Annotated in this window: 31 protein-coding genes (1 of these 31 running past the window's edge); 16 read left to right on the top strand and 15 right to left on the bottom strand. The window is 53.9% G+C overall.

Annotated elements, in window-relative coordinates; translation table 11 throughout:
* Positions 1 to 262 (top strand): transposase (locus GA0061070_RS08445; RefSeq protein ID WP_244153040.1); only part of this gene is annotated, 262 nt, incomplete at its 5' end.
* A 125-nt stretch (positions 263 to 387) separates the two neighbouring features.
* On the opposite strand, the gene nudE is transcribed toward GA0061070_RS08445, so the two are convergent.
* A complete protein-coding gene (gene nudE, locus GA0061070_RS08440) occupies positions 388 to 948 on the bottom strand; it encodes an ADP compounds hydrolase NudE (RefSeq protein ID WP_090135251.1) in 561 nt (186 codons plus the stop codon).
* A gap of 316 nt (positions 949 to 1,264) precedes the next feature.
* Between nudE and GA0061070_RS08435 the strand changes: the two genes are divergently transcribed.
* The 5 genes from GA0061070_RS08435 (at position 1,265) to pckA (ending at position 7,407) form a co-directional block, all read left to right on the top strand.
* Positions 1,265 to 3,397: an intracellular growth attenuator family protein gene (locus tag GA0061070_RS08435; protein WP_090135249.1), complete on the top strand. Its 2,133-nt coding sequence runs from the start codon at positions 1,265 to 1,267 to the stop codon at positions 3,395 to 3,397.
* Positions 3,398 to 3,460: 63 nt separating this feature from the next.
* Positions 3,461 to 4,138 (top strand): GMP/IMP nucleotidase, encoded by a 678-nt coding sequence (gene yrfG, locus GA0061070_RS08430; RefSeq protein WP_090135247.1) that lies wholly within the window; start codon positions 3,461 to 3,463, stop codon positions 4,136 to 4,138.
* Positions 4,138 to 4,539 (top strand): ribosome-associated heat shock protein Hsp15, encoded by a 402-nt coding sequence (gene hslR, locus GA0061070_RS08425; RefSeq protein WP_090135245.1) that lies wholly within the window; start codon positions 4,138 to 4,140, stop codon positions 4,537 to 4,539. The genes yrfG and hslR overlap by 1 nt, the downstream gene beginning before the upstream one ends.
* Positions 4,540 to 4,563: 24 nt before the next feature.
* Complete coding sequence (gene hslO, locus GA0061070_RS08420; protein ID WP_090135243.1) at positions 4,564 to 5,442, top strand: Hsp33 family molecular chaperone HslO; 879 nt, start codon at positions 4,564 to 4,566, stop codon at positions 5,440 to 5,442.
* Positions 5,443 to 5,787: 345 nt separating this feature from the next.
* Positions 5,788 to 7,407 carry a phosphoenolpyruvate carboxykinase (ATP) gene (gene pckA / locus GA0061070_RS08415; RefSeq protein WP_090135241.1) on the top strand — a complete coding sequence of 540 codons (1,620 nt, stop codon included), beginning with the start codon at positions 5,788 to 5,790 and terminating at the stop codon, positions 7,405 to 7,407.
* A 50-nt stretch (positions 7,408 to 7,457) separates the two neighbouring features.
* Here the strand turns inward: pckA and envZ are convergent, their stop codons facing one another.
* Both envZ and ompR read right to left on the bottom strand, forming a co-directional pair.
* On the bottom strand, positions 7,458 to 8,810 hold the full coding sequence (envZ, locus tag GA0061070_RS08410) for a two-component system sensor histidine kinase EnvZ (protein ID WP_090135239.1): 1,353 nt from the start codon (positions 8,808 to 8,810) through the stop codon (positions 7,458 to 7,460).
* A complete protein-coding gene (ompR, locus tag GA0061070_RS08405) occupies positions 8,807 to 9,526 on the bottom strand; it encodes an osmolarity response regulator transcription factor OmpR (RefSeq protein WP_001157751.1) in 720 nt (239 codons plus the stop codon). The genes envZ and ompR overlap by 4 nt, the downstream gene beginning before the upstream one ends.
* A 227-nt stretch (positions 9,527 to 9,753) precedes the next feature.
* Here ompR and greB point away from each other — a divergent pair, with 227 nt between their 5' ends.
* The 5 genes from greB to feoC all read left to right on the top strand — a co-directional run bounded on the left by greB (position 9,754) and on the right by feoC (position 16,024).
* Positions 9,754 to 10,227, top strand: coding sequence for a transcription elongation factor GreB (greB, locus tag GA0061070_RS08400; protein ID WP_035888949.1), 474 nt, complete (start codon positions 9,754 to 9,756; stop codon positions 10,225 to 10,227).
* 99 nt (positions 10,228 to 10,326) lie between these two features.
* The gene (locus tag GA0061070_RS08395; RefSeq protein ID WP_090135257.1) at positions 10,327 to 12,663 is read left to right on the top strand and encodes a Tex family protein; all 2,337 of its coding nucleotides are present in this window, start codon (positions 10,327 to 10,329) and stop codon (positions 12,661 to 12,663) included.
* A gap of 531 nt (positions 12,664 to 13,194) precedes the next feature.
* Positions 13,195 to 13,422 carry a ferrous iron transporter A gene (gene feoA, locus GA0061070_RS08390; protein WP_090135237.1) on the top strand — a complete coding sequence of 76 codons (228 nt, stop codon included), beginning with the start codon at positions 13,195 to 13,197 and terminating at the stop codon, positions 13,420 to 13,422.
* Between the two features lie 32 nt (positions 13,423 to 13,454).
* Positions 13,455 to 15,773: a Fe(2+) transporter permease subunit FeoB gene (gene feoB / locus GA0061070_RS08385; protein WP_090135235.1), complete on the top strand. Its 2,319-nt coding sequence runs from the start codon at positions 13,455 to 13,457 to the stop codon at positions 15,771 to 15,773.
* 11 nt (positions 15,774 to 15,784) lie between these two features.
* The gene (gene feoC, locus GA0061070_RS08380; RefSeq protein ID WP_090135233.1) at positions 15,785 to 16,024 is read left to right on the top strand and encodes a [Fe-S]-dependent transcriptional repressor FeoC; all 240 of its coding nucleotides are present in this window, start codon (positions 15,785 to 15,787) and stop codon (positions 16,022 to 16,024) included.
* 33 nt (positions 16,025 to 16,057) lie between these two features.
* Here the strand turns inward: feoC and bioH are convergent, their stop codons facing one another.
* Positions 16,058 to 16,828, bottom strand: a complete 771-nt coding sequence (gene bioH, locus GA0061070_RS08375) for a pimeloyl-ACP methyl ester esterase BioH (protein WP_090135231.1) — start codon at positions 16,826 to 16,828, stop codon at positions 16,058 to 16,060.
* Between the two features lie 38 nt (positions 16,829 to 16,866).
* On the opposite strand from bioH, the gene gntX reads away from it, so the two are divergent.
* The 3 genes from gntX to gntT all read left to right on the top strand — a co-directional run bounded on the left by gntX (position 16,867) and on the right by gntT (position 19,938).
* Positions 16,867 to 17,541, top strand: coding sequence for a DNA utilization protein GntX (gene gntX / locus GA0061070_RS08370; protein WP_090135229.1), 675 nt, complete (start codon positions 16,867 to 16,869; stop codon positions 17,539 to 17,541).
* 58 nt (positions 17,542 to 17,599) lie between these two features.
* Entirely contained in the window at positions 17,600 to 18,175 is a 576-nt protein-coding gene (gene nfuA / locus GA0061070_RS08365) for a Fe-S biogenesis protein NfuA (protein ID WP_090135227.1), read from the top strand.
* Positions 18,176 to 18,621: 446 nt separating this feature from the next.
* Positions 18,622 to 19,938, top strand: a complete 1,317-nt coding sequence (gntT, locus tag GA0061070_RS08360) for a gluconate transporter (RefSeq protein WP_090135225.1) — start codon at positions 18,622 to 18,624, stop codon at positions 19,936 to 19,938.
* 145 nt (positions 19,939 to 20,083) lie between these two features.
* Here gntT and malQ read toward each other — a convergent pair whose 3' ends face one another.
* Both malQ and malP read right to left on the bottom strand, forming a co-directional pair.
* Positions 20,084 to 22,171 carry a 4-alpha-glucanotransferase gene (gene malQ, locus GA0061070_RS08355; protein ID WP_090135223.1) on the bottom strand — a complete coding sequence of 696 codons (2,088 nt, stop codon included), beginning with the start codon at positions 22,169 to 22,171 and terminating at the stop codon, positions 20,084 to 20,086.
* Between the two features lie 9 nt (positions 22,172 to 22,180).
* A complete protein-coding gene (gene malP, locus GA0061070_RS08350) occupies positions 22,181 to 24,574 on the bottom strand; it encodes a maltodextrin phosphorylase (protein WP_090135220.1) in 2,394 nt (797 codons plus the stop codon).
* A gap of 580 nt (positions 24,575 to 25,154) precedes the next feature.
* Between malP and malT the strand changes: the two genes are divergently transcribed.
* On the top strand, positions 25,155 to 27,860 hold the full coding sequence (malT, locus tag GA0061070_RS08345) for an HTH-type transcriptional regulator MalT (protein WP_090135218.1): 2,706 nt from the start codon (positions 25,155 to 25,157) through the stop codon (positions 27,858 to 27,860).
* Here malT and GA0061070_RS08340 read toward each other — a convergent pair whose 3' ends face one another.
* The 3 genes from GA0061070_RS08340 to glpE are packed head-to-tail and all read right to left on the bottom strand — an operon-like array spanning position 27,861 to position 29,854.
* The gene (locus GA0061070_RS08340; protein WP_090135216.1) at positions 27,861 to 28,619 is read right to left on the bottom strand and encodes a DeoR/GlpR family transcriptional regulator; all 759 of its coding nucleotides are present in this window, start codon (positions 28,617 to 28,619) and stop codon (positions 27,861 to 27,863) included.
* 17 nt (positions 28,620 to 28,636) lie between these two features.
* A complete protein-coding gene (gene glpG, locus GA0061070_RS08335; RefSeq protein WP_090135215.1) occupies positions 28,637 to 29,467 on the bottom strand; it encodes a rhomboid family intramembrane serine protease GlpG in 831 nt (276 codons plus the stop codon).
* Positions 29,468 to 29,524: 57 nt separating this feature from the next.
* Complete coding sequence (glpE, locus tag GA0061070_RS08330) at positions 29,525 to 29,854, bottom strand: thiosulfate sulfurtransferase GlpE (RefSeq protein ID WP_090135213.1); 330 nt, start codon at positions 29,852 to 29,854, stop codon at positions 29,525 to 29,527.
* 189 nt (positions 29,855 to 30,043) lie between these two features.
* Between glpE and glpD the strand changes: the two genes are divergently transcribed.
* A complete protein-coding gene (gene glpD / locus GA0061070_RS08325) occupies positions 30,044 to 31,549 on the top strand; it encodes a glycerol-3-phosphate dehydrogenase (protein WP_090135211.1) in 1,506 nt (501 codons plus the stop codon).
* A 160-nt stretch (positions 31,550 to 31,709) separates the two neighbouring features.
* Here glpD and glgP read toward each other — a convergent pair whose 3' ends face one another.
* The 6 genes from glgP to asd form a co-directional block, all read right to left on the bottom strand.
* Complete coding sequence (gene glgP, locus GA0061070_RS08320) at positions 31,710 to 34,157, bottom strand: glycogen phosphorylase (protein ID WP_090135210.1); 2,448 nt, start codon at positions 34,155 to 34,157, stop codon at positions 31,710 to 31,712.
* A gap of 19 nt (positions 34,158 to 34,176) precedes the next feature.
* On the bottom strand, positions 34,177 to 35,610 hold the full coding sequence (glgA, locus tag GA0061070_RS08315; RefSeq protein ID WP_090135208.1) for a glycogen synthase GlgA: 1,434 nt from the start codon (positions 35,608 to 35,610) through the stop codon (positions 34,177 to 34,179).
* A gap of 92 nt (positions 35,611 to 35,702) precedes the next feature.
* Positions 35,703 to 36,986: a glucose-1-phosphate adenylyltransferase gene (gene glgC, locus GA0061070_RS08310; RefSeq protein WP_090135206.1), complete on the bottom strand. Its 1,284-nt coding sequence runs from the start codon at positions 36,984 to 36,986 to the stop codon at positions 35,703 to 35,705.
* Positions 36,987 to 37,000: 14 nt separating this feature from the next.
* On the bottom strand, positions 37,001 to 38,977 hold the full coding sequence (gene glgX, locus GA0061070_RS08305; RefSeq protein ID WP_090135204.1) for a glycogen debranching protein GlgX: 1,977 nt from the start codon (positions 38,975 to 38,977) through the stop codon (positions 37,001 to 37,003).
* Positions 38,974 to 41,160, bottom strand: coding sequence for a 1,4-alpha-glucan branching enzyme (glgB, locus tag GA0061070_RS08300; protein WP_090135203.1), 2,187 nt, complete (start codon positions 41,158 to 41,160; stop codon positions 38,974 to 38,976). The genes glgX and glgB overlap by 4 nt, the downstream gene beginning before the upstream one ends.
* 256 nt (positions 41,161 to 41,416) lie before the next feature.
* Positions 41,417 to 42,039: the 3' portion of an aspartate-semialdehyde dehydrogenase gene (gene asd / locus GA0061070_RS08295; RefSeq protein ID WP_090135202.1), read on the bottom strand. 484 nt of this gene lie beyond the right edge of the window; 623 of the gene's 1,107 nt are visible here — the last part of the coding sequence; the start codon falls outside the window, past its right edge — the gene reads right to left on this strand; the stop codon is at positions 41,417 to 41,419.

Raw genomic sequence — 42,039 nt, 5'->3', positions numbered from 1 at the left:
GAAATGGGGCAAAAAGGTGTATGCGCGGCGTAAGGAGACAGTGGAGCGGAGCTTCGCGGATGCGAAACAACATCACGGGCACCGGTATGCGCGGTTCCGTGGTCTGATGAAGGTACAGATGCAGTGCCTGCTTGCGGCGACGGCGCAGAATATGAAGAAGATGGCGCTGCTGGCGCTTTTTTATCTGTTTTTTATGGTGCAGGAAGGTCTGTCAGGGGGATGCCTTCGCCCTGTGAAGCCAGAGAAAGTGATGACAGGTTAAAGCGGGAAAATATCGCGATCGCGACCTGCGGTCGCTACAAAAGAAGAACCCCATGCAAAAACATGGGGTTCGTCAGCAGTCTGAAAGGGCGCAGCAGCGCCCTTTTTATTTATGATGTTGTGCCGTCAGAGCCGGCCCTGCCCTTTTAGCCATTCACGCACTAAAAACAGCGCACTGACATTACGGGCTTCATTGAAATCCGGATCTTCCAGCAAATCCATTAAGTGCTTCAGCGGCCAGCGCACCTGCGGTAGCGGCTCCGGTTCATCGCCCGGCAGCGACTCAGGATAAAGGCTTTCCGCCACAATAATGTTCATCTTGCTGGAGAAATAGGAGGGAGCCATACTGAGTTTTTTCAGGAAAGTAAGCTCTTTTGCGCCAAACCCTACTTCTTCTTTTAACTCACGGTTAGCCGCTTCGTATATACTCTCACCGGGATCGATAAGCCCTTTAGAAAAGCCCAACTCGTAAGATTCAGTTCCAACGGCGTATTCGCGGATCAGAATCAGGTGCTCGTCCACAATTGGCACAATCATTACTGCCTCGTGCATAGAAGGACGCATGCGCTCGTAAACACGACGTACACCGTTGCTGAACTCCAGATCCACACTTTCAACGTTAAAAAGACGGGAAGAGGCGACCGTTTCTACGTTAAGAATGGTGGGCTTTTGCAATGATTTGCTCATTATTATCGGTCTTTGCAGAGAAACTTACGTTATTGTGCGACACTACGCACGGTTTCGGCAATGTCATTCGCCTCTAATTTACATTCTTGTAACCTCCCTGATGGTAATTCCCAATTTACCCCAAAAGTCAATAGCTTGATATAAAACTCGGAATTTGCTGATATTACCGTATAGGTGATTTTGCTACTCTTCCTCGCGATGGTATGCGCTTAAAAATTCTCAAGTAATTACTTGCTTACAGCGGCTGGCCACATTAAATGTTTACAGGAAAGGTGCAACTGACTACACCTGTTAGAAAAAGTAAGATGGGGAAAGCATGAGCACCATTTTGATTTTTTTCGCTGCTATGCTGGCCTGCGCATTCCTCGCTGGATGGATTTTCAGGTTCAGGTCTCAACGCCGGTACAGGCTGCCTCATTTACAGGCATTTACCGGTGCGACAACCCGTAAACTCTTGCCAGAGGAGCGTGATGCTGTTGAGCGCTATCTGGAAACGCTTTCCCGTATACAAAACATCCCAGGCCCAACGGGCGCTACGGCTGCGCCGGTCTCCATCAAACTCAATGCGCAGAGCAATACCGTTCTGTTTGTTGCGCACTCGATCACGCGTTATGGCATCACCACCGATGCTCCCAACAAATGGCGCTACTATCTCGATTCTGTCGAAGTGCATCTGCCGCCCTCATGGGAGCAATACATTACCGATGAGAACAATGTTGAGCTGATCCGCACCGATTCCATGCCGCTGATCATTTCATTAAACGGCCATACGCTTAGCGAATATATGCAGGAAGAGCGCAACGGCGAGCTGGAGCACGTATCTTCCACACGTTCTGCTATTCGCGGCGAAGAGACAGAACAGATAGAGCTGCTTAATATTCGCCGTGAAACACCGGAAGAGTACGCGCTAAGCCGCCCGGACGGTATGCGTGAAGCGTTGCTAATCTGCGCCTCTTTTTTACTCTTTTTCTTCTGCCTCGTGGCGCCGGAGGTTTTCGTTCTGTGGCTGGCGGGCGGTGCCGTGATGCTGTTCGTTGCGGGAATGTGGGGGCTGTATGCGCCGCCGGCAAAAAACACTTTACGCGAAATTCATTGTCTGCGCGGTACACCAAAGCGCTGGGGGCTATTCGGCGAAAACAATCAGGAGCAGATGAATAACATCTCTCTGGGGATTATCGATCTGATTTACCCCCGCCACTGGCAGCCCTTTATCACCCGCGATCTTGGTCAGCAAACGGATATTGATATTTATCTGGATCGCCACGTCGTTCGCCAGGGACGCTTTTTGTCCCTGCATGATGAAGTGAAAAATTTCCCATTACAGCACTGGGTGCGTAGCGCAGTGATCGCCACTGGCTCACTGGTGGTGGTGGCGATGCTGCTAATTTGGGTGCCGCTGGACATGCCGATCAAATTTACCGTTTCGTGGATTAAAGGCGCACAAACTATCGAAGCCAGTAGCGTTAATCAGCTTGAATCCGTTGGGTTGCGCATCGGTGATACACTGCGGATCAGCGGTACCGGAATGTGCAACATCCACACGCAAAACTGGTCATCGCGACAGATATCGCCATTTACGCCGTTCGACTGTTCGCAGATTATCTGGAATAACGCGGCCCCTCTGCCATTGCCGGAATCGGATACCGTGACCAAAGCCACTGCGCTTGCGCAAGCGGTGAGCCGTCAGCTACACCCTACAGCCGATGATGATTCACGCGTTAGCCCGGTACTACGCTCAGCCATTCAGAAGTCTGGCATGGTACTGCTGGATGACTTTGCGGATATCATACTGAAAACAAACGATTTATGTTCTACAGATGATGATTGTCTGAGGTTAAAAAATGCACTGGTAAACCTCGGGAACAGCAAAGACTGGGAAACGCTGACCAAACGCGCCAGCGATGGCAAGCTGACCGGGGTTAACGTATTGCTGCGCCCGGTAAGCGCCGAATCGCTGGATAATCTGGTGACCACTTCAACCGCGCCCTTTATCCTGCGCGAGACAATCCGTGCCGCACAGGCATTGAACAGCCCTGCGCCGGGCGGGTTCCTGATTATTAGTGAAGAGGGTAACGAGCTGGTGGATCAGCCGTGGCCGCCAATCGCGCTGTATGACTACCCGGCGCAGGAGCAGTGGACCGAGTTTCAACGGCTGGCGCAAATGTTGATGCAGACGCCGTTCCATGCAGAAGGGATCATCACCAACATCTATACCGATGCCAACGGTACCCGGCACATTAGCCTGCACCGCATGCCTGATGCCACAGGATTATGGCGTTACGCTGGTACAACACTGCTGCTGTTTGCCATGGTCATTTGTTGCCTCTGCAACAGCGTGCTGTCTCTGCGTCGCTACCAGCGTAACCGTACACGCCTCGAAGAGATTGCGCAGTATTACGAAAGCTGCCTGAATCCGCGTCTGCTTCCTACGCAGGACAGCCTTACCTGATCACCATCCGCAACGTGAGCTATGTTAATCTGTCGCGCACGCTTTCCCCTGGCTGGAGTTTTAATGCACCTTGATATTTCATGGCAGGATGTTGATACCGTTCTGCTGGATATGGACGGCACTTTGCTGGATCTGGCGTTTGATAACTTTTTCTGGCAAAAATTGGTGCCAGAAACCTTCGCCGCCCAACAGGGACTAACGCCAGAGGAAGCGCAGAGCGTTCTTCACAAGGAGTATCACGCAGTGCAGCATACGCTAAACTGGTACTGTCTGGATTACTGGAGCGAACGTCTCGGGCTGGATATTTGCGCAATGACGACACAGCAAGGGCCACGTGCAGTGCTGCGCGAAGATACGGTGCCTTTTCTGGATGCACTGAAAAAAAGCGGTAAGCGCCGTATTCTGCTGACCAACGCGCATCCACACAATCTTGCCGTCAAGCTTGAGCACACGGGTCTGGCTTCGCACCTTGATTTACTACTTTCCACCCATACATTTGGTTATCCGAAAGAGGATCAGCGCTTGTGGCAGGCTGTAGCGAAAGAGACGGGGCTATGTGCCGAACGGACGTTGTTTATCGATGACAGCGAACCGATTCTCGATGCGGCAGCAACCTTTGGCATTCGTTACTGTGTTGGCGTGACGAATCCGGATTCCGGGCTGGCAGATAAACGCTATCTGCGTCACCCCGGAACCAATGACTACCGTAACCTGATCCCCTCACTTCTCAAGGAGATGTGATGAAACAGCAGCCCGCACAAGAAGTCCGTCTGGATAAGTGGCTCTGGGTGGCGCGTTTTTATAAAACTCGCGCCCTCGCCCGCGAGATGATTGAAGGCGGCAAAGTGCATTATAACGGTCAGCGCAGCAAGCCGGGTAAAATCGTCGAGTTGAATGCCACGCTCACGCTGCGCCAGGGAAATGATGAACGTACTGTTGTCGTCAAAGGCGTGACGGATCAGCGCCGTCCGGCAACCGAAGCCGTTGAACTGTATGAGGAAACGGCTGAAAGTATTGAGAAACGTGAAAAAATGGCGCTGGCGCGTAAGATGAACGCGCTTACAATGCCGCACCCCGATCGCCGACCGGACAAAAAAGAGCGCCGCGATCTGCTGAAATTTAAATCTGGTGGCAGCGAGTAACGCACACCTGCAAGAGAGATAATCATGGCCAATCAAGACCAATTACACCGCTATCTGTTTGAAAATTATGCCGTGCGCGGCGAACTGGTGACTGTTTCCAACACCTGGAAGCAGGTGCTGGAAAACCATAACTATCCGCTGCCGGTAAAAACGCTGCTCGGTGAACTGTTGGTTGCGACCAGCCTGCTGACTGCCACCCTGAAATTTGCCGGTGATATTACTGTGCAGTTGCAGGGTGACGGCCCGATGAGTCTTGCGGTGATCAACGGCAACAACCGCCAGCAAATGCGCGGTGTTGCCCGAGTGCAAGGTGATGTCCCGGCGAACGCCGATCTAAAAACGCTGGTGGGTAACGGCTATCTGGTGATCACCATTACGCCGGAAGAGGGAGAGCGTTATCAGGGCGTGGTTGGCCTCGAAGGCGATACGCTGGCGGCGTGCCTGGAAGATTACTTTATGCGTTCAGAACAGTTGCCTACCCGCCTGTTCATCCGCACGGGTGAAGTGGATGGCCAGCCAGCGGCTGGCGGTATGCTACTGCAGGTGCTGCCCGCGCAGGAAACCCAGGCCAATGATTTTGAACACCTGGCGGTCCTGACCGAAACGGTAAAAGCGGAAGAGCTGCTCTCTCTGGCGGCAGAGGATGTATTGTGGCGTCTGTACCATGAAGAAGAAGTCACACTGTACGATCCGCAGGACGTTGAATTTAAATGCACCTGTTCGCGCGAGCGCTGCGCTGCGGCGCTGAAAACGCTGCCGGATGAAGAAGTGGACAGCATTATCGCCGAAGAAGGTGAAATCGATATGCACTGCGATTACTGCGGCAATCACTATCTGTTTAACGCGATGGATATTGCAGAGATCCGCAATAACGCCTCTCCGGCCGACCCGCAGGTTCATTAATTCCCCCTTCCCTCATGCCGCTCATGCCGCCTTCAGGCGGCATGTTTTGCATTACACGTCACGTTTCCGCTAAAATCCCCAATGTAATTCTTACGTAACTTTCTTTCATGAAAGCGATTACAGTCACAAAGTGACGGTTAAAAATGTCGGCGTATAGCCTTTTGGGAACATTTTCCCGATTATTGTCACTGTTTTTCCACAACAGATCTCGCTAAGTGACGAAAATGACAGCGTTTTGCGGAAGTAAGCTTTATCGGGATGCGGAAATCTATGAACATCGTCCGGGTAAGCGGCGATAAACAACCCTACAATTTCAGGCAGTACAATTGGCTAAGGAGTAGTGACATGCGCGTTAAGAGCTTAACCCCGCAAGATCTCAAGGCTTATGGTATCAACGATGTCCAGGATGTCGTCTACAACCCCGATTACGATACGCTGTATCAGGAAGAGCTCCGTCCAGACCTGGAAGGATATGAGCGTGGTGTGTTGACGAATTCTGGTGCTGTCGCCGTCGACACTGGTATTTTTACCGGCCGTTCGCCAAAAGATAAATACATTGTCCGAGATGACACCACCCGCGACACCGTGTGGTGGGCCGATAAAGGCAAAGGCAAGAATGACAACAAACCGCTCTCGCCGGAGGTCTGGAAGCATTTAAAAGGCCTTGTGACAGAGCAACTCTCCGGCAAACGTCTGTTTATTGTCGATGCGTTTTGCGGTGCCAACCCGGACAGCCGTCTTTCAGTCAGGTTTATCACCGAAGTCGCCTGGCAGGCGCACTTCGTCAAAAACATGTTTATTCGCCCGACGGATGGGGAGCTGGCAGGCTTCAAACCCGACTTTATCGTGATGAACGGGGCGAAATGCACCAATCCACAGTGGCAGGAACAGGGACTTAATTCGGAGAATTTCGTTGCCTTCAACCTGACCGAACGCATTCAGTTGATCGGCGGAACCTGGTACGGCGGCGAAATGAAGAAAGGGATGTTCTCGATCATGAACTACCTGCTGCCGTTAAAGGGGATCGCCTCGATGCACTGTTCTGCTAATGTCGGCGAGAAAGGCGACGTTGCCGTCTTTTTCGGTCTTTCCGGCACCGGCAAAACGACGTTGTCCACCGATCCAAAACGCCGCCTGATCGGCGATGACGAGCACGGCTGGGATGACGACGGCGTCTTCAACTTTGAAGGTGGCTGTTACGCCAAAACCATCAGACTTTCGGAAGAGGCTGAACCGGATATCTTCCACGCCATCCGCCGCGATGCGCTGCTGGAAAACGTCAGCGTCCGCAGCGACGGCAGCATCGATTTTGATGACGCGTCGAAAACGGAAAATACCCGCGTGTCGTATCCGATTTACCATATTCACAACATCGTCAAACCCGTGTCGAAAGCTGGTCATGCCACGCGAGTGATCTTCCTGACCGCCGACGCATTCGGTGTATTGCCGCCTGTTTCCCGCCTGACGGCCAGCCAGACGCAGTACCATTTCCTCTCTGGCTTTACCGCTAAACTGGCCGGAACAGAGCGCGGTGTAAACGAGCCGACACCAACCTTCTCCGCCTGCTTCGGCGCAGCATTCCTGTCGCTGCACCCGACACAATATGCCGAAGTGCTGGTGAAACGGATGCAGGCTGCCGGTGCGCAGGCGTATCTGGTGAACACGGGCTGGAACGGAACCGGCAAACGCATCTCCATCAAAGATACGCGGGCGATTATCGACGCGATTCTGGATGGTTCACTGGACGATGCGGAAACCTTCACGCTGCCTATGTTTAACCTTGCCGTGCCAACTTCATTACATGGCGTTGATTCGCGCATTCTCGATCCGCGCAATACGTACGCATCACCGGAACAGTGGCAGGAGAAAGCAACGCAGCTGGCGAAGTTGTTTATTGAGAACTTTGATAAATATACCGATACCGCAGCGGGAGCCGCGCTGGTCAGCGCCGGACCGAAACTGTAATTCGGCTACGCAAGAGAAACAAAACCCGCCATTATTTCTGGCGGGTTTTTTTATGCTTCTTTGGTGGGTCCACTCAGGCGGACAACCGGAATCGGCAGCCAGGCGCGAATCGACAATCCGCCACGCTCGCTGGTGCCTAACTCCAGCAAACCGTTATGGTTATCGATGATTCGCTGCACAATAGCCAGCCCTAAACCGGTACCGCTGGTACTACGCGCGCTGTCACCGCGAACAAACGGCTGGAACAGATGTTCACGTTGCTCAGGTTTAATCCCCGGCCCGTCATCCTCAACCTGGAACCATGCGCGATTCAGTTCAGTACCGCTGCTGACCTTGATCCAACCGTTACCGTAGCGCGCCGCATTCACCACCATATTGGCGACTGCGCGCTTAATGGAGAGCGGATGCATGCGTACCAGGATCTCACTGTCGTTCAGGCCGGTTTCGATCTCACGTTCGTAACCGCTTTCGGCGGCGATGACCTCGCCCAGTACGGCATTCAGATCTGCCACTTCCATCGGCATCTCCTGGCCGGTACGCAGGTAATCGATAAACTGCTCGATAATCGCGTTACACTCTTCAATATCTTTATTAATTGATTCAGCTAGATAACCATCTTCTTCCGCCATCATCTCCGTCGCCAGACGGATACGCGTCAGCGGCGTGCGTAAATCGTGGCTCACCCCGGCCATCAGCAGGGTGCGATCATCCGCCAATTGTTTTACCCCGGCGGCCATCTGATTGAAAGCGCGGGTGACGGAACGAACTTCTGACGCGCCGTACTCACGCAGCGGCGGCGGAATATGCCCCCGCCCAACCTTAAGCGCCGCATGTTCAAGGTCAACGAGCGGTCGGTTCTGAATACGAATAAAGAGCCAGGCACCGCCTATCGCCAGTAACATAATCGCCAGCGTATAGCGGAACAGCGGCGAAAAATCGCCCTGGTGGATTTCCGTCAGCGGCACGCGCACCCAGATATTGGGCGACAGCCATGTTTTCAGCCACACCACCGGAGAGCTTTTGTTCACTTCAACGCGCACTTCGGTCGGGCCGCCGAGCTGTTGTGCCATCTGCTGACTCAAGAATTCATAATGCTGCGCCCAGCGCAGGCCCGCGTCTTCCGCCGCTTCATTGGAATAGAGAGAAATGCCCAGTTCGCGGTAAATTTCACGACGAAACGCGGGTGGCACCACCAGTTGCGTCCCATCCTCCAGTTGCAGTTTGTCGGTCATCAGCATACGAACTTCGTAGGCGAGCACCTTATTAAACTGCTGGAGACTAGGCAAAATGGCGAAATTCAGCACCACAAGGTATGTCGTCACCAGGCTGACGAACAGCAAGGTGACGATAAGCAACAGCGTTCGGGCAAATGAACTTCTCGGCGAGAAGCGCACGCGCATCATGCTTTAGAACCGTCCGGCACAAATACGTAGCCCAGGCCCCAAACGGTCTGGATATAGCGCGGATGCGCCGGATCCTCTTCCACCATGCGGCGCAGGCGGGAGATCTGCACGTCGATAGAACGTTCCATCGCTGAATACTCACGGCCGCGCGCCAGATTCATCAGCTTATCGCGGGAGAGCGGCTCGCGCGGGTGGCTAACCAGTGCTTTCAGCACGGCAAACTCACCGCTGGTTAACGGCATCGGCTCATCTTCACGGAACATCTCGCGCGTGCCGAGGTTCAGTTTGAACTTACCAAACGCAATGACCGCTTCTTCCTGCGACGGTGCGCCCGGCAGCTCATTCGCCTGACGACGCAATACCGCGCGAATACGCGCCAGCAATTCACGTGGGTTAAACGGTTTCGGAATATAGTCGTCGGCGCCGATTTCCAGGCCAACAATACGGTCCACTTCTTCCCCTTTTGCCGTTACCATAATGATCGGCATCGGGTTGCTCTGGCTACGCAGGCGGCGGCAGATGGAGAGACCATCTTCGCCTGGCAGCATCAGATCCAGCACCATCAGGTGGAAAGATTCGCGGGTTAACAACCGATCCATTTGTTCGGCGTTAGCCACGCTACGAACCTGGAAGCCCTGCTCGGTAAGGTAACGCTCAAGTAATGCGCGCAAACGCATGTCGTCATCCACTACCAGAATCTTATAATTCTCTTGCATTGTTTATACTCCCAAAGGTTCCGAAAATTCTGTTTCCGTATTCTAAAAAAGTGCGCGTTAACGGCCAGAGAAATCTGGTATAAATTCTAGTCGAAATTGTTACAAAGCATATTTAACAGCAAGTTATATGCATTCACCATCACATAAAACATGATTAATCTGCACTTTACGCAATACCGTTTGTAAAGTCTGTACATCAAAGCGTGTCACAAAGAGAAGGCTGAAGTATGAAAACGCCCCTGATCACCCGCGAAGGTTATGACAAACTGAAGCAGGAACTCGATTTTCTCTGGCGTCAGGAGCGCCCGGAAGTCACGAAAAAAGTGACCTGGGCGGCAAGCCTGGGCGATCGCAGCGAAAACGCTGACTATCAGTACAACAAAAAACGCCTGCGCGAAATAGATCGCCGGGTACGTTATCTGACAAAGTGTCTGGAAAACCTAAAAATCGTTGATTATTCGCCGCAACAGGAAGGCAAAGTCTTCTTTGGCGCATGGGTGGAGATCGAAAACGATGACGGTGATACTCTGCGCTTTCGCATTGTTGGCTACGATGAGATCTTTGGTCGAAAGGATTACATCTCTATCGATTCGCCGATGGCCCGCGCCCTGCTGAAAAAAGAAGCAGGCGATGTGGCGGTCGTACAAACGCCGGGCGGCGAAGCCACCTGGTACGTTAATGAAATCGAATATGTGAAATAACCGCCACAGAACAATCCAGGAACTAACCCAGTGGCTGGTATTTTGCAGTGCCAGTCCGTATAACTATCCGCTGATTTTGTTCAGAAGATGATAAAAGAAATGATGAATGATTCGCTCTGCCGCATTATTGCGGGTGAACTTCAGGCACGAACCGAACAGGTGGAATCCGCCGTTCGCCTGCTTGATGAAGGGAATACCGTGCCGTTTATCGCACGCTACCGTAAAGAGGTCACCGGCGGTCTGGATGACACGCAATTGCGTCAGCTCGAAACCCGCCTTGGTTACCTGCGCGAGCTGGAAGAGCGCCGCCAGGCGATCCTGAAATCGATTGGTGAGCAGGGCAAACTCAGCGATGAACTGGCGAAAGCCATCAACGGTACGCTAAGCAAAACCGAACTTGAAGATCTCTATCTTCCTTACAAACCGAAGCGTCGCACGCGTGGGCAAATCGCGATTGAAGCCGGCCTCGAACCGCTGGCAGACCAACTGTGGAATGATCCGTCGCAGGATCCGGAAACGCTGGCTGCCACGTTTGTGAATGCGGATAAAGGTGTTGCCGACAGTAAAGCGGCGCTTGATGGCGCGCGTTATATCCTGATGGAACGCTTCGCTGAAGATGCGGCTCTGCTGGCGAAAGTCCGTGACTACCTGTGGAAAAATGCCCATCTCGTGGCGACAGTTGTCAGCGGCAAAGAGGAAGAAGGCGCGAAATTCCGCGACTATTTCGATCATCACGAACCGGTTTCTACCGTTCCTTCGCACCGCGCGCTAGCCATGTTCCGTGGGCGTAATGAGGGCGTGCTGCAACTGGCGCTAAATGCCGATCCACAGTTTGACGAGCCGCCGAAAGAAAGCTACTGCGAGCAGATTATTATCGACCATCTCGGCCTGCGCCTGAATAACGCCCCGGCAGATAGCTGGCGCCGCAGCGTCGTAAGCTGGACGTGGCGCATTAAAGTCCTGATGCACCTTGAAACTGAATTAATGGGCACTGTGCGCGAACGCGCGGAAGATGAAGCTATTAACGTCTTCGCCCGCAATCTGCATGATTTGCTGATGGCCGCACCGGCCGGGCTGCGCGCGACGATGGGGCTCGATCCGGGCCTGCGAACCGGCGTAAAAGTGGCGGTGGTCGATGCCACCGGCAAACTGGTCGCAACCGACACTATTTACCCGCACACCGGGCAGGCAGCGAAAGCGGCGGTTGCCGTAGCGGCGCTGTGCGAGAAACACAACGTCGAACTGGTGGCGATCGGTAACGGTACTGCATCGCGCGAGACCGAACGTTTCTACCTTGACGTGCAGAAACAGTTCCCGAAAGTGACCGCGCAGAAAGTGATTGTCAGCGAAGCGGGCGCGTCAGTCTACTCCGCCTCCGAGCTGGCGGCGCTGGAGTTCCCGGATCTCGACGTTTCTTTGCGCGGCGCGGTTTCTATCGCCCGCCGTTTACAGGATCCACTGGCTGAGTTGGTGAAAATCGACCCGAAATCAATCGGCGTTGGTCAGTATCAACATGACGTCAGCCAGACACAGTTGGCACGTAAACTGGATGCGGTTGTTGAAGACTGCGTAAACGCCGTCGGCGTTGATCTGAATACCGCCTCGGTGCCGCTGCTAACGCGCGTGGCCGGTTTAACCCGCATGATGGCGCAAAATATCGTCTCATGGCGCGATGAAAACGGTCAGTTCCAGAATCGTCAGCAACTGCTAAAAGTGAGTCGCCTTGGGCCGAAAGCCTTTGAACAGTGCGCAGGCTTCCTGCGTATTAACCACGGCGACAACCCGTTGGATGCTTCCACCGTTCACCCGGAAACCTATCCGGTGGTCGAGCGAATTCTGGCGGCAACCGCACAATCCCTGCGAGATCTGATGGGCAACAGCACCGAGTTACGTAAGCTGAAACCATCCGAGTTTACCGACGAGCAGTTTGGCGTGCCGACCGTCACCGACATCATCAAAGAGCTTGAAAAACCTGGCCGCGACCCGCGTCCGGAGTTCAAAACTGCGACCTTCGCCGAAGGTATCGAAACCATGAACGATCTATTGCCGGGCATGGTACTGGAAGGCGCAGTGACCAATGTCACCAACTTTGGCGCATTCGTTGATATCGGTGTGCATCAGGACGGGCTGGTACATATCTCCTCGCTGGCAGATAAGTTCGTTGAAGATCCGCATACGGTGGTGAAAGCAGGCGATATTGTGAAGGTGAAGGTGCTGGAAGTCGATCTGCCGCGTAAACGTATCGCATTGACCATGCGTCTGGACGAACAACCGGGCGACAGCAACAGCCGTCGCGGCAGTGGCAATGGCGGTAGTCGCGATGCCGGTAACCGGGACAGCGCACGTCCGAAATCACCACGGGATCGCAGCCCGCAACCAGGCGGCAACAGTGCAATGATGGATGCGCTGGCGGCGGCGATGGGTAAAAAACGCTAATCCTCTCCCCTCTCTTGCGGGAGAGGGGTTATTTTTTGTGCAACACCGTCGAAAAAGCGCAATTTTCTTAGCGACGCACCTCACAGATATTCATTAACTTATTATTTTTATTGCTGATTGATATTCAAAATTACTCATCAAATTACTGCTATTGCGTTTATACCCGTCATACTTCAAGTTGTATGTGCGTTGGCTTTCCTGCAACTCGAATTATTTAGGGTATATATCAGCGAACTTGCGGCCCGATTTACATTTCAAACATTAAGCCACTGACATTAATAACAATTATTTATTTCTGGTAGATATCTTACTGCACTGCGTAAAATTCAGAACCCAACTTATTTTTGAGCTACGTCAAAACAAAATCGAATTTTTATTTCCTCTCCCGTTCTTACGCATTTTTATTATTGATGATAAAAACTATTCTCATTATCATTGTTCTCGTTGATTATTCTTTACTCTTCACTGGCTCATGGTGCGTCGTGGCGACATACGGCAAACATCAGCTCGCAGCAAAATAAGTAGGCACTTATGCATTTCTCTCCTGACAGCGTGTGGAAAATTACCGGCTTCTCGCAACAGATAAGCCCGGCCTGGCGGCAAAAACTCCTGTCATTAGGTATGTTGCCCGGCTCATCTTTTCATGTGGTACGGGTGGCGCCATTAGGCGATCCTGTTCATATCGAAACCCGTCGCGTTAATTTAGTGTTACGGAAAAAAGATCTCGCTTTTCTCGAACTGGAAGCCATCTCCCGTTAACCGGTCAGCTATGACATAGAGTGCTAAGTAAAATGAAAAAATTGACCATTGGTTTAATTGGTAATCCTAATTCAGGTAAGACTACATTATTCAATCAGTTAACGGGCGCGCGCCAGCGGGTTGGAAACTGGTCTGGCGTGACGGTAGAGCGCAAAGAGGGCTTTTTCACCACAACCGATCACCAGGTTACGCTAGTTGACCTACCCGGCACCTATTCGCTGACCACCATTTCGGCGCAAACATCGTTGGATGAACAGATCGCCTGTCACTATATTTTGAGCGGCGATGCCGATCTGCTGATCAATGTGGTGGATGCCTCGAATCTTGAACGCAATCTTTATCTGACACTGCAACTGCTGGAACTGGGCGTACCGTGCATCATCGCCCTTAACATGCTGGATATCGCTGAAAAGCAAAAAGTGCGCATCGATATTGATGCTCTTTCAGCCCGTCTTGGCTGCCCGGTGATCCCGCTGGTATCAACACGTGGTCGTGGTATTGAGGCACTGAAGCTGGCAGTGGATCGTCATCGCGCAAATGACAATATTGAACTGGTGCATTACGCCCAACCGCTCTCCCATGAAGCCGACGCGCTGGCCGCGCTGATACCGGATGAACTTCCGCAACAGCAGCGCCGCTGGATGGGCCTGCAAATACTTGAGGGCGATATCTACAGCCGCGCCAACTCAGGCATCAACAACCAGCAATTCGACGCCGCACTCTCCCGTCTGAAAACCGAGATGGACGATCCAGCGCTACATATTGCCGATGCGCGTTACCAGTCGATTGCCGCCATCTGCGATACCGTCAGCAACACGTTAACGGCCGAGCCGAGCAAGTTTACCGCAGCCGTTGACCGTATTGTGATCAACCGCTTTTTGGGTCTGCCGATCTTTCTGTTCGTCATGTATCTGATGTTCCTGTTCGCCATCAACATTGGCGGCGCGTTCCAGCCGATCTTCGACGCCGGTTCGGTCGCAATTTTTATCCATGGCATTCAGTGGCTGGGCGCCACGCTGCACTTTCCGGAATGGCTGACGGTCTTTCTCGCGCAGGGGCTTGGCGGCGGGGTGAATACCGTACTGCCACTGGTGCCGCAGCTTGGCATGATGTACCTGTTTATGTCATTCCTCGAAGATTCCGGCTATATGGCGCGCGCAGCCTTTGTGATGGACCGGCTGATGCAATCGCTGGGGCTACCGGGAAAATCCTTCGTACCGCTGATTGTTGGTTTCGGCTGCAACGTACCGTCAGTGATGGGTGCCCGTACGCTGGATGCCCCGCGTGAACGGTTAATTACTATCATGATGGCGCCGTTTATGTCCTGTGGCGCACGCCTGGCCATTTTCGCCGTCTTCTCGGCGGCATTTTTCGGCCAGCATGGCGCGATCATCGTTTTCTCACTCTACGTGCTGGGGATTGTGATGGCGATCCTCACCGGGTTGATGTTGAAATTTACCCTGCTGCGCGGTGAAGCATCGCCATTCGTGATGGAGCTTCCGGTCTATCACGTACCGCATCTGAAAAGCCTGCTGCTGCAAACCTGGCAGCGCCTGAAAGGCTTTGTGCTCCGCGCGGGTAAGGTCATCATCATCGTCAGCATTTTCCTCAGCGCGATGAACAGTTTCTCGCTGGATGGCCGTACGGTACATAAAATCGATGAATCTGCGCTGGCGTCGATCAGCCGTGTATTTACGCCGCTGCTTGAGCCCATTGGCGTGCATGGCGATCACTGGCAGGCAACAGTCGGCCTGGTCACTGGTGCGATGGCGAAAGAAGTCGTGGTAGGTACACTAAATACGCTCTATACCGCCGAAAATATTGAGCAAGCTGGCTTTAATCCGGCGGAATTCAACCTGAGCAGCGAGCTGATTGCCGCGCTGGAAGACACCGTGAAGAGCGTGCGCGATACCTTCAGCTTGAGCGTGCTGGCTAACCCAATCGAAGCCAGTAAAGGCGACGGTGAAATGGCGACGGGTACGATGGGCGTAATGAGCCAGAAGTTCGGTAGCCCGGCCGCCGCCTACAGCTACCTGATTTTCGTTCTGCTCTACGTGCCATGCATTACCGCGATGGGCGCAATCGCCCGCGAGGCGAGCCGTGGCTGGATGGGTTTCTCGGTGCTGTGGGGGCTGAATATTGCCTACTCACTGGCAACGTTGTTCTATCAAAGCGCCACCTTTAACCAGCATCCACTCTACAGCCTGACCTGCATTTTGGCGGTTCTCCTGTTTAACGTGGTGGTGATTAACGCGCTGCGCCGTGCCAGAAGCCGGGTGGATATCAGTACGCTGGCTACACGTAAAACTGTCGCCAGTTGCTGTGACAGCCCGACAGGCGACTGCCATTAAGGAGTGAAGCCATGGCATCATTACTTGAGATTCGCGATCTGCTGGCGCTTCGGGGAAGAATGGATGCGCAGCAGTTGAGCAGCACGCTGCGCACGCCCAGAGCGATGATTGATGCCATGCTGGGTCGCATGGAAGCGATGGGTAAAGTGATGCGTGTTCAGGAAGAGACTACCGGTTGTTTGACCGGTAGCTGTAAGCAGTGTCCGGAAGGGAAAAGCGCCTGCCTGCAGGAGTGGTGGACGCTGTGCTGAAGGCCCAATAGGCAATACGCTAGCAGGCGGTTTTCACAACTTTGCCTTTAACGCCAGCAGGGCTTCGCAGAACTCGGTCGGATGTGAGATAAAAGGCGCATGCGCCGCTTTCGCAAAGACAATCGATTCGCTTGCAGGCCACATCGCATCCAGTACCGGCACGATTTTGCGCGGTACCAGCCCGTCGAGCCGCCCGTAGAGACGTAAAAACGGCAGCCTCATCGATGATAATGCGGCACGTAAATCCACTGTTTTCAGGATCTCCAGCCCGCCATTCAGCACCTCAACAGAGGGCATTTCCAGCGACAGCACTGCGTTTTTTAACTGGCGAGCATCCTGCCTTGCTGTTTCCGTTCCCAACGTTTGCAGCGCGAGAAAACGCTCGACGGTACGCTGAAAATCCTCGCTCAACTGATGCTGAAAACCGGCCAGTACTTCGGGTTTAATGCCGGCCCATTCGCCTTGCGCGCCGAAGCACGGCGAGGAAGCAACCGTCACCAGCGCGCTTACGCGTTCCGGTGCCTGCAACGCCACGCGGCTGGCTACCAGCCCACCCAGGCTCCAGCCCAGCCAAATCGCTCGTTCCGGCGCTTGTGCCAGAACAATGTCAACCATCTGCCCAAGCGATAACGAGCTAAATCCCGTACTTCTGCCGTAGCCCGGTAAATCGACCAGATGCAGCGTAAAATGCGCACTCAGTTCCGGAGTTATGCAATCCCATACCTGGGCATTCAGTCCCCAGCCGTGCAGCAGCACAAGATGACAATCGCCCTCACCTTTGGTTTGCCACCAGATGTCTTTCATCCGCTATCGTTCCCTTTCTTCACACAAGGAGGTGGAACATGCTAACAGTGCAGGGCTTATGCTGGCTATGCCGAATGCCGTTAATGCTCAGTCATTGGGGAATCTGTTCGGGCTGCACCCGCGCGATGCAAATGCAGGAAAAAGTTTGCCCTTTGTGCGGTTTACCTGCTGGCCATGAAAATGTGCCCTGCGGCCGTTGTCTGCAAAAACCGCAGCCCTGGCAGCGGCTCATCGCGGTGGGGGACTACGCGCCACCGCTGAGTACGCTGGTACAGCAGTTTAAATTTCATCCACGCCCGGAGCTTGCCAGTGCACTGGCGCGGCTATTGCTTCTCAGGGTGATACAGAGCGGTAAATACCCGCAGCCAGACCTGCTCCTTAGCGTTCCGTTACATGCCCGACGCCAGTGGCGACGCGGGTTTAATCAAAGCGATTTGCTGTGCCGACCACTGGCGCGCTGGCTACCGTGCAGCTATTCACACACGGCGCTTAAACGTCTGCGAGCAACGCCGGTGCAGCATCATTTAAGCGCCAGGCTGCGCAGGAAGAACCTGAAAAATGCCTTTCGCCTTGAATTGCCAATAGCCGGGCTCCATATCGTTCTGGTGGATGATGTCGTCACGACCGGCAGCACTGTTGCGGAGATCTCCCGGCTGCTTTTGCGCAGCGGCGCAGCGACTGTTCAGGTCTGGTGCCTGTGTCGAACCTTGTAGACCCTCGATGATGGGCGTATTATAACCAAGTAAAATAGTCAACTATTAGGCCATTGCTATGATCCGTATTTCCGACGCTGCCCAGGCGCACTTTTCCAAACTGCTGGCAAATCAGGAAGAAGGGACACAAATTCGCGTATTTGTGATTAACCCAGGCACGCCAAACGCCGAATGCGGCGTGTCTTATTGCCCGCCAGATGCAGTTGAAGCGACCGATACCGCGCTGAAATTTGAACAACTGATTGCCTATGTCGATGAACTGAGCGCACCGTATCTGGAAGATGCGGAAATTGATTTTGTGACCGATCAATTAGGTTCCCAGCTCACGCTGAAGGCGCCAAACGCTAAAATGCGTAAAGTTTCCGACGACGCGCCGCTGATGGAGCGCGTTGAGTACCTGCTGCAATCGCAAATCAACCCACAACTGGCTGGCCACGGTGGCCGCGTCTCGCTGATGGAGATCACCGACGAAGGCTACGCCATTCTGCAATTTGGTGGCGGTTGTAACGGTTGCTCTATGGTAGACGTAACGCTGAAGGAGGGGATCGAGAAGCAACTGCTGACCGAGTTCCCTGAACTGAAAGGTGTGCGCGATCTCACCGAACACCAGCGCGGCGAGCACTCTTACTACTAAGCCTGCTCCACAGAGCATTGCCCGGTAACGCGAAAGTGTGCCGGGCCTGCCTGTTCTCAGGTATGACTTACCGGCTCGTTAACCCCCACGCAATGGTTATTTTCATCATATCTCACCTGCACCCGTTCCGTTTCTACCTGTGATCTCAGGCTGTTACCCGTATCTTTGTGCGCGTGTCCTGCCCTTCAAAGCAAACTAGTTTCCCGGTGTTAATATGACGCATGTCTCAGATCTCACATTTAGATCGGCGGGGTGATTCTCTTTTCATGGATGTTACCCGTATCATTCCAGACAGCACCAACAAGATAAAAACATCCGACTACAATTTTTAGCAATGGATGTCCAGCCGTAATGGTGCCGCAGTTCGCTCTTCCCGGTTCGGGAGCTTTTAGCGGCTGCCAAGAAACACTGACGTTACCCATAACAAATTAAAGGCCAGGTAAATCATGCCATTAGTCATTGTCGCTATCGGTGTTGTCCTCTTACTCCTGTTAATGATCCGTTTCAAACTCAACGGATTTATCGCTCTGATTCTGGTGGCGCTAGCCGTCGGGATGATGCAGGGCATGCCACTGGATGCCGTTATCAAATCGATTAAAGCGGGCGTGGGCGGTACGTTGGGCAGCCTTGCGCTGATCATGGGCTTCGGCGCCATGCTCGGCAAACTGCTGGCAGACTGCGGCGGCGCACAGCGCATCGCCACGACGCTCATCGAAAAGTTCGGTCGTAAACATATTCAATGGGCCGTTGTGCTGACCGGTTTTACCGTTGGTTTCGCCCTATTCTATGAAGTCGGTTTTGTGCTGTTGCTGCCGCTGGTATTCACTATCGCCGCCTCTGCACGCATTCCGCTGCTGTATGTTGGCGTACCGATGGCAGCAGCACTCTCTGTGACGCACGGCTTCCTGCCGCCGCATCCAGGCCCGACAGCTATCGCAACAATCTTCCACGCGGACATGGGTAAAACCCTGCTGTACGGCACGCTGCTCGGTATCCCGACTGTGATCCTCGCAGGCCCGGTCTATGCACGTTTCCTGAAAAGCATTGATAAGCCGATTCCGGAAGGTCTGTACAACTCCAAAACCTTTACCGAAGAAGAAATGCCAGGTTTCGGCGTCAGCGTCTGGACTTCCCTGGTACCGGTGATTTTGATGGCGCTGCGCGCAGTAGCGGAAATGCTGCTGCCGAAAGGCCATGCGATTCTGCCTTATGCTGAGTTCTTCGGCGACCCGGTGATGGCAACCATGATCGCGGTACTGATTGCGGTCTTCACTTTCGGTCTGAACCGCGGCCGTTCTATGGATGACATCAATGACACGCTGACCTCATCCATCAAAATCATCGCCATGATGTTGTTGATCATCGGCGGCGGCGGCGCATTCAAACAGGTGCTGGTTGATAGCGGCGTGGATAAATACATCGCTTCCATGATGCATGCCACGAGCCTCTCTCCGCTGTTTATGGCCTGGTTGATTGCTGCGATACTGCGTATTGCGCTGGGTTCCGCAACCGTTGCGGCTATTACCGCAGGTGGTATTGCCGCGCCGCTGATTGCCACCACTGGTGTTAGTCCGGAACTGATGGTGATTGCCGTTGGCTCCGGTAGCGTAATTTTCTCTCACGTTAACGATCCGGGCTTTTGGCTGTTCAAAGAGTACTTTAACCTGACCATCGGTGAGACCATGCGTTCATGGTCGGCGCTGGAAACCATTATTTCAGTGTGCGGCCTGGTAGGTTGTCTGCTGCTGGGAATGGTGGTCTGATTTTCAATTGCCCGGTGGCGCTAACGTTTACCGGGCCTGCATAACCTGTAAGCCGAATAAAGCAAAGTAGACGAAGCAGGACAAAAAGCCCGGATATGAACTGCCCAACTTTTCGGTAGGAGTCCAATATATCCGGGCTTTTTTACTAACGTTTTCCTGCAACTTTGCGCCGTCGGTCGAGATCTTTGATCAGCTTGTTAACCTTCTCATCGCTAAACATCGCTTCCAGCGACACAGACAGCTTACGTCGCCAGTTTTTGTACTGATAACTGGTGCCCGGAATGTTCACCGGCCCCGGCATATCCAGCCAGTCTTCCGGCTGTAAACCCAGTAATGCACTGTTGCTATCGGCAATATAGCGTTGCATACCGCGATTCAGGATCTCCGTCATCGGCATGCGCGACGCGTTATGCCCGGCGCGCTTCGGCAGGCAACCATGCTGATGCAGCGCATCCAGCAGCCCCTGCTTCGCCCGTTCACGATCCTGATACAAACTGCGCAGTACCTTTTCATCGGGGTATAACCCCAGCGTTTTGCCGAGGGTTAAATCGCCGCTCTCCCAGTAACCACGCAGGGTCGGGAGATCGTGCGTCGTCGCTACCGCCATCGACTGCTGCGGCCAGACCTGTGGTGCGCGGAAGTTTTTCTGATGATCGTTTTCGAAGTAGAGCACTTTGTAAGAGTAAACGCCGCTACTGCGCAGCTTGCCGATAATCTCTACCGGCACGGTTCCCAGATCCTCGCCAATTACCATGCACTGATGCCGCTGACTTTCCAGCGCCAGAATAGCCAGCAGATCATCCACCGGATACTGCACATAAGCACCGTGGTCCGCCGTTTCGCCATACGGGATCCACCACAGACGCAGCATCGACATAACATGGTCGATACGTAACGCACCGCAACTAGCCATATTGGCACGCAGCAGATCGATAAATGGTGCATAGGCACGCGCCCGCATCACGTGCGGATCCATCGGCGGCAGACCCCAGTTTTGCCCGAGTGGCCCCAGAATATCCGGCGGCGCGCCGACAGAAGCTTTCAGACAGTACAGATCGCGATCGCGCCAGGTTTCTGCGCCACCTTCCGCCACGCCAACCGCCAGGTCGCGGTAGAGACCGATGGGCATCGCATTGTGCTGGCAGGTTTCCCAGCACTCAGCAAACTGGGTATACGCCAGCCACTGCAACCAGAGATAAAAATCGACCTCGTCAGCATGCGCCTTGCAGAAGGCTTCTACCTGTGGGCTGAAGGTGGATTGATACCCTTCCGGCCATACCGGCCAGCCCCAGCGTAGCGCATCCTCTTTCACCTGATTAGCATGCAGCGCGTCAAACGCTGCCTGCCAGTACAGGCTTTCACCCTGCTGTTCAACAAAGCGACGGAAAGCGGCTTGCTGCGGGTCATCGTCCGCACGCTGGCGGAAATGTCGCCATGCAAGACTCAGCGCCGCCAGTTTCAGTGCCGTCACCGACGCGTAATCCACCCACTCCGCATCGCGCGCGGCACGCAAGGTATGTTGAGTGGTGGGAAGCTGCCACCAAGCCTGCGCCTCTTCGCTGTCGTGAAAATCCGCCACTGCGTTAACATCGATGTAGATGATATTCAGCCAGCGCCGCGATGAAGGACTATAGGGACTGGCGCTCTCCGGATTCGCCGGGTAAAGCGCGTGGATCGGGTTGAGACCAATAAATGCCCCGCCGCGCTGCGCCACATCACCGAGCATCTTTTTCAGGTCGCCGAAATCCCCTATACCCCAGTTATCATTTGAACGCAGGGTATAGAGCTGAACACAGGCGCCCCACAATTTTTTCCCTTCCAGCAGAGCCTGTGGTTCATAGCAGCGGACAGGTGCGATGATCAACCGGCACTGCCAGCGCTGCTTCTGCTGTTCCAGCGTCAGCGTGTGATAACCGAGCGCCAGACCACCCGGTAACGGCAGATTTTCTCCGCCGTTTACCTGTCCCCGATACTGCTTGCCGGCTTCCGTGACCAGTTGCCACTGGAAACTCCCCTTGCCAGCTACCGGAAAAATTTTCTTTTTTCCGTGAATAAACACCTGCACGGCAGGAACCGGCGGTACGCTGAGCGCCGTTGCGTTTGCGACGTGCATTGCCGCCAGCAAACGCTGCCTGGTGTGCGCCGTAATGGACTGCGGTTTACCGTGCGCATTGATGTAGTTTGGACTGATCCCCGCCGCCAGTGCGGCCTGTTCCAGACGTTTACTATCCATCTCGCTTCCTTAGCGTTTTGCCTGCCAGATGCGGGTTTGATAATCGCGGATTGAGCGGTCAGAGCTAAACATACCGCAGCGCGCCGTGTTCAGGATCGCCGCACGGGTCCAGGCGTCCTGGTCGCGGTAAAGTACATCCACCTGCTTTTGAGCCTCCACATAGGCCGCAAAATCCGCCAGCACCAAATAGGGATCGCCCCCCTGTTTGCCTAAGCTGTGCAGCATCTGGTCAAAAGCATGTTTATCCCCGTCGCTGTACTTCCCGCTTTCAAGCTCCTTCAGCACCGCATCCAGCAGTTTGTCTTTTTTACGCCATTTCAGCGGATCGTAGCCCTTGGCTTTCAGCGCTTTCACCTGCTCCACCGTGTGGCCGAAGATAAAGATATTCTGTTCGCCGACCTGTTCGGCAATTTCAACGTTCGCGCCGTCCAGCGTACCGACCGTCAGCGCGCCATTCAGCGCCAGCTTCATGTTGCCAGTACCAGAAGCCTCTTTACCCGCCGTGGAAATCTGTTCAGACACATCCGCCGCCGGGATCAGCTTCTCCGCTGCCGAGACACAGTAATCCGGCAGGAACACCACTTTCAGCTTATCGCCGATCTTCGTATCGTTGTTTATCACTTCCGCCACTTTATTGATGGCAAAGATAATGTTTTTCGCCAGGTAGTAGCCCGGTGCAGCTTTGGCGCCAAACAGGAAGACACGCGGCACGCGGTCGGCTTTCGGATTTTCACGAATTTCTTTATACAGAGCGAGAATGTGTAACAGCCCCAAGTGCTGGCGTTTGTATTCATGCAGACGTTTGATCTGAATATCGAACAGCGCCTGTGGGTTGATCTCAATACCGGTACGGGCTTTGACAAACGCAGCCAGGCGTACTTTATTCTGGTGTTTAATCTCGCGATACTGCTTGCGGAATGCCGCATCGTCGGCGTATTCCTCCAGATTGATCAACTGATCAAGATCGTTGGCCCACTCTTTTTTCAGCGTCATATCAAGCAGCGCAGCCAGTAATGGGTTGCACTGTTTGATCCAGCGACGTGGCGTGATGCCATTAGTGACATTATGGAATTTACCCGGCCAGAGCTGGTGATATTCGGGGAATAGATCCTTGACCACCAGATCCGAATGCAGCGCCGCCACGCCGTTAACCGCAAACCCGCCCACCACGCAAAGGTTCGCCATACGTACCTGTTTGTGATGCACTACCGCCAGTTTTGCCCATACCGCGTTGTCGCCCGGCCAGGTTTTCTCAACCAACAGCTTAAATTTGTCGTTGATCTGTTTGATGATTTGCATGTGCCGCGGCAGTAGCGCTTTGACTAATGTTTCGTCCCAGCACTCCAGCGCTTCCGGCATCAGCGTATGGTTGGTATAGGCAAACGTCCGGCTGGTAATCGTCCAGGCATCGTCCCAGCTTAGCTGGTGTTCATCGAGCAGCACGCGCAGCAGTTCCGGAATGGCGATAGTCGGGTGCGTGTCGTTAAGCTGGATCACTTCGAAATCCGGCAACTGCGCCAGTTTGCGGCCTGCCAGATGGTGGCGACGCAGAATATCGGCGATCGAACAGGCGCACTGGAAGTATTGCTGCATCAGACGCAGCTTTTTCCCGGCCTGGTGGTTGTCGTTCGGGTAGAGCACTTTCGTCAGCTTTTCCGCATCGATCCCGGTTTGCTCGGCGCGCAGGAAATCACCGTCGTTGAATTTGGTCAGATTAAAGGGATGAGCATGTGCCGCCTGCCATAAACGCAGCGGCTGCGTCACGCCGTTACGGTAGCCAATGACGGGTAAATCCCAGGCTTCGCCAATCAACGTAAAAGCGGGCTGCCACTGTCCGGATTTGCTCACCTTGCCACCAATCCCCACCTGTACATCTAACTGCTCGTTATGGCGGAACCACGGGTAGCTGCGGCGATGCCAGTCGTCCGGGGCTTCATGCTGTTGTCCATCAACAAAAGACTGGCGGAACAGGCCGTACTGATAATTCAGGCCGTAGCCGGTCGCCGACTGGCCAACCGTCGCCATCGAGTCAAGGAAACAGGCGGCCAGACGCCCCAAACCACCGTTACCCAGCGCCGGATCGATCTCCTCTTCCAGCAGATCGGTCAGGTTGATGTTATGTTCCTGCAATACTGCATCAACATCCTGATGCCAGCCCAGGTTCAACAGGTTATTGCCCGTCAGGCGGCCAATCAGGAATTCCATCGAGATATAGTTAACGTGGCGCTGCCCTTTCGCCACTTTCGGCGCGGGCTGTGCCGCCAGCAGTTCTGCCAGCGCGCCGCTCACCGCTTGCCACCACTGTCGGGTTGTCATGTCACCGGCAACCTGAATCCCTAAACGCTGCTGCTGGCGGGTAAGGGCCGCTGCAAATTCCGCTTTATTAAACGTTGGCTTTGACATAAAGAATCCGGGTCCTGTAATGAAGTAAATCGACGTTTGCGTTAGTGTGCCTGGCTCGGTTTATGACTTCCTCATCCTGCCAGGGATTAGCCGGGGAGGAGCAGCGGGGATGAGCAAAAAGTGTGATCGCCGCCACCTAAAGGTAGCGTTTTTTTTGCGTGTTATTCAATCGAATTGACGGGAAATTGCTCAATAAAAATGAAATGACGTTCCAGATGAAATTAGTTTTCGTTAGGTATTAACCGAAGAAAAAATAATATTCACTGCAGCATCACTAATGAATTTTTGCTATTTGTGCGTTTTGTCTGACACGTCAGTTAATAATACGAAGAAACCCTTATTACATGTAATTATTAAGCTTTCTGCTATACGTAGCGCGCCAGCCGTGCCCCGGCTATTTTTTATCTTTTATGTCATTAGCTATCCATGAAATAAATAGAAATGTGACATAGTGCAAATTCACAATCGTCAGATCCGGACATAACTTGCAATATTTCTTCATCTGACCGACCTTATTAGCATTAATTACGAAGCGCAAAAAAAATCACACCTTCCGTTTTCGCACAGTGAAGTGATAACTATGTTGATTCCGTCAAAATTAAGTCGCCCGGTTCGTCTCGACCACACCGTGGTTCGGGAACGCCTGTTGGCTAAACTTTCCGGCGCAAACAATTATCGCCTTGCGCTGGTGACCAGCCCTGCGGGTTACGGAAAAACCACGCTCATTTCGCAATGGGCAGCCGGAAAAAATGATGTTGGCTGGTTCTCTCTGGATGAAGGGGATAATCAGCAGGAACGTTTTGCCAGCTACTTTATCGCTGCGGTTCAGCAGGCGACGGGCGGGCATTGCGTCAGTAGCGAGGCGATGGCGCAAAAACGCCAGTACGCCAGCCTGCCGTCACTCTTTTCCCAGTTGTTCGTTGAATTGATAGAGTGGCAGCGCCCACTGTTTCTGGTCATCGACGATTATCATCTGATCACCAACCCGGTGATCCATGATGCAATGCGCTTCTTTTTACGCCATCAGCCGGAAAACCTGACGCTGATTGTGCTGTCGCGTAATTTGCCACAGCTAGGCATAGCCAACCTGCGCGTACGTGAACAACTGCTGGAAGTCAGCAGCCAGCAACTCGCCTTTACCCATCAGGAAGCAAAACAGTTTTTTGACTGTCGCCTGACGTCGCCAATTGAAGCAGTAGAAAGCAGCCGCCTGTGCGACGACGTTGCCGGCTGGGCGACAGCGTTGCAGCTTATCGCCCTCTCGGCGCGGCAAAACCACAGCGCACCGCACCAATCCGCACGCCGCCTCTCCGGCATTAATGCCAGCCATCTTTCCGATTATCTGGTGGATGAAGTGCTGGATAATGTTGATATCGACACACGTAAGTTCCTGCTGAAAAGCGCTTTGCTGCGCTCGATGAACGACGCGCTGATCGTCCGCGTGACCGGGGAAGAGAACGGGCAAATGCGGCTCGAAGAGATTGAGCGTCAGGGGCTGTTTTTACAACGTATGGACGATTCCGGCGAATGGTTCAGTTACCACCCGCTGTTCGGTAATTTCCTGCGCCAGCGTTGTCAGTGGGAACTGGCGACCGAGTTGCCAGATATTCACCGTGCAGCGGCGGAAAGCTGGATGGCGCAAGGCTTCCCCAGTGAAGCCATTCACCACGCGCTGGCGGCCGGAGACGGCATTATGCTGCGCGATATTCTGCTGCATCACGCCTGGGGATTGTTTAATCACAGCGAGCTGAGCGTGCTGGAAGAGTCGCTAAAAGCGCTGCCGTGGGAAAGCCTGCTGGAAAATCCGCGTCTGATACTGTTGCAGGCCTGGCTGATGCAAAGCCAGCACCGCTACAGCGAAGTGAACACACTGCTGGCGCGTGCCGAGCAGGAAATGACCACACAAATGGACGCCTCGTTACACGGTGATTTCAACGCCCTGCGCGCCCAGGTGGCAATTAACGATGGCAATCCGGTGGAAGCAGAGCGGCTGGCGATGGTGGCGCTCGACGAATTGCCACTGGCTAACTATTACAGCCGTATCGTCGCGACATCCGTACACGGTGAAGTGCTGCACTGCAAAGGCGAGCTGACCAGTTCGCTATCAGTGATGCAGCAAACCGAACAGATGGCGCGTCGCCACGATGTCTGGCACTACGCGCTGTGGAGCCTGCTCCAACAAAGCGAAATTCTGTTCGCCCAAGGGTTCCTGCAAGCGGCCTGGGAAACACAGGAAAAAGCTTTTACGCTGATCCACGAACAGCATCTTGAGCAACTGCCGATGCATGAATTTTTGCTGCGCATTCGCGCTCAGTTACTGTGGGCGTGGGCGAGGCTTGATGAGTCAGAAACTGCGGCGCGGCAGGGAATGGAAGTGCTCTCCGCCATGCAGCCGCAGCAGCAATTGCAATGTCTGGCGCTGCTGGTGCAAAACTCGCTGGCGCGCGGCGATCTGGATAATGCCCGCAGCCATTTGAACCGCCTGGAGAATCTGCTCGGCAACGGTCAATACCACAGCGATTGGGTGTCGAATGCCGATAAAGTACGGGTGATCTACTGGCAGATGACCGGCGACAAAAAGGCCGCTGCGCAGTGGCTACGCCAGACGCCAAAACCAGAGTTTGCCAATAACCATTTTTTGCAGAGCCAGTGGCGCAACATCGCCCGCGCGCAGATCCTGCTCGGCGAGTTTGAGCCCGCAGAGATGGTACTGGAAGAGTTAAATGAAAACGCGCGCAGCCTGCGTTTGATGAGTGACATCAACCGCAATTTGTTGCTGCTTAACCAGCTTTACTGGCAGGCTGGGCGCAAAAATGACGCGCAGCGCGTGCTGCTGGAAGCGCTGCAACTGGCTAACCGCACCGGATTTATCAGTCATTTTGTAATTGAAGGCGAAGCGATGGCGCAGCAGTTGCGCCAGTTGATTCAGTTGAATACGCTGCCGGAGCTCGAACAGCATCGCGCTCAGCGTATTTTGCGCGATATCAACCAGCATCACCGGCATAAATTTGCTCATTTCGATGAGAATTTCGTCGAACGCCTACTGACCCACCCGGATGTACCGGAGCTTATCCGCACCAGCCCGCTGACCCAGCGCGAGTGGCAGGTGCTGGGTCTGATCTACTCTGGCTACAGCAATGAACAGATTGCGGGTGAGCTGGACGTCGCGGCGACAACCATTAAAACTCACATCCGTAATCTTTATCAGAAGCTAGGCGTCGCCCATCGTCAGGATGCCGTGCAACATGCACAGAAACTGCTGAAAATGATGGGCTACGGCGTGTAGCTAGCACAGCTCCAGCTGCACGTTGTTGTGGCTGATTACCTGTAATACCCCGTCTGGCGGCATGGCATCGGTGTACACCGCATCCACAAGGCCAATGCTGCCCATATTCACCATCGCGTTACGGCCAAATTTCGAGTGATCCACCACCAGCATGACGTGGCGCGAGTTTTCAATGATCGCGCGCTTGGTGCGCACTTCGTGGTAGTCGAACTCCAGAAGTGATCCATCCGCATCAATTCCGCTAATGCCGAGGATGCCGAAATCGAGGCGGAACTGAGAGATAAAATCGAGGGTCGCCTCGCCAACGATGCCGCCGTCACGGCTGCGAAGTTCGCCTCCCGCGAGGATCACGCGGAAATCCTCTTTCTTCATCAGCGTGTTCGCGACGTTCAGGTTGTTGGTCACAATGCGCAGATCGCTGTGGTCCAGCAGCGCATGAGCGACGGCTTCTGGCGTGGTGCCGATATCGATAAACAGCGTTGCACCGTTCGGGATCTGTTCTGCCACCTTGCGGGCAATGCGCTCTTTTTCCGCCGTCAGCGTCGATTTGCGATCGTGCCAGGAGGTGTTCACCGAGCTGGAAGGCAGCGCCGCGCCACCGTGGTGACGCAAGATTTTGTTTTGATCCGCGAGGTCATTCAGATCGCGGCGAATAGTCTGCGGGCTGACGGAAAATTGTTCAACCAGCTCTTCGGTACTGACATATCCTTGTTGTTTAACCAGTTCAATAATAGCGTCATGACGCTGTGTTTGTTTCATGAAATGTCCCTGGATAATTATGTTCGTTTCCGCACATTCTGTGTGTCCACCAGCGCCATCGCCAGCCCAATTGCCATGCCGGCCGTGTGCGCGCCAGTGGCAATAGCAAAGCCCATTACGCCGAACCACTCGGCGACCATCAGCGCGACCGTAAGAATAAACAGCCCATTAGGTAATGCCACCTGAGGGATCGGATCGCGTACGCCGTGCAGCCAGACATAACCAATCAGTGCATACACAACGCCGGATAAACCACCAAACCATGGCCCGGTGAGTTGGTGCTGCACAAAACCGCTTAATAAGGCGCTAATCAGGGTAATGACCACCAGCTTGCCGGTGCCAAAACGCTTTTCAACGGCTCCGCCAAGATACCACCACCAGAACAGGTTGAAGAGGATGTGTACCAGCGAAAAATGCATTATTGCGTGAGTGAAGTAGCGCCACACCTCAAACTGTACGCTGGCATCCCACGGCCAGGCGAGCCACATCATCACGGTCTGATCGCCAACGACACTCATCACTACAAAGACAAACACGCAAAGCGCAGTCATCAGTAACGTCAATGGCCCACCGCGTTCGCGAATGGCCGCCATCAGGGGAAAACGACGATAGCGCAGACCGCTGTTGACCTGCCCGAATTGCCAACTCGCCGCCAGATAACGCGGGTCGGTAGGATTTTCGATAAAGCGCACCAGTTCATTTTTGACGCGCTCAGCCTGGCTCTCATCTGCCAGCCAGATATCACTTTGCTCGTGATGTTGAACAGTAAGAATCACGCCCTGGGTCTGCATATAATCGACAAATGCCTGGGCGACACGAGGGTTAGTAAAAGAGGTAATCATCAACATGGCGGGCGTCGCTTAATCCATACAAGGAGAGACAGTATAGCCGCACAGGACGAATGCCTAAAGCGTACCGTGCGCCACTTCCGCCGGGAAATGACGATGCCAGGCATCAAAACCGCCGTCCACGCTGTAGACTTGTTCGTATCCCTGTTGGAGAAGGTATTGCGCCGCACCTTTACTGCTGTTGCCGTGGTAGCACATCACCATCACCGGGGTATCGAAATCATTGTCGCGCATAAACGCGCCCAGCGTATCGTTAGTCAGATGGAATGCGCCCGGCGTATGCCCCATCACGAAACTTTGCGGATCGCGGATATCCACCAGCACCGCCTGCTGCTGATGCAATTTCTGATGGGTTTCTTCTACGTTAATGCATTCAAAGTGATCCATGACGTTCTCTTAATTGACACAGGAAATGGCTATTCTGCCGTCAAGTGTACGTCGTGACAGTGGGTCAGCGCCATTATGTTATGTATATCACTCTAAATTGTTTTTTTGATGTTACCAAAAGCGCGTTTCTTTGCTACCATGAGCGATAACGAACATTTTTGAGCTTTAACGAAAGTGCATGAGGGCAGCATGGAAACCAAAGATCTGATTGTGATAGGCGGGGGCATCAACGGTGCCGGTATCGCGGCAGACGCCGCAGGGCGTGGTTTATCCGTGCTGATGCTGGAAGCACAGGATCTGGCCTGCGCGACATCCAGCAACAGCTCCAAATTGATTCACGGTGGCTTACGCTACCTTGAACACTATGAATTCCGCCTGGTGAGCGAAGCGCTTGCCGAGCGCGAAGTGCTGCTGAAAATGGCACCACATATCGCTTTCCCGATGCGTTTCCGTCTGCCGCACCGCCCGCATCTGCGTCCGGCGTGGATGATCCGCATTGGTCTGTTTATGTACGACCACCTTGGAAAACGCACCAGCCTGCCGGCCTCTACCGGTTTGCGTTTTGGCTCAGAATCGGTGCTAAAACCGGAAATCGTGCGCGGTTTCGAATATTCCGACTGTTGGGTGGACGATGCGCGTCTGGTACTGGCGAATGCGCAGATGGTGGAGCGTAAAGGCGGCAAAGTGTTGACCCGTACCCGTGCTACCAGCGCGCGCCGCGAAAATGGTCTGTGGATTGTCGAAGCGGAAGATATCGATACCGGAGAAAAATATAGCTGGCAGGCACGCGGTCTGGTGAATGCCACCGGTCCGTGGGTCAAACAGTTCTTCGACGACGGTATGCATCTGCCTTCGCCGTACGGCATTCGCTTGATCAAAGGCAGCCATATTGTGGTGCCGCGCGTACACGCGCAGAAGCAGGCGTATATTCTGCAAAACGAAGACAAACGTATTGTCTTTGTTATTCCGTGGATGGATGAGTTCTCCATTATCGGTACCACCGATGTAGAGTATAAAGGCGATCCGAAACACGTTGAGATCGATGAGAACGAGATCAACTACCTGCTGAAAGTCTATAACGCGCACTTTAAAAAACAGCTCACGCGCGACGATATCGCCTGGACTTACTCTGGTGTGCGCCCGCTGTGTGACGACGAATCCGATTCGCCGCAGGCTATTACCCGCGACTATACGCTGGATATTCACGATGAGAACGGCCAGGCGCCACTACTGTCGGTGTTTGGCGGCAAGCTGACCACCTACCGTAAACTTGCCGAGCATGCGCTGGAAAAACTGACGCCGTACTACAAAGGTATTGGTCCGGCGTGGACAAAAAATTGCGTGCTGCCAGGCGGTGATATTAGCGGTGATCGCGACGACTACGCGGCGAAACTGCGCCGTCGCTATCCGTTTATCAGCGAATCGCTGGCACGCCATTTTTCCCGCACCTACGGCAGCAACAGTGAACTGCTGCTGGCAAACGCCACTCGCATTGAAGATTTGGGAGAACACTTCGGTCACGAACTGTATGAAGCCGAACTGCGTTACCTGGTCGAACATGAATGGGCACGCCGCCTTGATGATGTGATCTGGCGTCGTACGAAACTGGGAATGTGGTTGAACGCCGAAGAGCAATCCCGCGTGGCGCAGTGGTTAACGCGTCATAACAAAGCGGAATTATCATTGGCATCGTAATTGTTGTTGCGCCGGATGGCGACTACGCCTTATCCGGCCGACAGGATTCTGCATATTTGCAGGCCCGGTAAGCAAAGTGCGTTACCGGGCAATAAACATCCTGGTGAAACAAAAATGCCGGATGGCGGCTGCGCCTTATCCGGCCTATAGATTGGTGTGATTACAGGCGTACCGGATCGATATGCCAGATATGTTCGGCGTACCCCTGAATCGTACGATCCGACGAGAAGTAACCCATATTGGCAATATTCTGCATCGCTTTGGTGGTCCACTCTTCCGGATGACGGTACAGTTCATCGACTTTATCCTGGCAGTCAACGTAGCTGCGGTAATCCGCCAGTACCTGATAGTGGTCACCGAAGTTAATCAGCGAATCCACCAGATCACGGTAGCGACCGGGATCGCTCGGGCTGAACTGGCCGGTAGCGATTTGCGTCAGCACCTGGTGCAACTCTTGATCTTTCTCGTAGTATTCGCGCGGCGAATAACCTTTGCTTCGCAGCGCCTCAACTTCATCCGCCGTATTGCCGAAGATAAAGATATTCTCCGCGCCGACATGCTCCTGCATCTCAACGTTGGCGCCATCCAGCGTACCAATTGTCAGTGCACCATTAAGGGCGAACTTCATATTACTGGTACCGGAGGCTTCTGTACCCGCCAGGGAAATCTGCTCTGACAGATCTGCCGCCGGAATGATCACCTGCGCCAGGCTGACGCTGTAGTTCGGGATAAACACCACTTTCAGTTTGTCACCGATTTGCGGATCGTTATTGATCACCTGCGCTACATCGTTGATCAGATGAATAATATGCTTCGCCATGTAATACGCCGAAGCGGCTTTCCCGGCGAAAATATTAACGCGTGGCACCCACTGCGCGGTGGGATCGTCCTTAATACGGTTGTAACGCGTGATGACGTGCAGGACGTTCATCAACTGACGCTTATATTCATGGATACGTTTGATCTGCACATCGAACAGCGCTTTTGGATTCACTACCACATTAAGCTGCTGGGCAATGATCTCTGCCAGCCGCTTTTTGTTCTCCAGCTTGGCCTGCCGCACCGCCTGGTTAACCAACGGATAATCAATATGCTGCTCCAGCTCACTCAACTGGCTGAGATCGGTACGCCATGTACGACCAATATGTTCATCCAGCACGCCGGAAAGCGAAGGGTTGGCCAGCGCCAGCCAGCGTCGCGGCGTCACGCCATTGGTGACGTTGAGAAAACGCATCGGAAAAATGGTGGCAAAATCGGCAAACAGCGACTGAACCATCAGGTTGGAATGCAGTTCAGACACGCCGTTAACTTTATGGCTGATCACCACAGCCAGCCACGCCATGCGCACGAGGCGGCCACTGGATTCGTCAATGATCGACGTCCGGCTCAGCAGCGCTGTATCGTTCGGGTACTGCTCCTGCAATGTTTTCAGAAAATAATCATTAATTTCAAAAATAATTTGCAGATGACGCGGCAAAATTTTGCCCAGCATATCCACAGGCCATGTTTCCAGCGCTTCGCTCATCAACGTATGGTTGGTGTAAGAGAAGACCTGACAAGTTACTTCAAACGCGTCATCCCATTCGAATTTATGTTCGTCGATCAACAGACGCATCAGCTCCGGAATAGACAACACCGGATGGGTGTCGTTGAGGTGTATAGCGATTTTATCCGCCAGATTGCTGAAGGTTTGATGCAACTGATAGTGACGACTGAGGATATCCTGCACGGTCGCTGAAACGAGGAAATACTCCTGCCGCAGACGCAACTCACGCCCGGAATAGGTGGAATCGTCCGGATAGAGCACGCGGGAGACGTTTTCCGAGTGGTTTTTATCTTCCACCGCCGCAAAGTAGTCGCCCTGGTTAAATTTACCGAGGTTGATTTCGCTACTGGCCTGCGCACTCCACAGGCGCAGAGTATTGGTCGCATCGGTGTCGTAACCGGGAATAATCTGGTCGTAGGCTACCGCGAGGATCTCTTCGGTTTCCACCCAACGGCTCCGCTTACCCTCTTGCTGAACACGCCCGCCAAAGCGCACTTTATAGCGCGTATTGTGGCGTTTGAATTCCCACGGGTTGCCGTATTCCAGCCAATAATCTGGCGACTCTTTCTGCCGCCCGTCGACGATATTTTGCTTAAACATTCCATAGTCATAACGGATGCCATAGCCGCGACCGGGCAAACCCAGCGTCGCCAGCGAATCCAGGAAACAGGCCGCCAGCCGCCCGAGACCGCCATTGCCGAGGCCGGGGTCGTTCTCTTCATCAATCAGCTCTTCAAGATCGAGACCCATCTCTAGCAGCGCATTTTTCACATCGTCATAAATACCCAGTGAAAGCATGGCATTGGAGAGTGTGCGGCCAATCAGGAATTCCATCGATAAATAATAGACCTGACGTACGTCCTGGGAAAGTTGCGCGCGGGTGGAACGTAACCAGCGCTCCACCAGACGATCGCGAACGGCGAACAGCGTGGCATTCAGCCATTCATGGCGGTTAGCAATGGCCGGATCTTTACCGATGGTGAACATCAGCTTGTAGGCAATCGAATGTTTTAACGCCTCAACGCTCAACGTTGGTGAGGCATAAGTAAATGGTGCATTCATATAAGTGATTCCTGGAAAACTATTTCAAGCGAAGGTAAAGATCGCGATAAGACTGCGCTGCGACCTGCCAGCTAAAATCCATGGACATCGCCTGGCGCTGTACAAAACGCCAAAGCGAAGGTCGGGACCACAACACGAAAGCACGCCTGATCGCCCTTAACAGCGACCAGGCATTACTGTCTTCAAAAGCAAAACCGGTGGCTATGCCATCCGCCAGGTTTTCCAGAGAACTGTCGGAAACCGTATCCGCCAGCCCGCCAGTTCGCCGCACCAGCGGCAACGTCCCATACTTCAGACCATACAACTGCGTTAAGCCGCACGGCTCAAAACGGCTCGGCACCAGAATGACATCCGCGCCACCCATAATACGGTGAGAGAACGCTTCGTGATAGCCAATCTGTACGCCAACCTGCCCCGGATGTTCCGCCGCCGCCGCGAGGAAACCTTCCTGTAATACCGGGTCGCCCGCGCCCAGCAGCGCCAGTTGACCACCTTGTTCCAGCAAGCCTGGCAAGGCTTCCAGCACCAGATCCAGCCCTTTCTGGCTGGTCAGACGGCTGACCACAGAGAACAGCGGAACTTTGTCGTTGACCTTCAGCCCCATGGCGATTTGCAACTGACGCTTGTTCTCCGCTTTCTCTTCCAGCGTATCCCGCGTGTAGCGCGCGCCGAGAAGCAGGTCCGTCGCCGGATCCCAAATCTTCTCATCCACACCGTTCAGAATGCCGCTAAGACGCCCCTCCTGCTGGCGCTGGCGCAGTAATCCTTCCATGCCATAGGCATATTGCGGCTCAGTGATCTCCCGGGCGTAGGTGGGGCTAACGGCAGTAATATGATCCGCGTAATACAGCCCCGCCTTCAGAAATGAAATCTGTCCCTTAAACTCCAGCCCATGCATATTAAAGAATGACAATGGCAACTGAATGTCATTCATATGATGGGCAAAAAACATTCCCTGGTAGGCCAGGTTATGGACAGTAAAAACCGATTTTGCCGGACGCCCTCGCGCCGCCAGATAGGCCGGAGCCAATCCCGCATGCCAGTCGTGCGCATGAACCACATCCGGACGCCAGAAAGGATCCAGCCCGGTAGCCATCTCGCTGCCCACCCAGCCGAGCAGTGCAAAACGCAATACGTTGTCAGTATAGGCAAATAAATTCGTATCATGATAAGGACTGCCGGGGCGCTCATACAAATGCGGCGCGTCGATCAGGTAGATCCCTACTCCGTTGAAATGCCCAAACAGCAACGTGATGCGCCCGGCAAAGGTGTCCCGGCGGGTAACCACCTGGGCATCGCTCACGCCACGGCGAATATCCGGGAATGCAGGCAACAGTACGCGGGTATCAACACCACCGGCGATTTGCGCCGCAGGCAATGCACCAATAACGTCCGCCAGACCTCCGGTCTTCAGCAACGGAAACATTTCAGAACAGACATGTAAAACCTGCATTATCGCTCCTGTTCAAATCCATACGGCAAGGATGACCGTCATGGGGGGAAACCTTGTGTGAACCTCTTTCGCGCAAGGTTTCAATTCACTTTTCAGTCTTGCAGTTTGCGTAGCATCTCTCGCGTTACCAGCACAATTCCCTCTTCGGAGCGGTAAAATCGGCGCGCGTCTTCTTCTGCGTTTTCACCGATCACTGTACCTTCCGGGATCACACAGCCTCTGTCGATAATGCAGCGGCGCAAACGGCAGGAGCGTCCTATCCAGACTTCCGGCAATAATATCGACGAATCGATATTGCAGAAGGAGTTAACGCGTACACGATTAAACAACACCGACTGCACAACGACCGAGCCCGAAATAACGCACCCACCAGAAACCAGCGAGTTCAGCGTCATACCGTGACTGCCCGATCGATCCTGCACAAATTTCGCCGGCGGCAGAGATTGATTATAGGTACGGATAGGCCAGTTTTGATCGTACATATCGAGCTCTGGCATCACCGATGCTAAATCGAGGTTCGCTTTCCAGTAAGCTTCAAGCGTTCCCACATCGCGCCAATAGGGTTCTGAATCCGGATCCGATTGCACGCAGGATTGTGGGAAAGGATGTGCATAGGCCATGCCAGATTTGACGATTTGCGGAATGATGTCTTTACCAAAGTCATGGCTGGAGTTCTCGTTTTTATCATCCTCCTCCAGCAGGTCGTACAGATATTCGGCATCAAAAACGTAGATCCCCATACTGGCCAGCGCTTTGCTTTCATCGCCGGGCATAGAGGGCGGATTCGCCGGTTTTTCAACGAAGTCGACCACCTTGTCCTGCTCATCAACCGCCATCACGCCAAAAGCGGTTGCTTCGTGAATGGGCACCGGCAGGCAAGCCACAGTGCAACGCGCCCCTTTTTCGACATGGTCGAGCAGCATGCGCGAGTAATCCTGCTTGTAAATGTGGTCGCCCGCCAGAATGACGATATATTCCGCGCGATAGCGGCGAATAATATCGAGATTCTGCGTCACCGCATCTGCCGTGCCGCGATACCAGTTTTCGCCATGCACGCGCTGCTGGGCAGGCAGCAAGTCGACAAACTCGTTCATCTCGTTATTGAAGAAAGACCAGCCGCGCTGAATATGCTGAACCAGCGTGTGGGATTGATACTGGGTTATCACCCCAATACGACGGATACCGGAGTTGATGCAGTTGGAGAGCGCAAAATCGATGATGCGGAATTTACCGCCGAAATGAACCGCCGGCTTGGCGCGTTTTTTTGTTAAATCTTTAAGGCGTGTTCCACGCCCACCCGCCAAAATCAGGGCGACGGATTTCAAGGGCAACTGACGCGCTAACATTGTAGGGTCGTTCTTATCTAATCTAACCATGACAGACTCCGTTTTTATGACCGCTGAAAAACGCAAACTCCATGCGCAGGCCCATGCCAGGCAGTTACCACTACCGGATTGTCCTCTCCGGCAAAGGGAGGAATGGCGTGCCATCCCCCTTGGGGCAAAACCATTTCAGCAACATCGCTGGTTGCATTAATGGCGATTAAAACCGTATCGGAGAGCAGAATTTGTAAGCGCAAAGCGCCATGCTGCCACGCCTGCATCGTCAACGGTTGTCCGGCATGATCCAGCCAGGCTACGCTGCCGTCCCCTTCTTCCCACCAGACGTTGCGCGTCAATGCGGGGATCCGTTGACGTAACTGGATAAGCGTGGCAGTGAAGTGCATTAGCCAGCTATCCGAGTGCTGCCAACTCAGCCATGTCAGCACGTTATCCTGACAGTACGCATTGTTATTACCGTGCTGGCTGTGTCCCAGTTCATCTCCGGCCATCAGCATCGGTGTTCCTTGAGAAAGCAGCAACGTGGTCAGCAGAGCATGCACACTGGTGCGCCGCCGTTCGACCACATCAAAACTGCCACCCAATCCTTCGTGTCCATGATTATTGCTGTGATTGTTGTCGGTGCCGTCGCGATTGTCCTCGCCGTTCGCCTCGTTATGTTTGTGGCTAAAGCAGACGCAATCACGCAAGGTAAAACCATCATGCGCGGTGATCAGATTGATCGAAGCCGACGGCAAACGGCCCGCACGTTTAAACAGATCGCTGGAGGCAGCAAACCGCCTGGCTAACTCGCCCAGCGATAGCGACTGTTCCAGCCAAAACCGACGTGTCACGTCGCGGAAATGATCGTTCCATTCGGCAAACGGCGCGGGGAAATTCCCTACCTGGTAGCCGCCAGGACCGATATCCCACGGCTCGGCGATCAGTTTCAGATCGCAAAGCAGCGGATCGTTTTTGATTGCGGTAAACAGCGGCGCCTGCGGATCGAAATCCGGTGTGCGTCCCATCACAGTCGCCAGATCGAAGCGAAAACCGTCAACGTGGAATGTCTCCACCCAGTAGCGCAAGCAGGCATGCGCATAGTCCACGCCTGCGGGGTGGCTCAGATTCAGCGTGTTGCCGCATCCGCTCCAGTTGTGGTAATCGCCATCGTCTCTGATCCAATAATAGGTACTGTTATCAACGCCGCGCAGAGAGAAAGTCGGCCCATCGAGATCGGTTTCAGCGTTGTGATTAAGCACAATATCGAGGATCACTTCGATCCCCGCCTGATGCAGCGCCCTCACCGCTTCGCGAAACTCATTGATGGCTTGTTGCGGATTGCTGGCATAGTGCGGATGGAGCGCAAACGGTGCCAATGGGTTATAGCCCCAGTAATTAGAAAGCCCCAGCCGTTGCAGGCGCGGCTCACTGGCAAAATGGGCAACGGGCAGCAGTTCCAGCGCGGTGATACCAAGCTGCTTAAACCAGCCAATCATCAATGGATGCCCAAGCGCCTTATAAGTGCCACGGATATTTTCCGTTAACTGAGGATGAAGCCAGGTGAGCCCTTTGACGTGCGCTTCGTAAATGACGGTATTGCCCCACGGCGTGCGCGGCGGCGTGTCACCTTGCCAGTCGAACGCGTCATGAACCACCACACTGCGCAAGCCAAGCGAGGCGTTATCGTGAGGATCCGGTGAATCATGGCCGCTGTGGAATAGCGGGTTGTCAACGGCCTCGCCGTCGACGCGCTTCGCGCAGGGGTCGAGCAAAAGTTTTGCCGGATTAAAACGATGCCCTTGCGCTGGTTCCCAGGGGCCATGTACGCGGTAGCCATAGTGCAGGCCGGGCTTTGCGCCGCTGAGAAAACCGTGCCAGATATCCCCGGTGCGGCCAGGCAGATCGACGCGCTGTTCGTTACCTTCGTCATCGAACAGGCACAACTCGACGCGCTCCGCATGAGCGGAAAACAGCGTAAAATTAACGCCGCCTGCCAGCACTTCTGCACCGGGCGGCAAGGGTTGCCCCACCGTCAGCTTCGTCATTCCCCCTCCCGCACCAGCCATATAGTCGCCAGCGGCGGTAACGTCAGCAGCAGCGAGTGTTCACGCCCCCGGTTAGCAATCGCATCGCTGTGTACCACGCCGCCATTACCGGTATTGCTGCCGTGGTAGTGCATCGAATCGGTATTTAACTCCTCGCGCCAGCGGCCGGGCTGATTGATACCAAAGCGATAATCGTGGCGCGGCACCGGCGTGAAATTACTGGCGACAATGATTTCGTTGCCCTGTTTGTCGCGCCGGACAAAGACAAACACCGACGCTTCATGATCATCCACCACCAGCCATTCAAACCCGTACGGGTCAAAATCCAGTTCATGCAGCGCCTTGTGGTGACGGTAGAAATGGTTCATGTCGCGCACCAGCCGCTGTACACCGTGGTGCCAGTTATCGCCGCCCTCAAGAAGATGCCAGTCCAGGCTGCCGTCGTGGTTCCACTCGCGTCCCTGGGCAAATTCGTTGCCCATAAACAGTAATTTTTTGCCAGGAAAAGCCCACATCCACGCGTAGTAAGCACGCAGGTTGGCAAACTTTTGCCAGGCATCGCCGGGCATTCTGTCGAGGATCGATTTCTTGCCATGAACTACTTCGTCATGGGACAGCGGCAGGATAAAGTTTTCGCTGTAGTTGTAGAGGATGCCGAAAGTGAGCTTATCGTGGTGGTACTTGCGATACACCGGATCGAGCTTCATGTAGTCCAGCGTGTCGTGCATCCAGCCCAGATTCCACTTGTACCAGAAACCCAGTCCGCCCTGAGAAGGCGGCCGCGAAACGCCGGCAAAATCGGTGGACTCTTCCGCCATACTGACGACGCCAGGCGCCTGCTCGCCGATAATGCGGTTGGTGTTGCGCAGAAATTCAATTGCTTCCAGGTTTTCACGGCCGCCGTACTCATTGGGGATCCACTCACCCTCTTTGCGGCTGTAGTCACGGTAGATCATCGAGGCCACCGCATCGACGCGCAGCGCATCAATACCAAAGCGTTCGATCCAGTAAAGCGCGTTACCTACCAGGTAGTTACTCACTTCGCGACGCCCATAGTTATAGATCAGCGTGTTCCAGTCCTGGTGATAACCTTCTCGCGGATCGCTGTGCTCATACAATTTCGTCCCGTCAAACTCTGCAAGGCCAAAATCGTCCGACGGAAAATGACCCGGCACCCAGTCGAGGATCACCCCCAGCCCGGCGGCATGGGCAGTATGAATGAAGTGCAGAAAATCATCGCGGGTGCCAAAGCGGCGGGTCGGCGCGTACAGTCCGGTCGGCTGATAACCCCAACTGCCATCAAAGGGGTGCTCATTCACTGGCATTAATTCAAGGTGGGTAAATCCCATCCATTTGGCATACGGCACCAGTTGATCGGCCAATTCACGATAACTGAGCCAGAAGTTGTTGTCGGTATGGCGACGCCAGGAACCCAAATGCACTTCATAAATACTGATTGGCGCATCAAACTGGTTTGCCCGTTTACGCTCATCACTCTGGGTTTTCTTACCTGGCAGACCGCAGATCAACGAAGCACTATCCGGACGCATCTGGGCTTCAAAGGCATAGGGATCGGCCTTAATTTTCAACCTGCCGTTTGCATCACGGATCTCGAATTTGTAGAGCTGACCATTTAGCGCGCCAGGGATGAATAGCTCCCAAATCCCGCTTTCACGACGCAGGCGCATCGGATGACGGCGGCCGTCCCAGTAGTTGAACTGCCCAACCACCGAAACCCGCTGTGCATTCGGCGCCCAGACGGCGAATCGCGTTCCAACTACGCCATCCATCGTATCGGCATGCGCACCCAGCGTTTCATAAGGACGCATATGCGTTCCTTCACTGAGCAGCCAGCTATCCAGATCCTGCAACAGCGGGCCGAAACGATAAGGATCATCAATCAGATTCTGCTGACCATGCCAGACCACGGCAAATTGATAACGGAAAGGATTTTTGCGGCGCCCCATCACGCCGCTGAAGAAGCCCCGTGAATCCAGGCACTCCAGTTGTCCCACTTTGCGCCCGGTTTTCGGCTCAATGACCCACACCTCAGTGGCGTCAGGCAACAGAGCGCGAACTTCAACACCGGCATCGGTACAATGCATGCCAAGAACGGAAAAAGGATCAGCAAAATGGCCGGAAATTAGTGCGTTAATCACGTCTCTGTCAATGTAAACAGACATGGCTTTCATCCTGTTATGGTGGTATCGCGCTTTCCACCGTCATTTAACACGGTTGCGATACTTTTTGAACCTGAACGGAGCAGCACAAATGTGTGCATCCTCAATGCTCCGTCCCGCTTTCAGGCAAGGTGTTCAGACACCTTACTTAAAGCATAGCCAACACTTTTCAACTCCTGAAAAAATAAACCCATCAACGACATTTTCCGGCAAAAACTTATAAAAAAAGGTGCCGAAGCACCCTTTTTTTATTTTTCGCTTATGCCAATTGGCGCAACATTCGACGCAATGGTTCCGCAGCGCCCCACAAAAGCTGGTCACCAACAGTAAAGGCGGAGAGGAACTCCGGCCCCATGTTCAGTTTGCGCAGACGGCCAACCGGCGTGGTCAGCGTACCAGTGACAGCCGCAGGCGTCAGCTCACGCATGCTGATTTCGCGATCGTTCGGCACCACTTTTGCCCACGGGTTGTGCGCAGCCAGCAGCTCTTCCACCGTCGGAATTGACACGTCTTTTTTCAGTTTGATGGTAAACGCCTGGCTATGGCAGCGCAGCGCGCCGATACGTACGCACAGACCGTCAACCGGAATGGTGGACGCCGTGTTGAGAATTTTGTTGGTTTCGGCCTGGCCTTTCCACTCTTCGCGGCTCTGGCCGTTATCGAGCTGTTTGTCGATCCACGGGATCAGGCTGCCCGCCAGCGGTACGCCGAAGTTATCAACCGGCAGTTCGCCGCTGCGGGTCAATGCTGTGACTTTGCGCTCAATATCGAGGATAGCCGAAGCCGGATCCGCCAGCTCTGCCGCTACATGGCTGTGCAACTGGCCCATCTGGGTCAGCAGTTCGCGCATATGACGCGCACCGCCACCGGACGCTGCCTGGT

The sequence above is a fragment of the Kosakonia oryziphila genome (assembly GCF_900094795.1).
Lineage (GTDB): Bacteria > Pseudomonadota > Gammaproteobacteria > Enterobacterales > Enterobacteriaceae > Kosakonia > Kosakonia oryziphila.
The sequence above is the reverse complement of the archived record's forward strand: the minus strand, read 5'-3'. Positions and strand labels throughout refer to the sequence as shown.

Coding starts and splice junctions, on each gene's coding strand:
- nudE (WP_090135251.1), bottom strand. CDS start 948: ATGAGCAAATCATTGCAAAAGCCCACCATTCTTAACGTAGAAACGGTC.
- GA0061070_RS08435 (WP_090135249.1), top strand. CDS start 1,265: ATGAGCACCATTTTGATTTTTTTCGCTGCTATGCTGGCCTGCGCATTC.
- yrfG (WP_090135247.1), top strand. CDS start 3,461: ATGCACCTTGATATTTCATGGCAGGATGTTGATACCGTTCTGCTGGAT.
- hslR (WP_090135245.1), top strand. CDS start 4,138: ATGAAACAGCAGCCCGCACAAGAAGTCCGTCTGGATAAGTGGCTCTGG.
- hslO (WP_090135243.1), top strand. CDS start 4,564: ATGGCCAATCAAGACCAATTACACCGCTATCTGTTTGAAAATTATGCC.
- pckA (WP_090135241.1), top strand. CDS start 5,788: ATGCGCGTTAAGAGCTTAACCCCGCAAGATCTCAAGGCTTATGGTATC.
- envZ (WP_090135239.1), bottom strand. CDS start 8,810: ATGATGCGCGTGCGCTTCTCGCCGAGAAGTTCATTTGCCCGAACGCTG.
- ompR (WP_001157751.1), bottom strand. CDS start 9,526: ATGCAAGAGAATTATAAGATTCTGGTAGTGGATGACGACATGCGTTTG.
- greB (WP_035888949.1), top strand. CDS start 9,754: ATGAAAACGCCCCTGATCACCCGCGAAGGTTATGACAAACTGAAGCAG.
- GA0061070_RS08395 (WP_090135257.1), top strand. CDS start 10,327: ATGATGAATGATTCGCTCTGCCGCATTATTGCGGGTGAACTTCAGGCA.
- feoA (WP_090135237.1), top strand. CDS start 13,195: ATGCATTTCTCTCCTGACAGCGTGTGGAAAATTACCGGCTTCTCGCAA.
- feoB (WP_090135235.1), top strand. CDS start 13,455: ATGAAAAAATTGACCATTGGTTTAATTGGTAATCCTAATTCAGGTAAG.
- feoC (WP_090135233.1), top strand. CDS start 15,785: ATGGCATCATTACTTGAGATTCGCGATCTGCTGGCGCTTCGGGGAAGA.
- bioH (WP_090135231.1), bottom strand. CDS start 16,828: ATGAAAGACATCTGGTGGCAAACCAAAGGTGAGGGCGATTGTCATCTT.
- gntX (WP_090135229.1), top strand. CDS start 16,867: ATGCTAACAGTGCAGGGCTTATGCTGGCTATGCCGAATGCCGTTAATG.
- nfuA (WP_090135227.1), top strand. CDS start 17,600: ATGATCCGTATTTCCGACGCTGCCCAGGCGCACTTTTCCAAACTGCTG.
- gntT (WP_090135225.1), top strand. CDS start 18,622: ATGCCATTAGTCATTGTCGCTATCGGTGTTGTCCTCTTACTCCTGTTA.
- malQ (WP_090135223.1), bottom strand. CDS start 22,171: ATGGATAGTAAACGTCTGGAACAGGCCGCACTGGCGGCGGGGATCAGT.
- malP (WP_090135220.1), bottom strand. CDS start 24,574: ATGTCAAAGCCAACGTTTAATAAAGCGGAATTTGCAGCGGCCCTTACC.
- malT (WP_090135218.1), top strand. CDS start 25,155: ATGTTGATTCCGTCAAAATTAAGTCGCCCGGTTCGTCTCGACCACACC.
- GA0061070_RS08340 (WP_090135216.1), bottom strand. CDS start 28,619: ATGAAACAAACACAGCGTCATGACGCTATTATTGAACTGGTTAAACAA.
- glpG (WP_090135215.1), bottom strand. CDS start 29,467: ATGTTGATGATTACCTCTTTTACTAACCCTCGTGTCGCCCAGGCATTT.
- glpE (WP_090135213.1), bottom strand. CDS start 29,854: ATGGATCACTTTGAATGCATTAACGTAGAAGAAACCCATCAGAAATTG.
- glpD (WP_090135211.1), top strand. CDS start 30,044: ATGGAAACCAAAGATCTGATTGTGATAGGCGGGGGCATCAACGGTGCC.
- glgP (WP_090135210.1), bottom strand. CDS start 34,157: ATGAATGCACCATTTACTTATGCCTCACCAACGTTGAGCGTTGAGGCG.
- glgA (WP_090135208.1), bottom strand. CDS start 35,610: ATGCAGGTTTTACATGTCTGTTCTGAAATGTTTCCGTTGCTGAAGACC.
- glgC (WP_090135206.1), bottom strand. CDS start 36,986: ATGGTTAGATTAGATAAGAACGACCCTACAATGTTAGCGCGTCAGTTG.
- glgX (WP_090135204.1), bottom strand. CDS start 38,977: ATGACGAAGCTGACGGTGGGGCAACCCTTGCCGCCCGGTGCAGAAGTG.
- glgB (WP_090135203.1), bottom strand. CDS start 41,160: ATGTCTGTTTACATTGACAGAGACGTGATTAACGCACTAATTTCCGGC.